This window comes from Sphingobacterium sp. 1.A.5, assembly GCF_002734235.1.
In the GTDB taxonomy this organism is placed as follows: domain Bacteria; phylum Bacteroidota; class Bacteroidia; order Sphingobacteriales; family Sphingobacteriaceae; genus Sphingobacterium; species Sphingobacterium daejeonense.
In genome coordinates this window covers 288,357-331,396 of record NZ_PEBA01000012.1, presented here as the reverse complement: position 1 = coordinate 331,396, position 43,040 = coordinate 288,357, and the positions used below count along the sequence as shown (strand labels likewise).

Here is a 43,040-nt window from a genome sequence, read left to right as displayed (position 1 = left end):
GTTTTATAGATTTGCTGTATTTAGTGAAAAGAGGGAGAGCCTAGGGCTGTCTTAGTAGCTTTTTTAGCATACTGATTTTTAGAGATGGCCTTCCTCTTTTTCGCTTCCTAAGACAGAACAGAATGTAAGGCGGAATTACAGTCCAGCTTGAATATCCATCAGGAGACAAGTCCAAGGGAAGTTTCACTATTGATTTTTCAGTTTCACATCAAAAAATTAACATGAAAACACTCAAGCAGGTCGTTGGCATTGACGTCGGTAGTAAGGAACTGGTCGTATGCTTTGGCAAGATCTTTTCCAATCTGGATAAAAAGCTGTGCCAATATGGTAATTTCCGAAACTCGGATAAAGGTTTGATAAAGCTTTACGAATGGGTACAAACCCATACCTGTGAGGATAGTCCTCTTCATTTTGTCATGGAGGCTACAGGCGTTTATCACGAAAAGCTAGCCTATTTTCTGGAAAGCAAGGGGTGCAATATCAGTATTGTCCTGCCAAACAAGATCAGCAACTATTTCCGTACCTTAGAGATCAAGACGATAACGGATAGTACCTGCTCGGAAGCTATCACCTTATTTGGCCTGGAGCGCAACCTGGAGTTGTGGCGCAAGCCAGACCCCACCTATAAGCGTTTGAAGCAGCTGACCCGGGAGAGAGACCAATTGGTACAGGAACGTACTGCTGTCAAGAACCAGCTACATGCAGAACAGGCAGAGGCAGAACCCAATGAAAACTCTATAGGACGGATAAAGGAACGCATAGCAGTACTGCAAAGACAGGAAAAGGAAATAATGACCGAGTTAAAGCTCATTGTTAAGGAGAGTTCCTTACTCAAAAAACAAACAGATAACCTGACCACAATCCCTGGAATTGGACTGCTGACAGCAGTAACAGTATTGGCAGAAACGAATGGATTTGAGATGATCCGAAATAAAAAGCAACTGGTAAGCTATGGCCATAAGGCATGATGAACATTATTCTAATACATTTACAAGGCTTGTTTCAAGAAATGGCATCAAAATGAAAGCAGCAGTAGCTGTGCAAAGGAAACTTCTAGAGCTGATGTTTATAATTTATAAAAACGAACAGCGGTATGATCCACAATACCATCTCCAAAAGTATCAGAACGAAAAAGTAGATACAAATTAGGGCGGCCAAAAACGGCTACCCTAAACAGGCTGGCAATAGACCGCCTAAAACCCGAAATTACAAAAAAAAGATAAAATTGACTTGTATATTAACACAGAATCTAAGAATTTAGGCAGGCTTTTATTTTTATAGAATATTATTTGTTAGAATCTTTCGAATTGCGAGAAGAAGAAGTTTCCTTCGATATCTGCGTTTTCGTCAGAGTCTGATCCATGGATTGCGTTAGCATCGATAGATTTTGCGTATTTGTTACGGATAGTTCCTTCTTCAGCTTTTGAAGGGTCAGTAGCACCGATCAAAGTACGGAAGTCTTCTACTGCGTTTTCTTTTTCCAAGATAGCAGCTACGATAGGACCTGAAGTCATGAATTTTACTAAATCACCATAGAAAGGGCGTTCTTTGTGTACTGCGTAGAAGTTTCCAGCATTTACTTCGCTCAATTGAATGTACTTCATAGCAACGATTTTGAAACCGCCAGCGATAATGTCGTTCAAGATAGCACCAGTGTGACCATTTGCAACCGCATCTGGCTTAATCATTGTGAATGTTCTGTTTGTAGCCATTTTACTCTTAAATTTTTGCAAAGGTAGGGAATAGATTTGAGATGTGAGATATGAGATATGAGAAAATTGTCCTTCGACTCCGCTCAGGAACCACCCTTCGGCTCCTGGTTTCGACTCCGCTCAACCAACGCAGGGACCGGTTATTTGGTGTTTAGGATTCTAAAGTATTCTTCGCGGTATTCTTTTGGGGTTTTGCCTGTAATCTGTTTGAATTGTTTGTTGAAGTTTGTGAGCGAGGGGAATCCGCTCTCATAGCTGATCGATTCTATTGAGTGGGATTCATCTTCCAGCCTTTTGCACGCAAAACTTATCCGTACTTCCTTAACAAAGTCTGAAAAAGAGGTGTTCATCCTGGTTTTGAAATACCTGCTAAAGGAGGTTTGCGTCATGTTGGCGATATCAGCTACTTCCTCGAGCCTAATTTTGGAATTGAAGTTTTTCATGACATAGTCGTAGACCTCATGGATCCTGTTTGCTTCCGACTCTTTAAAGGCGATCGCTTCCAAGTCATTCAGGAAATGCAAGTCTGAAGAATTCGCGATTTTATCCAATATTTTCAGAAACAATATCACACTGTCCACTCCATCTGTTACAAGAAGTTTTTCGAGCATGCTTCCAACCTCATCTCTGGTCTTTCCAACGATGTGCAGACCCTGGTTGCTCATGTCAAATAGGATCTTGATTTTTTGGAACTCCTGCTTCAGGTAGACACTTTCCCCCAAGATTTCCTTGTTGAAATATATAACTATGACCGTTGTTGCATTCGGTATTCTATGCTGAAAATAGGAATCGTGGCTTTTCCAGACATGGGGCAAATGGGGCCCTATCAATACCATGTCACCATCACTGAACGGATTCAAGCTGTTTCCGACAAATCTGTTTCCGGATCCTTTCATGACATAGGAGAGCTGAAATTCAGCGTGGCTGTGCAAGGTGGGGTCGAAGTAGGGTTCTATATTTTTTTTAATAACAAAACACTTGCTCGTTGGAATAAGCGGTTTGGATATAACGTGTCTTACTGTCATAACTCTTTGTCTATAATAAGGTTAACAAATAATGATATAATTCATCTAGTATTTGATAATATACAACCTTATTTATGGTATAATAAGCTTTATATTTGGTTTAACAATTATAATCAAATTCCTAAACCAAATGAAAAGTTATTTCTCACGGATACTCTTATTTGCACTTATTTTTATTTACTCATGTTCAAAAGAACAGCCACGGAGAGCTGAGGTTTTATTTTTTGGGACCGGACATGAGAGTTCCTCCAACTATGCCACTTGGTTAGCAGTAGAGCTGTTCAAAACTGGCGTAAATTTAACTTATACTACCAATTTAGAAGATATGAATACCGAATATTTAAATAAATATGACGGTGTTGTCTTATTAGTTAATGAACAAGAGCTTGATCCTGAGCAGAGTTCTGCCTTAGAGGACTATCTAGAGGATGGCCATGGCCTGGTTTCCATGAACACGTCGGCCAATTCATTTACCAAAGAACAATGGTATCAAGATTTGGTCAAAGGTGGTTATGAAAACAAAGGTGAGGGTGCTGCGAATGTAACATTTGCTGATTCTTCGGTGGTGATCGGTAACAAGTATCCTGATTTAAAGGTAGTAGACGAATTATATCAATTTAAGAATAATAAAGAGGCTAAATATGAATTGGCAGTTTCCAATAATGGCAAAGGAAATCAATCTTATATGTGGGCAGATGAAGTTGGTCGTGGCCGGTTCTTTTATTCGGCAATTGGGGGCAAAGATGCTACCTGGAAAAATTTGAGTTTCTTAAGGGTTCTTTCAGAAGGTATCTGGTGGACCTTGGGGCCGAAAGTCAAGAATTTGGTTGATGAGCTAAAGATTCCGAATGTGAGCATTTATGCAGATACTATTGCAGATTTCACAGCGCGATATGGTGTTCCTAAAATGCAAGATCCATTAGAGAGCTCAGAGTCGATGAAATTGATTCAGAAGCCTGTAGACTTTGAACTTAAATTGTTTGCTTCGGAGCCCAATATTGTTAATCCCATTGCGATGAGTTGGGACCACAGGGGAAGGCTATGGGTGATTGAATCGGTAGATTATCCGAATAGTTTTGCTGATGGTGGAAAGGGTAATGATAAAATCAAGATTTGCGAAGATACAGATGGCGATGGGGTCGCTGATAAATTTACTGTTTTTGCTGACAGCTTGAATATTGGGACAAGTTTGACTATTATGAATGATGGTGTTCTGGTCGCTATGGCTCCAGATTTCTTGTTCTTAAAGGATACCAACGGAGATGATAAGGCTGATGTTAGGGAGGTTTTCATGACGGGTTGGAGCAAGCATGACACACATGCCGGTCCATCGAACTTACAATATGGTTTTGACAACAAGATCTGGGGCGTGACGGGATATGCAGGATTTGACGGAGAGATCAAAGGAGTTCCCCATAAGTTTGGTCAGGGAGTTTATCGGTTCAATACTGATGGTTCAGGTTTTGAGTACTTGGCTACAACGAGCAATAATACCTGGGGTTTGGGAATAAGTGAAGATAACAATGTCTTTATTTCTACTGCCAACAATACACATAGTGCTTTTTACTCTTTGCCTGAGCGTTTCTTGCAGAGGAGAGTTTTTGAAAGTAAGCCTGGTTCCCTTGTGAATGCTGTGCAGAAGATTGATGGTCATTATGATGTCCACGCTCTTACACCTAATTTAAGACAGGTTGATGTTGTTGGAGGTTTTACTTCTGCTGCTGGCCATCAGATGTATACAGCACGTGAATTTCCAAAATCCTATTGGAATAGGATTGCTTTTGTAACGGAACCTACAGTTCGTTTAGTTCACAATGCGATCATTGATCCTGAGGGCGCTGGATTCAAAGAAAGTGATGGTTGGAATTTATTGGCGAGTTCGGATGAATGGTTTGGTCCATTGGCAGCTGAGGTAGGTCCGGATGGTGCCGTATGGGTTCTGGATTGGTATAACTTCATAATCCAGCATAATGTCTTTGTTCCTGCACAAGCCCCATCTGAGAAGGTACTTCCATTTGTTGAGCAACCTCATGGACAAGGGAATGCCTTTGAAAGCGATTTAAGGGACAAGAAATTCGGTAGGGTATATCGAGTTGTTTATAAAGATGCAAAACATAATGAATCTTATAAATTATCTAAAGATGATCCAAAAGAGCTGATTAAAGCATTAAAGAGCAAGAATAAATTTTGGCGTATGCATGCGCAACGCTTATTAGTTGAGCGTCAGAAAACTGATGTCAGAGGTGATCTGATCAAATTAATCAACGACGATAGTAAAGACGAGATTGGTCTGAATCCAGCAGCTATCCATGCTATTTGGACAGCAAAAGGTTTGGGATTACTAAAAGATAAGAATGTGTTGGATGCTGTGATGCAAGCATTAAATCATCCATCTGCAGGCGTAAGGAAGGCTGCCGTTCAAGCACTGGAATTGGACAACAATACCATCAAAGAAATTGCTAAGTCTAATATTTTCAAAGATGAAAATCTAAACACTCGTTTAGCTGCATTTGTAAAGATCGCGGAGAGTAAACCAATTGATGGAGTTTATGAAATATTGGTTTCCTCGTTAAAGGATACAGTAAACCAAAATGACAGATGGCTATCTCCTGCATTGTTCGCTGCGGTACAGACCAATGAGGAGCTATTTAGGAAAAATGGTTTTCATGATATGTCTACACCATATTTAACGACCCTTTCCCATCATTTAATTCAAGAGACCTATAAGATCGATCGCCGAAGAAGGATGCAATTTTCACCTGATATTAAAAATAAGGATATCATTGTCCAGGTTCAATTACAGAAGACAGAGGGAAAACCATTTAACGGTTTGATCTTGGGACAGGGTGATTCGAAGGAAGGGTTTGCTCTATATACAGAGAACAACAAGGTTTACTGGCAGATCAATGCTTCTGGCAGGAAAGAAATTGTGTCGAGTCCGGGCGTTATTCCAGACAACAGCGTAATCAGGGCAGAATTAACCAAAGAAAACGGAATGTCTCTGTATGTCAATTCAAAATTAGTTGCTTCAAATAAAGGGATATCCATTTTTGCGAATCCTTTGAACTTCTACCTTCGTTCGGGTCAAGATTTTGAGGCACCGTTTGAATTGCATACTTATGGTCAAGGTTCGGAATTCACAGGAAATATAAATGAGTTAATCGTAAATCTAAAACCTACTACCCATGTTCATAGGCATGCTGGCATGGACATGGGTACTTCTGAGGAAAATGTTAAGCCAACCTCTACCATTGTTATCAAAGCTGTGAAGGATCTGATGCAATATGATAAGCGCACCATTGCAGTTACCGCTGGCACCGATGTGACTTTGGTGTTTGAAAATACAGATGCTATGATGCACAATCTACTGATTATTAAGCCTAATAGCTTGGAGTCTGTAGGGAAAGCTGCTGACGAGATGCTGAAGCTTAACAATGCGATGGAAAAATCGTATGTACCTGATAATCCGAATGTTTTATTTCACACGAATTTGGTAAACCCAGGTGAGAGTTTCACCTTAAAATTCAAAGCGCCGAAAGAAGCTGGAGATTATCCATATGTCTGCACATTCCCAGGGCATTGGCGTGGGATGAACGGAATAATGAAAGTTGTCAATAAATAAATATCTAGAATATGAGAAATACCTATTTAGTAATTGTTGCAGGAATGATCCTGATGTTGTTTAGTTCAGAACTATTCGCACAAGCCGTAGTAAAGTCAGGTAAGCCAAAGAAAGTTTTGATGGTTGGCGGGGGTTCATCTCACGATTATCAACGTTGGTACAAAAATGAAGACGCCAAATTTTTGGATTCCTTTGATCACTTGGACGTTCAATATACTGAGAATACGGATTCTATTGCTCATTATTTAAAGAGCACAGATTTGTTGGTTTTGGTTAACAATCAAGAAATCGCCGCACCTTCAAAGGTGGCTATAGAGAAGTTCATTCAAAAGGGAAAACCTATGATCATGATGCATGCTGCGGTATGGTATAATTGGAATGATTGGCCGAAATACAATTTTGAATATGTGGGTGGTGGCAGTAAGAGTCATGAGAAGGTTCAAGAATTTAAAAACTTGGTCGTGAACAATGGGCATGCTATTACAAAAAATGTAAGTCCACAGTTCAATTTTCAGGATGAGCTGTACCGTCACGAACCTGATCCTGCTGGCAAAGGTATAGATGTTTTGGTAATCGGTGAGTCTTTGGAAACGGGCAAGGTTTATCCTGCGGTTTTTACTGTTAACCATCCAAAGTCTAGGTTAGTAGGTATCACGCAAGGTCATGACCAGCATAGTCACCTGAACAAGGACTACAAGGCCATTTTAATTAATTCTGTCAATTGGGCATTAAAACTTTAAACCTTAAAATATATTATGAAGAAGATCACAGTTGTAATTGTAGGAATGGGATTTGGTAAGGAATTTATACCGATCTATCAGCAGCACCCAAACATTGAGGCGGTGGGTATTTGTACAAGAAATCCGGAGACCTTGCTAGAATTGAAGGAAAAGTTCAATTTAAGCGATGACCTAATTTTCACGGACTTTGAGGAGGTTGTTAAGCGTGAGGATGTGGATGCTATCCACGTTGTCACTCCGGTTCCCGAACATGCAAAAATGACCTTAGCTTCATTGAATGCCAATAAACATACTGCCTGTACTATCCCTATGGCGATGACAGTTGAGGATTGTAAGGCTATCGTGGAGGCGAAACGTAAAGCTAACAAGGTGTATATGATGATGGAAACCGCATTGTATACGAGAGAATTTCTATATGGTCTTAAATTGGCAGAGAGTGGTCAATTAGGTAGGATTCAATTTGTAAGGGGGTCGCATATCCAAGACATGAGTATGGAAGGATGGGCGGAGTACTGGAAAGGTTATCCACCAATGTTGAATGGTACGCATGCAATTTCACCTTTGTTAAGGATCAATAATACATTGGCAGAATCTGTTGTTTGCCATGGATCTGGTAGGTTGAGTGAAGATTTGGCGAAAAGATATAACTCACCTTTTGCTGTGGAGACCGCGACTTTCAAATTAAAGAATTCGGATGTCGTTGCTGAAGCAACACGTTCATTGTTTGATGTTGTTCGTCAATACCGCGAGAGCTATGATGTTTATGGTACGAAGATGTCTTTTGAGTGGGAGCAATTGCAGGATGAGGAACACGTCATTTTTGACGGTGGCGAGAATGCTTCTAGGATTGATGTTCCTGATACAGATGATTTGTTGATTCCAGAGATCGCGTCTTTTACAAAGCGTGAAAAGATAGATGATCCAAACCATGTTTCATTCTTACAGGGAGCAGGTCATGGCGGTTCACATCCTCACCTGGTTCAAGAATTTGTTGCTGCTATTGTTGAGGGTCGCGATTCAGCGGTTGATGCTGAGGTTGCGGCAAACTATACACTTGCTGGTATATGCGCGCATGAGTCTGCAATGAAAGGTGGTATTCGAGTAGAGATCCCAACTTTCTAAGGTCTGGAGCTATGGATATTGGAATAAGTTCCTTTGTATGGGTATCCCCGTTTTCTACGGAAAACAGGGATATCATCCTAAAGGCTAAAGAAATAGGCTATGATCTATTTGAGGTTGCGGTAGAGGACAAGTCGCTGATTGATTTTGGGCAGATAAAAAAGTACAGTCGAGAATTGGATATTAAGCTGAGTGTGAGTGGTGCTTTTGGTGCTCAGCGAGATATTTCGAGTGACAATCCAGAATATCGTAAAATAGGATTGCAATACATCAAGGACTGCGTTGATATTGCTCATGATTTTGAGAGTCCCATTTTTGGTGGCCCATTATATTCTGCTGTTGGCAAGACCCGTTTGGTCTCTGATGATCAGAAGTATGAAGAACGGATGTGGTGTCTAGAGAATTTAGCTGAAGCCACAGCCTATGCGAAGAGTAAAGGAATTACACTTGCCTTGGAGCCCTTGAATCGATTTGAAACTGACATGATCAATACTTTGGATCAAGCTGCAGACCTGATCGGAGAAATTGACGACAAAAACCTACGGTTATTGCTGGATACTTTTCATGCTAATATAGAGGAAAAGCATATTGAGGAGGAAATTCTGAAATATGGTGATTTGATCGTACATATTCAAGGCAATGAAAATGACCGAGGGACTCCAGGAACAGGGCATTTAAGTTGGGACAAAATCAAGGTTGCTTTGGCAGAAGTGAATTACCAAGGTGCTATTGTTTTGGAGACATTTGGTTCACCTTCAAAAGAGCTGGCGCGTGCTGCAAGCATTTGGAGACCATTGGCAGAGAGTGCAGATATTTTAGCACAAGAGTGTTTCGAGTTTTATTATCAACAATTTAAATCTTAATTGCAATGGCAGAACAAAAAGATATTGAGACTATTAGCGTTGGTGCTAGGAATAAGTTGTTTTGGGGCTGTTTTATCGTATTGGTAGCTTCTGCATTTGGTTTTGTTTTCCGTTCCTTTTTGATGGCCGATTGGGCGGTAAAGTTTGACTTGAGTAAAACCCAGCAAGGGGAGATTTTTGGGGTTAGTTTTTGGCCATTTGCCTTAAGTATTGTGTTTTTCAGCTTGATCATTGATTCCATTGGATATAAGAAGTCCATGATCTTTGCTTTCATCTGTCACGTCCTTTCTGTTGGTATTACCATTTTTGCCAATGGATATTGGATGTTGTATTTGGGGACTTTTTTGTTCGCGTTGGGAAATGGTGCTGCGGAGGCTGTTGTAAATCCTGTTGTTGCAAGTCTGTACCCCAAAGACAAAACAAAATGGTTGAATATCCTGCATGCAGGTTGGCCGATGGGTATAGCAATTGCAGGTTTATTGGGGATAGGCTTAATATCTATTCAGACAGATTGGAAGATTATAGTTTGCTTTATTTTATTGCCTGTAATTGTTTACGGTTTGCTGATTGCCAATGTTCATTTTCCGGTCAATGAACGCGTTAAAGCAGGTGTGAAATATATCGATATGCTCAAGGAAGTAGGGGTATTGGGAGCATTGGTAATTATCAGTCTCTGTGTCTTTGAGATCGGTAACTTGTTTTCTATTGGCTTGACCTTAAAGATCATTTTGATTGTGTTATCGGTAGGAGTCTTTGCTTATTACGTTCGTTCTTGGGGCAAGGGTCTGTTCTTTTTATTGTTGTTGGCTATGGTTCCATTGGCTACGATGGAATTGGGAACTGACAGTTGGATCACGGACTTGATGACTCCCGAGATGAAGAAATTGGGATTCCAAGGCGGTTGGGTATTGGTCTTTTCAGCAATTATAATGACCGTACTGAGGATGTATTCAGGCGCTGTGACAAAGATCTTTTCACCATTGGTCATTCTTACGTTTAGCTGTCTGATTGCTGCAGTTGGATTACAGTTACTGTCAGTAACTACTGGAGCATATGTTCTGTTGGCTTCATTGCTATATGCCCTTGGGAAGACCTATTTATGGGGTACTATGTTAGGTGTTGTATCGGAGCAATTTCCGGGTGGAGGTGCTTTGGCACTTAATATCACAAGTGCAGTAGGTCAACTAGGTGTTGGGATAATTGGAGCAGTGTTCCTAGGATTTATACAAGATGGAAACATAGACCAAGGACTTCGGGCGTACGACCAAACCAACAATACCCACTATCAAGGAGAATTAATGACTTTAGATAAGAAGAGCATTTTTGGAGAATACCAATCTATCGACCATGTTAGGTTAGCTGGCGAGGATGACCAAGTTAAGGGGGTTGTTCAGCAAGTTGAAAATGAGGCTAAGAAATCTGCCCTTTCAACAGTTTCGTTGTTGCCGGCAGGATTGTTTGTGTTCTATTTGATATTACTTATTTATTTCAAAAGGAAAGGAGGCTATAAACCAGTAGACATTTCAACCAACTCATAAACCAAGGTTCTATTTTCAAGGAGAAATAGAACAACAAAAAATATTCAAGTTCAAGGTGCTTCTCAAAAGCACTCAGGATTTATTTAACCTAAAGTAATCAATATGAACTTATCACCAATGATAAACTTATATACTAACCAGTATAGTTTTAAAAATTGGATTTCATTTGGGAAGGTGAAATCATCAATTGCGATTCTATTAATATTAAATTTGATTTTTATTAATCAGGTTTTTTCTCAGGGTCGAACATTAACCGGAACAGTTACGTCTGATTCTGGCGATGTATTAGGAGGAGCTTCAATTTTCGTTAAAGGGACCAATATTGGAGCTTCTACGGACATCAATGGAAATTTTTCCATCAATCTCACAGGACAAACGAGTCCCATTTTAGTTGTTACCTATCAAGGATATGCCACAAAAGAAGTAGAAGTGAAGCCTAGCGACACTGATATTTCTGTTGTTCTGATTAACAACAATCCGGAGGCTATCACAGAGGTTGTAGTAACAGGTTTTGGTATGACCCAAAAGAAAGAGTCATTGACCTCTGCGATTTCTACGCTTGGGGCTGATGACATCAGTCGTTCAGTAGCTTCAACTACCTCAGGAGCCTTAGTTGGTAAGATTCCGGGAATCAACTCTCGCCAGACCGATGGACGTCCGGGAGCAAGCACTGCCCTTCAGATTCGGAACATGGGAAATCCTTTATATGTCATTGACGGTGTGCAGAAAGATGCCGGACAATTCAATAACCTGGATTTCAATGATATCGAAACCATTGCTGTTCTGAAGGATGCTTCTGCGGCTATCTATGGTGTTCGCGCAGCGAATGGTGTAATCGTTGTTACTACCAAAAAAGGTAAGCGAAATTCAGGCAACACTATCAATATTGTTGGTAACTACGGTTTTCAAAATCTTTCAACTTTTGCCAAGCCAGCAAATGCAGTAACCTACATTGAAAATTATATTCAATCAGAAACTGTTCAAGGCAAGTCATTGACGTATAGCAGAGAGGATTTGGAGAAATGGCGCCAAGGTACCGAAAAGGGGTATGTTCCATTTGACTGGTACGATTATATCTGGGAGACATCACCACAACAGTATATTTCTGCAAATACATCAGGTGGTTCCGAGAACATCAATTATTATTTCAGTGTCGGTCACTTGAACCAAGATGCGATCATCGTTAATTATGGAGGGTTCAAGCGTACCAATATTCAGATGAACGTTGAGTCCCAGATAACCCAAAAGCTTAAGGTTGGGGCCTCCATGAACGGTCGTTATGAGAACAGGACCAATCCTGGGGTGCCCGGTGGAGACGATTACTGGCTGCCAGTTTTCGGTACATACCGTAACCTGCCTACAAAAAGACCTTTTGCAAACGACAATCCACTCTACCCTACCAGAACATCAACTGACCCTGGAACGAACTTCGCGTGGTTGAACTATGATCTCTCTGGTAAATACACCGATACTTGGCGAGTAGCACAATTGAATGCCAATGCTGAGTACGATCTATTTGATGGGTTGAAAGCAAAAGCTTTGGTTGGATACTATTATGCAGCTCAAAAATTGGACAACCATGAATTTACCTATAAATTATATGGTTATGATGAACCCACAGATACTTATCCAGTAATTTTTGAGAACAATAACCCTTGGAGGGAACGCAGGATGGGTTATGTAGAAGAGTTAACCTCAAACATTCAATTGAACTATACCAAAGCTATAGATGGTCACAATATTAATATTTTGGGAGGATTCGAAACAATACAACGAAATACTCCAACGACGTGGGTTCACTCTATTCCTACTTCAAATTCATTGAAATTAATAGATTATCAGACCATGGATACCTATAATGACGAGGGAAACAATACCCAAGGTAGAATAGGTTACACAGCACGTCTTAATTATGATTTTGAAGGGAAATATTTGGTTGAATTATCAGGAAGATATGATGGTTCATGGAAATTTCCTCCGGGCCATAGATGGGGATTTTTCCCTGCAGGATCTGTTGGATGGAGAGCTTCAGCAGAGAATTTCTGGCAAAACAGTGGTCTGAGCGTTGTTAATGATTTCAAGATCAGGGCATCATATGGTTTGTTAGGTGATGATGAGGTTTCTGGATACAGTGCTTTTGGATATATGCCAGGGTTCAACTACAAAACAGGAGGTTCTGTCATTGACGGTAAATATGTTTTGGGGTCACAGCCCAGGGGATTGCCGGTAACTACTTTATCTTGGATCAAAGCCAAAATGTTGGACATAGGTATTGACTTTGCATTATTGGATTCAAAATTATCAGGTACTGTAGATTACTTCCGCCGTATCAGAACAGGTTTGCCGGCTTCAAGGTATGATATTCTGCTTCCATCAGAAGTTGGTTTTTCCTTGCCTAGCGAGAACTTAAATTCAGACGTTATCACGGGTATGGATGCGATGATTAAATGGGCAGACCGTGTAGGTGATTTGAACTATAGTATTGGAGCCAATGCCACTTATTCACGTTTCTTTGATTGGAATCAATATAAGCCACGTTTCAGCAATTCATGGAATGTTTACCGTAATTCTATCCATGAGCGTTATGGTTATATCAATTGGGGTTTAGAGTCCGACGGTCAGTTCCAGAGCTGGGAGGAGATTGCTAACTGGCAGGTTGACAACGACCGCCAAGGAAACAAGACATTGCGTCCGGGAGACATAAAATATGTGGATCAAAATGGAGATGGAGTTATCAACGGCCTAGATGAGCGTCCGATTGGTTACCGTCAAGATTCTACACCTATTTTCAACTATGGTCTGAACTTTGGTTTTTCATGGCGCAATTTTGATTTAGCATTTGACTTATCGGGCAGTGCATTGAACACCTATTTCATGGAGTGGGAGCAAAGAAATCCTTTCCATGATGGAGGTAACAATGCACAGCATTATATGGAGGATACCTGGCGATTATCAGATATTTATGATGCCAACAGCGAACTAATCCCGGGTAAATATCCGATGTTACTGATCGGTAACTCGAATCACAGTAACTATTGGAACAGTGATTTTTGGAAGACTACTGTACGTTACATCAAGTTAAGAAATCTTGAGTTTGGTTATTCACTTCCAGAAGGGTTGACCAACAAGATCAATATGAAGCGTATCAGGGTTTATTTTTCTGGTCAGAACTTGTTGACATTCTCGAATTTAAAGGGATTAGATCCTGAGATCAATGCGACGAATGGCTTGGTCTATCCAACCACCAGGATCATGAACTTTGGGATCAATTTGACTCTATAAATTGAATTTACAACCTAAAATTGATTAGTAATGAAAAGATTTTCAAACAAATATAAAGCGCTTATTCTCCTTGCTTTGTTTTCTGCGAGTTGTAATAAGATTTTAGATCAGAATCCGGATCAGATTTTAACGGAACAACAAGTTTATACCGACGAGATTATGATCAAGTCAGTGCTTGCCAATTATTATGGCAGAGTTCAGTGGGGTCAGAGTACTGATGATTCCTACACTTTTACCATACTTGATGAGGCTGGCAAATCGGATGGTGGTCCTGATAATATCCAAACTTATTCTGATACCCAATGGCGAGTTTATGACTATACATTGATACGTAATATCAACCAGTTTTTGGCTGGCTTACGGGCTAGTTCGACTATTGCTGAGGATAAACGTGCTGGATATGAGGCTGAGGCGAGATTCTTAAGGGCCTGGATATACTTCAATATGGCCAAAGGTCTTGGCGGTATGCCGATCGTTGGCGATGAGGTGTTTGATTATGTCCCAGGTATGGATATTACAGCTTTGCAATACCCACGCTCTACAGAAGCAGGGATCTACGATTATGTGATCTCTGAAGTGGATGCCATTGTGGGTAATATGACTGATGTGCCGGCTACAAAGGCAGCACGCGCGAATAAATGGGCAGCATTAATGTTAAAGGCAAGGGCCGCAATTTATGCAGGTTCTATTGCTAATTACAACAATAAGATGACTAGTCCGATTCGTACTTCAGGTGGTGAAGTTGGAATTCCGGCTTCTGAAGCACCAAAATATTATCAATTGGCTTTGGATGCTTCTGAGCAAGTTATCAACAGTGGTAAATATAACCTTATGTTGAAAAAGCCTGAGGACCTGAGCCGGAACTTCTATGAAGCAATTAATATCAAAGAGAATAATACGGAAGTAATTTGGGCTAAGGATTATATTTATCCGGGGTTAACTGTTGGCTTTACGAGAGTCAATATCCCGGCTTCTCATGCTGAAGATATAGATAGAGCTTATGCTGGTCCTATCTTAAACTTGGTGGAGGATTTTGAATATATAAATTCAAGGAATGGAGAATTAAAGACTAAAGATGCTTCTGGCAATTATATTTTCTATAATTCACCTTTGGATTTGTTCAAAGATAAGGATCCTCGTTTAGCAGGGACTGTTATTTTGCCGGGTGCGGATTTTAAAGGTGAAACTGTAGTACTTCAAGCAGGTCAAAAAGTGTTGCAGAATGGTGTTTATGTGAATAAGACTGGTGATTTAGGATCTACTGATGCAAACGGACTTATTACATCTGAAAATGGACCTATCACTTCCAACGTTCAATATGTCAATAAGACTGGTTTCTTTTTCAGGAAATTTTTAGATGAAACTCCATTGGCTTCTACGCGTGGTCGTAACAGTGACCTTTGGTACCCTAGATTTAGATTTGCAGAAGCTGTTTTGATTGCTTCAGAAGCTGCATTTGAGTTGGGCAATACGGCTAAAGGATTAACTTATATCAATCAAGTCAGAGCACGTGCCGGTTTACCACCGTTGACCTCGATGACGATCAATGATATTGTTCAGGAACGTAGGGTTGAATTTGCCTTTGAGAACCATAGATATTGGGATTTGAAACGTTTTAGACTTGCGGACAAGATTTGGAACGGTTCTAATCAGAATCCAAAAGCTATGCATTATGCTCTGTTTCCATATAAAGTTGTAGCACCTGGCACTGCCAATCACGGGAAATGGGTTTTTGACAAGCAGTTATTCAACAATTCACCTAACCCGCGATTCTTCCAGATGAAACATTATTATAATTTCATTGATCAGGCTTGGATTGATAACAATCCTAAGATTGTTAGGAATCCATTTCAATAATTTTAAAACAAAGAAGATGAAAAGATTACTATATGCGATGATCGCGACAGCTTTGTTTATTCAAGGTTGTGGAAAGGATAATTATGATGAGCCCCAATCAGTGATTACTGGGAAGGTGACCTTCAAAGGGGTTCCGTTGAATGTTAAGGGTACCGGTGAGGCGGTTCAACTCAAGCTGTTTCAGCCTGGATTTCAATTGAATGGAGAGGTTCCGGTATATGTCGGTCAAGACGGTACTTTTAAGGTCAAGATTTTTGATGGTCAATATAAACTTGTTGGACGAAATAACAACGGGCCTTGGCTCAATGCAACTGATACGTTGGACATCAATCTAAGCGGAAATACAGAAGTGAACTATGAGGTTAATCCTTATTACTTGGTAGAGAACACGAAGTTGAGCCTTTCTGGCGACAATAAATTGTCAGGAAGCTTCTCAATTGTGAAAAATGTTGCTACTGCTAACATGTCTTTTTACACTATTTTGGTTAGTAAGACTGCTTTTGTGGACGACGTTTCTAACTTTTACCGTAAAGATTATGACACCGCTGCCGGCAGTTTAATAAATGTTTCAGAGGACTTGAGTGACAATGCAACAGCCAAAACAGCTACCGCATTGTTTGCAAGGATAGGGGTGCGTGCTACTGCTGCCGATCAGGCAATTTATTCAGAGGTTATAAAAATCAGGTAAGTGATATTTAGGACCTTCTAAAATAACTTATCTGGTTTAAGTGTTTATATGGTTTAGAAAAGCTGCTGTGAAGCAGCTTTTCGACTTTAAACTAAAATTTATGATGAACTAAGGTACTACTTCCATCAAGCTGTCCGCGTTCCCGGAAGAATCTGCTGGGTTCTTCGCCCCGGGGGTATGGTATTCTTGGGGGCTGGCCCTCATTGTGTCTCCTGGGTTGCTATCTGCTTTCTCGGTCGGCCCGTTGCTGCATGACGAACAGAGTAGCGCTGCAATTGCCATAATCGTGAGTGATGCTTTCATGACTTTATTTTTTTGGTACCCATAGGGTGATGTTAGATAATCTATTTGCTCAGATGACCCCTTGACCATCTTTTTAGTTCCCTTTTGATAGAAATTGCGTACAAATACCCGAACATACTTTTGCTGGACAGGTATTGTCCGACAATGTACGTATTTTTACGGTTATTTTACGTCTTATGAACTGATTTGCATGGTCAGATGTTCTCCTGAAAAATAATATGTCAAATTCTAGAGAACAATCGGATATCCTCCTAAGAGCGATACAGATAAACAATGACCGGATAGCCGGATACACAAAGGCAATGGAACTCATAGATGATGGGCAGTCCAACTCCCTGCAGGGAGTGTTCCAGGGCTATATCGACCAGTCTGAAGAGTTCAAGTCCCAGCTATCGCCGCTACTCGAGCAAGGAGATGGGGAGATTCAAAAAGACACTCTTTTTACAGGCAAACTGTTCAGGCTATGGATGGATCTCAAGGCTGGACTGTCCCCGTCAACCACACAAGCAGTACTCGAACTATGTGAGAAAGGTGAGGAGGAGTTCAGGGATACCTATCAAGATATCCTGTCGGAAAGCCACGATGTTTTCCCTGAAATAGTGCACGTCCTGAACCTGCATTTGGTTGAGCAGAACAATGCGCACATTTACATCAAGGAACTCAGGGGACTCTCATGAATGGACAACCTTTATCGCAAATGGGATAGCCCTTTCATCCTGCTTCACGATGTTCAAGGATATCCTTCTCAACATAGAGGATTTATAATGGACATTATTTACCGGAAATACTAAAGAATATTGTGAATGAAGAACCTGCATTATTCGGCATTGTCAAGCATCGCCGACCTCAGGACGGGTAACTATATACAGGTGTCAAAGATCGATGTTTTGGGAAATCGAACCCGGCTGTTAAAGACTCCTTCAGAAATCTTGATGCCGATCTCGATGACTTTTGGAGACGTAGTTATCAGGTTGGCATGCAACATGGGCCAAATCAGCGAGTGCACCATAATCAGCTCTAGCAGCCATGGAACACTTGTGGAGGCAAAAGGAACCCTTGGCGACTATTCGATCGAACTGACTTTCCATCATGAAGAGATATTTTCTATGGAATGCAGGACCTGGTTTACCCCCACCATGGGTATCAGGCAATTGCAGCTCCTTCCCGAGCTTCTCCTGCTAGAGGGAGGATCTCTTTCTGCAATGAAACCGGGACGGGTATACCTGCAACAGGATCAGCTCAGGTCGGGAGCATGCCTCTTCGATCTGGCGGATGCTTGGGGTACAGCATTCCTTTTTCATGATCTTGGGGAGCTGTCCACGTTTGCCGAGGATACAAGGACCAGTTTGGCTGGCAGTGTGAGAGTTCGATGGCCCGAGGTCGGTCTATACATCCGCTCTAATCCTGAAGGAAACCTCAAAAGGGGCAGGAAATACATCGTGAACCATTTTTACCTGATCTTGGAGAAGGGTCCTGTCCAATGCGAAAAGGAAGCATCCAGGCGTTTCGTTTCATATCTGGCAAGAATTTACCCCAAAATAAGAAAACCTGCAGTAAGGCAGGAAAATTTCGTGTCCATTGCCCAAGGGTGCATCGAAACCCTTTCCAAGAACCATGGATGCTGGCAAAGGGTGGGCAAGTTCTCATACCTGAACGCTTACCTGAACGATTATGCGACCCCCCCCCGAATCGATGGTCCAGATGGCCATTTTACCATCGCTCCACCGTTACGCTCGGAGGTTGAATTCCAGGCGTGCTCGGGATATAGCAAGCTCCCTGTCAGCCGGTATTTCAGAGTTCTTCAACGATAAGACCGGTACCATAGAGAGGTGGATGCCCAGCAAGTCGCAACAGTTGACCCCCACCGAAGAACAGAAAAAACCCAGGATAATGGACTCATGGTACCTCCACCACCCCCTTCTTCAGATCTCCTATCTTCTGGAGGACGGCAACTTGGACGAGGGTATCGGTGAACTTTTCTTCAAATCCGTAGAATTCTGCACCCTTGTAGCCTCAAAATTCGATTATGAATGGCCCGTTTTCTATGACATGGACACCCTTCATGCTACCAAAGAAGAGACCGCTCCGGGAAAAGGCGGGCAGAAGGACGTAGGTGGGCTTTACGCTATGTTGATGATGAGGGCTTACAAGCTAACGGGCGACGAGCGGTATCTCTCGGAGGCAACCAAAGCTGCGGATGCACTGATGAAATACGGCCTAGACCTGCTCTATCAATCCAACAATACCGCGACCGCTGCGGAGGCACTCGTTGAGCTATGGTCGGTTCACCAAGATGTCAGGTACCTCGAACAAGCGCAGCTGTGCTTGGGGAACCTGATCAGGAATACCTCGATCTGGGATCGTCAGTACGGCAATTCCAAGAACATCCCCACATTCTTCTCGCTATTCCCTCTTTCCGATGCGCCATATTCCGCCGTTTTCGAAGAGCAGGAGTGCGTTTCGACAGTACACAGGACCTTGAGGGCCGTACATTTCGGGGAAAAGGGATTTAGCAATGAGCTCGAGATGCTGCTGGCAGAATACATAAGGTACAGCGCACTCCGGATTCCATACTATTTTCCACCCATGCTTCCAGAAGATATGCTCTCGCGCGAACCCAAGACAGGGTTCCTTGACAAGGACTCTTGGATACCGGTTGAAGATATCGGTGATGGTTGGCAGCCGATAGGCACCGTGGGGCAGGAGGTATATGGGATGGGAGCCGCCTTCAGCTTGCTCGATTCCCTGACGGTGGACCTGATGGGAAAGGGACAATTCCTGTTCATCAACTATCCCTTCGTGGAATTAGAGCGGAACGAATACAGCATCAGGCTTAAGGTCCTCGGACTGCCAAGCTGTGAGTTTGAGTATCAATTCCACGGACTTGGAGAAGACGAATACAGCATAGGATTCGAAAATGGCAAAACACGGACATTTTCTGGTAGGGTTAGTAGCGCAAAGGCCTGTGGTGGGCAGCTTATAACGGTCAAAAAAATGTAAGAATCAATGGTTAAAAAACACGTAAAACAATAAATTATCAAAACATGGACGAACAAGAAAACAAAAAAGCGATCCTGACCGGAGGGACCGCCGGGATAGGAAAAGAGACTGTGCTGGAGCTAGCAAGGAAAGGTTACCAGGTCACCACCCTAGGAAGGGATAGAGAAAAGATCGATGCATTGTTGGAACAGGCAGAAAATGAAGGGCTTAAGGAGATGGTAACGGTTCATCAGATGGACCTTGCAGATACAGAGAATCTCCCGGACTTTGTTGACAGGCTCTGGTCCGAAGACGGACCGTTCCAGGTCCTGATCAACAATGCGGGCATAGGATTTTCTTCTGTACTTGATTCCACGGCAAGGGATATCGAATATCTCCTGAAGACCAACGTGAACTCCTATATGCTCTTTGCGGCAAAAATCGGAGGAAAGATGGTCGATGAGAACATACAGGGCGATATAATAAACATAGGCTCGATGAGCGCCCTAACCAGGGACAAGGGGAGTTCAGGTTATGTTGCCACAAAATCTGCAATTGAGGGGTTCTCTGAGGCCCTCAGGAAAGAAGTGAATCCCCACAATATCCGAGTCATACTCATTCAACCAGGGGCTGTGGGGACCGATATGCAGGAAATGCCTGTGCACGAGCAGCATGAATTGCAGCAAAAATTGGAAATGCTCACTGTTGGTGATATTGTTTCAACCATAGTTTTTGCATTGGATATGCCTAGGCGAGCCAACATTACCTCGCTTTCGATAAAGCCCTTGAGGCAATTTATTTGAGGCACCTCTCCTGTGAGGTCCCCAACAATAGGCTAGTTTTTGATCAAGAAGATTTTCCCTTCTTGTTTTCACTAGGAGATTCCTTTGGAAAGGAATCCGGATCTGGAACAGTGTGCAGCTGGTCTACCTGGGGATCGACCCCCGCCTCTGCATCAAGATCCTGGTTCTTTTCCTTTTTCTCAATAACTGATGTAAGGGTCTTTAGTTTGACGGGCCTGCCTTCGTTGTTCAGCCCTACCTTTGCATTTTCATTTTTTGTCGCCATAACATGAATTTATATAATAAAAGAATAAATGAACTTATGAGGCAAACGGGTTTTTATTATTAAAGCACGTACCAGTCCAGGGAATTCCACGGAGCAACGCTCAACCCGATCATTGTACCCGGATAGACAGGGACACCAGACTCAACATTTCCTATTTTCTGCCGCGGCCCTTACCGATCCTGTTCAAAACAAAAATGGCAAGGGCTATAAATAAGATTCCGAACAATATAGATAGAAACATATTCGATTTGATCTTTAATTTTTCGATTTTAATGACCGATTCCCTTACAGGATGGAGCCTTAGGCTTCTGTAAGGGCCGGAAGGTCCCGCGTATCCTATTTTACACCCGGGAAATCGGACCTGTATTTAAAACACATCCAGAGCCAGTTTGTTCAAAGGAAATTGTCAAAGCCGTATTTACCACCGCTATGACAGTAGGGACTTACGTGCAGTGGCGGTTAAGTACTTGAGAGAAAAAAAAAATTGAACCAACTGTGGATTTAAGCATTCTATATGTAAACGAGATGCAACCAGGTGAAAAGCAGTATTACCGGTTCATTTCCCAATGTTGACGAATGGACACCATTCATTTAAGGAAACACTATGAAAGCAATGAAATATATGGGCCCAAGGAGGGTCAGGGTTGAGGATGCTCCCGAACCGATTATCGAACACCCGATGGATGTGATTGTTAAGGTCAAGTCTGCATGTATCTGCGGATCGGACCTGCACCTCTATCATGGAGCCGTTCCTGATACCCGGGCCGGAAGCACATTTGGGCATGAGTTCATAGGTGAGGTTGTAGAGCTTGGGCACGAAGTAAAGAAACTCAAGCTGGGGGACATGGTGCTAGTACCTTTCAATATAGCTTGCGGCTCCTGTTTCTTCTGCCAGAGGGAAATGTACTCATGTTGCCATGAATCCAATGCCATGGCTACGGCCGCGGGAGGTATTTTTGGCTATTCTCACACCGCTGGAGGGTTTGCAGGAGGCCAGGCCGAGTACGTAAGGGTCCCCTATGCTGATGTGGGGCCTACGGTGATTCCCCAATGGATGCACCCAGAGGATGCAGTCTTGCTCACCGATGTGGTACCTACAGGCTATCACGCGGCCGTATTGGCCAATATAAATTTAGGAGACACGGTGGTGGTCTTTGGTGCAGGCCCTATCGGTATAATGGCAGCCAGGTGCTGCTGGCTGTTCGGGGCTGGTAGGGTCATCGTTGTCGACCATTTGGATTATCGCCTAGAATTTGTTCGCAGGTATGCACAATGCGAGACCTATAATTTCAAGGCCATGGAAGACCCCGTGGCTTTTCTCAAAAGAATGACCGATGGCCTTGGGCCAGATTCGTGCATCGATGCGGTCGGATCCGATGCAAGTGGTAACTTCCTGCAGAGCCTCACTGGCAAAAAACTACTCCTGCAGGCTGGTGCGCCCACTGCCCTTCACTGGGCGATAAATTCCGTGAGGAAGGGCGGTTCCGTATCAGTTGTGGGGGTCTATGGGCCAACAGCAAACATGGTTCCCATAGGCAATGTGCTCAACAAGGGGATAACCATCAGAGCCTCACAAACCCCGGTCAAGAAATATCTTCCAAGATTGATAGAGCACCTTCAGAACCAGGTGCTGACCCCCCGGGATATCATCACCCACAGGTTGCCGCTCGATTGTGCGGCAGATGCCTACAGAATGTTCTCCTCAAAGCTTGACGGCTGCATCAAACCCATACTCTTACCCTAAAAAATGCACAGATATGCACAGAATCCAAAACAAAATCAGAGAGATCCCCGGATGGGGGATCGATTCCTGCTCTCCTCAAGAAAAAGAGGGGATGGAAAGAGCAGCTACAGAAAGAAAGCAACAGAACCACTGGGAAAGGCCACAACAGCAGATACAAATGGTGGAGGTGCTAAAGTCCATGGAAAGACCCGCACTGCCAACCGTTTTTGGGCAGGAAAGCCCCCCCTGGGGAATGAACGGTGCACTACGCAGGTACGCCTTTGAGTTCAGCGAATCCAGGTACAGGCACTGGTTGCTCCTTTTGGCATCTGACAGAATCGGTTCGCTTGAAAAATTGGCGAACGAGGCACTCAATGGCAAGTTCCCAAACCTGCTGAAAGAATATGGAGCAGCGGCGCTCTGGAAGCACGACAAAAAACGATTCTTGGCAGGAACTATAATCCGCATAGCTGCTCTCTCGGTGGCCGTAGCAGCGATTCGCCATTTAATAAGGAGGAAGTAACATGGAAAGAATGATAAATACGGGAGTTCATGGTGTCATCGACTATATGTCAGCTGTGGCCCTGGTTGTTGCACCATGGCTCTTTGAATTTCAGGCCCAAGCTGGGGCTACCATGCTCAGCCTTGCCTCGGGAATCGCCGTGACAGCCATGTCGATATGCACCCGGTACGAAGGGGGGATCATCAAAGTTTTGCCCATGAGGATACACCTCTGGTTAGACGTGGCCATTGGGTTGGTATGGATCGTATCGCCTTGGTTGCTGGGCGCAGAAGGTGGGGCCAGAAGTTTCTTGATAGTTATGGGAATAATCTCATTGATGGCTGGTCTTGCCACCGTACAAGAGCCAGGGCCAAAGAGCGCCGAATGACCTAATGGACATGAAGCGTAAGGGGGTCGGTCAGCTATGAATTTCCCTGAGATTCGGGTAGGCTGCTTTGGATGAGAGGGGGAACCTATGGGAGAATGCTCACGAGTTCTTTCCGTAATAGGTGTTATAGAGGTGTTCAAGTGCTTGTCGGGTCGCACCATCCCCTTGGTCAATGTTCTCCATACCCAAAAGGAGCTCCTCTCCACCATGAGTAACAATCGCAGCGACCAACTCACCTCGCGACCTGCTGAATGCCCCAATCCCGATGCCTCTATCCTGCTGAAAAACATAATAGAACTCAATATCTGTGCTCCCGGAATTGACAAAAACGTAACTCAACGGTTCTCCGAGTTTAAGCTCTTTTAACATGATCCTGAAATTTTATTGGCCAATGCTTATCCAATTCTACTTGGATAGTAATGGCGGTTGTCATTTTCGGTATACACCCAATTTTTTCTTAAGGATTTTGCGAATCGTGTGGATACGGGTCTTTACCGTACCTTCCTTCATATTATAATGTGTTGCGATCTCATGGTACTTGTACCCTTCTACATACATGCTGAATATTCCGTAGTTCTGTTCGGACAGACTGCACAGGGATGCCTTAATGTCATCCTGGACGAACTTGGATTCTGCATGGTTTGTGGCCTTTTCCCTCATTGAGGCTTGGTGCAGGATTTCCTTTTCAGCTGTCCGTGCGACATTCAGCCTCCTGTATCTGTTGAGGTAGATGTTCTTCATGATGACAAAAAGCCAAGAGATCAGCTTTGGATGGTGTTCGAATTTTTCGAGCGACTTAAGGGATTTGATGAACGTTTCCTGAACAAGGTCTTCCTTCTCTGACTGGTCAGTGGTAAATTTTCCCGCCAGTCTGTGCAGGACAGGGGTGCTGGCAATGATGGTTGATTCAATTGATGTGCTCATATGTTCTTGGTTTAATCGATTTAAGACTGATTGCATATTTAACGTTCTCATTAGCAATATGTTTTGCTCTTGAGTCCAGCTGTTTGCCATTCGGGTAAAAATACCCCCTAGTGATAAAAATACTTATATGGCTGCTTTAAGGAAGGTAGCGCGGTTTTTTTTTATGCCAATCAAACCGACTGGTTGAAGATCAAATAGGAAAACAGGTATGTGCCCCGCCCCTTGGCAGATTGTACTGCCTGAATGCCTGAAAATCTTCCGAACATATATGCCAAGGAAATCTGAATTGGTCTGGAAAATGCCGGCCATGGGTTTACCTGAAAGACATATGGCACCAGGTTCGCGGTTACCCCGGAAAGTATTTCACTTCGCGTTGATCCTAGCGAGCAGATCTTATTTATATTTACAAATTCAAATCAAAAAATTAATGGACACAAAATGGACCTCCGAGGAACTTTTCCGCAACACTATAGATAGTTCCACCGACATGATTCAGGTATTTAAAGCTGTCAGGAATGAAACCGGAGAGATCGTTGACTTCCATTGGATCTTTAACAACAAGACCTCCGAGAGCCACTATGGAAACGTGATTGGAATGAGTTTACTGGAACTCAATCCGGGCGTCGTTAAGGTTGGGATCTTTTGATGAGTTTCGAAAGGTGGTGGAGACCGGGAGGCCTAACATAAGCGTTCACCGGTACCAACACGAACAGTTCAACGGTTGGTTCCACCAATCTTCTGTCAAGCTTGGGGATGGCATCTCAACTACCACCAGGGACATTACCGAGCTTATCAAAACCCAAGAACTCCTTCAGAAAGCCGAGACGGACAAACACCGAGAAATGCTGGAGATGACGATGAGGTCCCTGGAGGAGGAAAGGTCGAGGATATCAGAGAGCCTGCACAATGGTGTCGGTCAGACGCTTTATGCCGTTAAGCTCTACTTGTCGAGACTTGCCGATACTACAGTCCCTGCAGAACGGGATGAAATACTATCCACCATCGATGACCTTGTCAGCAGCGCTATCAGGGAAATCAGATCCATATCCCATGAGCTCGTACCGATTTCTTTTGAAAAGGTGGGCCTAAAGAATAATGTTGAGGAAGTGATCAAGCGGTTGGGACAGGACATAGTATTCCGATTGAGGTACCTTGGTCCGGATAGGATTGCTGACAGGAACCTTGAACTTGGAATATTCAGGATATTCCAGGAGCTCATCAACAATGTAATCAAGCATTCTAAATGCGATCTATGCAGAATTTTTATTAAAGTAGGGAAAAAGGAAATCCACCTAGTGGTGCAGGACAATGGGATAGGCATCAAGCCGGAGAACCAACATGTGTCGGGCATAGGTATACAGTCCATAAGGGCCAAGATGAAAATGCTTCAAGGAAACCTTTCCATAGAATCAGATGGGGGGAGGGGTACAAAGATCGAAATACGCGTGCCAGTTCCATAAAGTTGAATGTGGACAAAATAAAATGAAACAGGGACACTCTCGACGTCCTCCAGCTTTGGCAAGGATGGAAAAAAGGCCGTCGAAAGCTCGGTCGATCCCACTGACTTGGTTTCTGCTGACACTCTAAGCGATTCGAGTTTTGTGGCGCAAATAGCTCAAAGTGGTCTAGCGGAAGTGGTCCTTGGAAATCTCGCTCTCAAGAATTCCTCAGATACGAGTGTGAGGAGATTTGCAGGCAAAATGATCCACGACCATTCCAATACAAACAGGGAACTCAAAGCCATCTCCGGGCAATTGAACCTAAAAGTACCAAGCACCCTTGGCCCGGAGAAGGAATCAATTGCTGAGGAGCTCCGTACAAGGGCCGGGCTAGAATTTGACATAGCATATGCCAATGCAATGGTGGACAGCCATAGCAAGGCACTCGTTATTTTGGACCAGAGAGTAGGCAAGCTTGGGAACGAGAAGCTAAAGACCTTCGCCGAAAAAACTTCCAAGCTGATTTCCGAACATCTGGAACATGCTAGAGATCTGCAAAGAACTGTCAGGTAATGGGGAGGGTCCCGGATCTGAAGGGGGGAAGTATGTGAAATAATAGAGGGACAGGATCGGTTCGGTACGAAAGCCTTCTTGCAACAGTATGGATTTGTGTATTTTAGGTGAACAATTGTATGTTTCATTCAAAAGGACGTCGTTCCCTCAATTCTCGATTCATGGAATTTCGACCCTCGACGGTTGCATGAATTGATGAATAGTAGTTTTTATGGATGAATGTCAAAGTAGGTGACGTATGTGAAGTGCTGAACTATCGCATCAGGAGAATTGGTTTATGGGCTGAGATTGGTGGTCCTTTCGGGTATTAGTTATAACCAGACAATCCCTTGAGGACTGATATATAGAGAAACACATAACCGCCTATGAACTTTCAAGATGTCGGAGGTTGCATGTTTCCAATTAGCATGGCCATCGAATGCTTCACCAATCTCAGCGGTTCCCGTTGCCCGTTGCAATCCTCTGATGTCCCACATGGTCCTGCAGGGATTAAGGCCTGGGTGGCCCCCTGGAAGAACTCTGGTTAAACTAAGTTTTTTTAATTCCTTTAGTTTTTTTTGGCAGAAATTTTTTGGGAATGTTTGATTCTTCCCCTCTTGGAATAAATGAAGGATTGTCTTCCTTTAAAGATGACGAATTATCTTTTGATAATGAGTCATCTTTAGAATTTTTAATTTCCGCTGAGGCTTTTGGTCTGTCCTGTTTCATAATATTATAATTTATCTCACCATTTTCTGTTAATAGAACAATTTACGCACAGGAAAGTTCGCTCAACGGAGCACCGGCGGCAATTTTAAATAAAATACAAATTAGTTTGAACCTTTTCCCCTGAAAGAGTTTTCTAGATTTGAGCAGGAAGCGGTTTTCTTGCTAGGATATTCAAATGAAAGATCATGGAAAACTTAATGAACGAAAAAAAATTTACTGAAGGTGGGACGACCAAAGCCATAGAGAATGTCACGGGGCAGGTCCCTTCCAAAGTCTACCTTTGTGCCGCCGTTGCCGCCATGGCATCCTCGGCCGTTCTAAAATGTATGGGGCATAAGCATACCGCCCTTTTCATAGGACAATGGGTTGCTCCATTCCTTCTCTTCGGTGTTTACAATAAAATCGTCAAGACAGAGGGACACGATTAAATCCAATTGAAAATTATCTGGATTCCCAAGAAATCATTGGTTTATTAAATTCTAGCCCCACTTCCTAATCAACGAAAAATTGTTCGTTCATCAGGGATCGGGGCTCTCTTTTTGGAATAATAATTGATAACTTTGTACCATGTCTAAGAATTTGCATGTTACCATAGATAAAGATTCTGGGTTTTGCTTTGGAGTTGTCTATGCGATTGATATGGCTGAGGAAATCCTCGGGGAAGATGGTTATCTATACTGTCTTGGGGATATTGTGCACAATGATGAGGAGGTTGCTAGACTTAAAGCAAAAGGATTGCGTATTATCTCGCACAGTGAATTGCCTAACTTGCAGAATGAGAAAGTGCTGATCCGTGCCCACGGAGAGGCTCCAGAAACCTATAAGACAGCCTTAGAAAACAATATTACATTAATAGATGCTTCCTGTCCGGTAGTTCTGAAACTTCAGAACCGTATCAAGACTTCTTTTGATAGTGATGAGAAAATCTTGATTTTTGGAAAACATGGCCATGCAGAAGTTATTGGTCTCCAGGGACAGACCAAGAACGAAGCTATCGTTTTTCAGGATATCGCTGAGTTAGATTCAGTTGATTTGCCTTCATCTTTTACACTATATAGCCAAACGACCAAGAGTGTTGATCGCTTTTATGAGATCAAGGATGAGTTGATTCGTCGTGGTTATGAGGTCAAAGCAAACGATACTATCTGTAGGCAGGTTTCAAACCGTTATGAAGATCTTGGGAATTTTGCTAAACAATATGATAAGATTGTTTTTGTTTCCGGGAAGAAGTCTTCTAACGGCAAGGTTTTATTTGATGTCTGCAAAAACGTAAATCCCAACACCTTCTTTGTTTCAGATGCCGAAGAGCTTGATCCACAGCTTTTTGGTACCAATGAGACGGTTGGTATTTGTGGTGCTACATCTACCCCTATGTGGCTGATGGAAAAAATAAAGGATACGATCGAATCCTTCTAATCGTCATTTAAAAATAAAATTCATTGATTCAGGCCGTTGAAAGACATCGATGTGCCTGTTTTGCTGTAAATATTGCTTAATTTTGTGTTTAGAATGAGTAAAAGAGCTAAAAAGGGTGTTTTGTTGGTACAATTGGGTACTCCAAATTCACCCACTACCGGTGAAGTGAAGAAGTATCTTACGGAATTTTTGATGGATCCTCGCGTGATGGACATACCTTATGTTTCCAGGACGTTATTGGTTAAAGGCCTTATTGTACCCAGGAGAGCTTCTAAGTCCGCACAAACTTATTCTACAATCTGGTCCGAAGAAAATGGATCACCCTTAATGCACTATAGCATTCGTCAACAAAAGCAACTCCAGGAAGAGTTGGGTGAAGATTATCATGTTGAGTTGGCAATGCGTTATCAAGAGCCTTCTATTCCTAATGCCCTAAAGAATCTTGAAGGCATGTTTTTGGACTCACTAGTTGTCATTCCGTTATTTCCACAATATGCTTCAGCTACTACCGGTTCGGTAATCGATCGCGTGATGGAATTAATGCGTGGGTGGCAATACTTTCCGAAAGTAAGTTTCGTTAGTAGTTATTGCGATAACCCCTTGATGGTTGATGTGATTGCGGAGCATGCTCAGAAGCACGACCTGGAGATTTATGATCACTTCTTGTTCAGTTATCATGGGTTACCAGTTCGTCAGTTGGGCAAGATCGATCCAAAGAAAGAATTGAAGTGTCCTGATTTTGGGTGCGAAAGTTGTAAGAAAGAAACTAACCCCTACTGTTATTTGTCTCAGTGCTATGCGACGACTAGGGCAGTGGTTGAGAAACTGAATATACCCGAGGATAAATATACGGTTTGTTTTCAGTCCAGATTGGGAAAGACACCATGGATTCAGCCATATACATCTGACACTTTGCACAATTTAGCAAAGGAAGGAAAGAAAAAACTTTTGGTTTTCAGTCCTGCTTTCGTTGCAGATTGCATTGAGACCTTGGATGAGATTCAGGTTGAGTATGCCAATGAGTTTAAGGATATGGGAGGAGAAGAGATTCATATGGTTGAAAGTTTAAACGATAATCCAAAATGGATTGAAGCACTGAAACGGATGGTGTTGGAAAACGGAAATTAAGATGTTGCAACTAAACGCGGTTATACTATTTTTATTAGATTTTTATATCTTTTTTGCTTTAAGGGCGACGAAAATAGAGTTTATAAGAACAAGATGGTTCACTATTTTATGGTGGGGCTATTCTATTTCATTATTAGCCGGTCTGTTTATTTCATTTAAGTTTAGTATTCCGCTTTCTGTCCGTTCGATTATTTTAGTAGCTTTTTTCCTTACTGCGGTAAGTAAATTTATATATGCTATCGTTCTTATAATAGATGATCTGCGTAGAGGAGGAATTTGGGTTGGCAGATTATTCTCTAGAGGTAAGGGCAAGGATTTGGAGGAGAGGATTGAGACTTTGGAGGAACCATTGCCGGAGGTGCCTAAGAAGGGGATTTCACGTTCGGATTTTTTGCTGAAGTCAGGAATCGTAGTGGCTGCCTTGCCGATGATTCCATTGGCCTGGGGCGTTATCTCTACGGCATATGATTATCGCATCAGACGCCAGAAATTAATTTTGCCGAACTTGCCGAAGGAATTCCATGGAATGACTATCGCACAGATTTCGGATGTTCACTCAGGGTCATTCTATAATAAAAAAGCAGTGATGGGTGGCGTTGAGATGCTGTTGGGAGAGAGGCCTGACCTTATCTTTTTCACGGGTGACTTAGTGAATAATGTAGCTTCAGAAATGCGTGATTACCAAGATATCTTTTCTCATTTAAAAGCAGATTTGGGAGTGTATTCCACTTTAGGAAACCACGATTATGGAGATTATTACTACGGCCCTGGAGACTCGCCTGCAAAGCGTAAAAACCTGCAAGACCTTATCGAAACTCACAAAGTAATGGGTTGGGATCTTCTGATGGATGAAAATAGAACGTTGAAAGTTGGCAATGAGGAGATTTCCATCGTTGGAGTCCAGAACTGGGGGACAGGTAGATTTCCTAAAAAAGGTGATCTGCAGAAAGCTATGTTGGGTACTGATGATAAAGCTGTAAAACTATTGTTGTCTCATGATCCTTCACATTGGAGGGCTCAGGTATTGGATACAGATATTGATGTGATGTTCGCAGGCCATACTCACGGTATGCAGTTTGGTGTCCGTGGTGAGAGCTTCCAATGGAGTCCAGCCAAATATATCTACAAAGAATGGGCAGGATTGTATACTCAGGGATCATCCAAGCTTTATGTGAACACAGGCTACGGCTTTTTAGGTTATCCCGGACGAGTTGGTATTGCTCCGGAGATTACTATCTTTGAATTAGTCAAAGGATAGTTATTCATAGAGCGGTACAATTCTAAAATTAAAGTTAATCACCGATTCTTCTTCGCGACAAGTCAGTACGATAGGTTCATCTGGATCCATTTCATTTATTCTCAAAGTGATATGGTCGTCCATGAAGTCATCATTTGGTCCAGAGTCATATTCTAAAATAACCGCTCTTATTCCTATTTTAGCTATCTCTCGGTCTTCAATCATCGGAAATCTAATTGCTTTGTTCAGCGTAATGAATTTATTTTGTTTCAATAGAAGAGGGTTGTCTTCATTTCCTTTTGAGAATGTCCAAAAGAAATCTTCATAAGGCAGTCCTTTTTCTATGACCCTGAGCATATTCTGATTGAATTTATCCTCATCCAAAATATCCTTGTTGTTTTTGTCGAACGCTCTGATCCTTACCATAGCCTTTACATATTCACCTTCACCACCATCATCATTTACTTCACAGATTAATGTCTCCCATATAATCTTATGTTTTGTTGGGGATGGGCGGCATTGCCGGCTAACGTAGTCAACAAACATGCTAGTTCCTACAGAATGCATGTCCAGCGTACATAAGGAATAAGAAATCGGCACTTCATCATTAGTTCCCTTTAAATAATCTTGAATTGTTTTTTTGATACTTTCTGGGGAGCTGTCTGTTAAGCTTAATGCGATTAGGGGAGAACCGCCCATTGCTACAACCTGTACGGACACATTGTTTTCTTGTACCTTTTTTTGTTCAGATTCATTGAGTTTTGCAGATGAAAGCCAATAATCTGCATACTGCTCCAAGTCCATTTCCATACCTTCATAACTTTCGTCGCTTTCAAAGATGAGATACAACAATCTACCGTAACCTACTGAATCGACGAATACCCAATTTGGGTCAATATTATTTCTAGGTACCGCATCATCCAAGGTTGGATCTCCTTCTTTTATGTAAAAGAAGTCTTCAGGTTCTTTTATAGTGTTGCTCACGCTAACTGTATAGTACAATTGTTTACATTCTAAGTAAAACTTATGGGTTCTTCTTTTTGAATCGAAAGAAATGTCATGATCGCCCCCGAATCCCAAGAAGTGACCTGTTCCACTGAAGTTTGTCAGTAGTGAGGAGTAAGATTGAAATTCCTTAATACTGCCATGCGTAAAAGCAATGTCGGGCATATCTTTGCTGCGAATAATCTTATTGATTGCTTCTCTAATTTCATGTTTATAAGGGTTTTCTACCTTTACTGATGCGTCCTGAAAATGATGGCTATCTACTAATAGGTATAATGGCTTTCTAGCGTACGGAACAGTATTGGCATTTCCAGTTACGAGTTCTTTCATTTGGTAAACCCCATCCAAGAATATTTTGGATATGGCAAAATTTGTTTAGATTACTTGTTTGGATGCCCAAGTTCCTGAATTTTACCAATAGCACATTTCCAACCTGGTGAGTTATCTGAACCAGTAATTTCTTGGTTCGCATTGGTGTATTGCTTTAAGTCTCTTTTGAAAGAAAGTGTCACCTTATCGTTAGGGGAGAAATCAATCTTTTGGGTAAGGAATTGATTTATTTTTACCTTGGAGAAATCAAAATATTGGTTTTACTCTCGTAATAGTAGCTGGGATTCGAAATAATTTTTTTGACATGACAATTGGGATCTAGGCATTTGAACGATGTTAATTTTTCAGGTAAAATTAGGTCGTGGAAAAAAATAAAGGGGTATAAATGCGACATCTTTAACTGTGAGAGCTATAATTCAGCTTTCCTTGAATGCTAATTTATGCATTATTAATCTCATGGATCAGGTTTTCCATATTCATGCCTGTAAAACTCTTTAGGTCCCTTTTAAGATGTTGTCGGTCAAATATTCATTACTATAGGCTAGTTTTGTCAAGTTCTTGGATGAATCTTGTTCTAGCATCTGAAAAGCTTTTGAGAATCTAACGATTCGATGATATAGTTTGGGATGCATTCCAATTCGTTTCTGGCTTATACGTTCCATTTGTCGTGTTGATAAACAGCTCTTATCAGCAAGGATGTTTATTTTCATATGTTCTGGATTGGACCATAACATATGCATGGCAGCATCTAAGTGATGATTATCCTTGCAGATTGTCAGTTGTTGCAATAAGAACGATTGGATTAGTTCAAGTGCACAATAAGGACTGGTTGTCTGTAATATAGCTTGGTTGAGGGTCTTTATTTTATTTCCAAAAATGAGTTCAGCATCAATTCCTTGATCCAAAAGTTGATTTTGGGGGATTCCAGTAAGTCGGAATAAGGCTCCTGGGAGTAGACCAACCCTGACCGTTCTGTATTGATCTTGACTATAAATCCACACTGGATTTAGCTGCGGTCCGACTACTATGGATTGAGGCTGCTTAAAAAACAGGTTTGTATTCGGGTCGTAAAGAGAAATGGGGGCATGGAAATGGAAACAGATTCCCGATTGTGGTGTGGGGGGATGGAAATAGAACATCCCGCCGTTTGTCGGAAAATCTTGCTGGATATAGGTTATGCAGTGCACAAGATCAGCTAAGCATGAGGGAATATGGGACTCTATAAAAACCATTTCCACTAAAATTCTTAAGCAAATTTATGCAATTTTTCATTGCTTGAAACTCGCTCGTTATCAAAAACTGTTTCCGAATTCCGAAAATTGGTAATGATCTTTAATCTAATATTCTAGCAAAGTGGTTGTTCAGATGCTTTCTTATAGCGGTTCTATAGGCCTTTGCATCTCTTAACCTCAAAATGTCCACTAATTCTTTATGAGAGATAAATTCACCCTTTACGATATCCTTTTCTAGCAATCCACTTTGGTGAACATATTCAAAAATTGGAATGAGCATTTCCTGTAACTCCAATAGAATTCTATTTTTTGATACCTTATATAATTTTCCGTGGAATTTTATTTCATCTTCGACTTGCCAAGGATAAGCAGTGTCACCCGATACGATTTCATTGGCGATGTTGTCCAATTCATCAAGATCTTCATCAGTGATGTTATTTACGATAAAATCAGCCATACCCACTTCCAGAGCCAATCTCATTTCGAACATATCCTTTAATGTTTCATTATCCAATATTGAGGGATGGAATACTTTTCTCAAAGAGCCCAATACATCAGGATTGCGCAATACAGCGCCTTTATGTTTTATTGATTCAATCAATCCAATGGTTTTCAATCTCAATAAAGCCTCCCTAACTACAGTTCTACTTACCCCTAAATTATCTGCAAGGTCTAACTCCTTGGGCAGAACATCCCCCACAGTCAATTTATTTTTTTGGATATATTGAATGATTCTTTGTTCAGCCTTATCAACTAAACTTGAAGTATCAATACTTCCTAATTTCTCCATTTCGGGGCTATTTTCCTCCATAAGTTTTTCGTATTAGGTTAGAAATAAGATACAATAATATTAAAAAAAAGTTTGGAAGTAAAACATTATGTCTTACATTTGATGTGTTATTATGTATAACATAATCCAAATTATTGTAAATCTACTATGAAAAACCTTTATTATTACTCATTGCGGAGGATTATTGCCATAATCTTTCTGAGTTGCATTACTTTCGCAGCTTATTCGCAGTCTTTACTCAGGGGGGCAGTTACTGATCAGGATGGGAAACCATTGGAAGGTATTACTGTTTCTAATCAAACACAAAGTCAAACTACACAAACCGATTTACGAGGAAATTTTAGTATTACTGCGAAAATTTCTGATGTACTATTATTTACCTCTATCGGGTATGAGTCCCAAACGATTACATTAGAGAACCTAGGTTCTTTAAGGATCTTTATGGTACCGACTGGGGAGAATTTGGATGAAGTTGTTGTTTTGGGCTATGGCAGCATTAAAAAATCAAATTTGACGGGTTCAGTTTCTAGGTTGGACAAGCGTGTTTTAGAGACAGGTGTGCGATCTAACCCCGCTTCTGCCTTAGCAGGAACAATTCCGGGTTTACGTGTTCAACAAACTTCGGGTCGCCCAGGTGCTGTTCCAAATATTGTCCTTAGAGGAGGAACCAGTTATACAGGTGGAGGTTCGCCTTTAGTCATTGTAGACGGTTTGATACGGTCGGGGTTTCAAGACATAAATCAAGATGATATTGAATCTATTGACGTGTTAAAGGATGCATCTGCTACTGCTATCTATGGAGCAAGGGCATCAAACGGTGTGGTTTTGATCACAACCAAAAGAGGAAAAGAAGGGGTTTCTAATATTACCGCCAAGGCAAAAATCGGGATGAATTCATTAAATATTCCATTTGATTTCTTGAACGCGGAAGATTATATCTATTGGTCTCGTAAATCTATTCAAACTTCTGGGATTTACAATCCAACACAACTAAATCAACTAACTTCTGCAGTTCCATTTGGTACTGGCAATAAGTATAAGGATGCAAACGGCAATATTCTGGATGGAAATGTAACCAACCAGGCTGTTTGGAGTACTATGTTTTTGGATGATACCAACCGTGAATTATTGAATAAAGGTTGGAGGACGATGATTGATCCAGTGACTGGCAAGGAGATAATTTTCACAGAATTCAATTATGGTGACCAGGCGTTAAATCAAAATGCTCTTATTCAAGATTATAATGTTGCCATGCAAGGTGGAAATGATAAAGGGAAATATTATGCAAGTCTTGGTAAATATTATGAAGAAGGTGTACCCGTAAAGACTTTTTATGATCGTCTGACATTTATTCTTAACGGAGATTATAAGATCAAACCTTGGTTGGAATCACTTTCAGGGTTGAACTTTGCGAATACGAAATGGCGAGATGCTAATAATGCTGAAGCAAACTATATGACGAGAGCTTTAGGTGCTCCTCCAACCATGCGCGGCTACAATGAAAACGGGGATCTGTTGATAGGTCGCGACAACTGGGACGGAAATGTTATGGTAAATATTGACAAATTTATCCGTAATAATGAGAACCAGAAGCTTACACTTTCACAAGGTTTTAATATCAAGTTTTCTGAAAAGCTCAATTGGAAATCAACAGGGAGTTGGTATTTGAATCAAAGTATGAATGAAGCCTTCAATAAGGATTATTTGAACTCTCCAGGCAATTGGGTAAGGTCACGAAATTCAAGTGCTGGTTACGACAAAACCTTAAACCAAACATATAATTCGGTTTTGAACTATAGGGACTCTTTTTTAGGGAAGCATAATGTTGACGCCATGCTAGGCTGGGAATTTTTTGATTCTTATAACAAAGGTTTGTCAGCTTCAGGTTCGGGTGCACCTACAGATGATTTCATGGATTTGGCGCTCACAAGCGTTGACAACCTTCGTAGTATAGATTCTTACCATAATAGGTACCGTATTAATTCTTTCTTTGGGCGTATCAACTATGATTATGATCAGAAGTATTTATTGACCTTGACAGCACGTCGTGATGGATATTCAACATTATTGAACAATAGGTGGGGTACATTTCCCGGGATTTCGATCGGTTGGAATTTGCATAATGAGGAGATGTTCTCCAACTTCATAGGACAAGATCAGGTCGTTAACACCTTGAAGCTTCGTGCAAGTTACGGAGCAAATGGTGACATAGGGCCAGTTACTGCAAATAACAGGGGCTATTACTATTTACAAGGAAGGTACGGGACCTCAAACTACAATGGTGCTGTAGGTTACACCATGAATAATCCAAGTAATTTCGGGTTAAAATGGGAAAGCTTAATCACTAAAGAGGTTGGTTTAGAAACAAGGTTAGTGAACCGATTGGATCTTTCATTGGCATATTATCACCGAACTACTTTTGATAAGATTGCAGAATTGGTTTTGCCAGTCACCGCTGGAGGATTTCCAATCTTAACGAACAATGGTGATATGCAAAATCAAGGTGTTGAGATCGATTTGAACTACAACATTCTACGGAATAGTGATTGGATGTTGAATTTCAATTTAAATACTGCTTACAATGCCAATAAGGTTTTAAAATTACCAAACAATGGAGTTGAAAACAATCGACAAGGAGGTTTTCAGGTCTATGATTCAGTAACCAAAGATCTTATTTGGGTTGGAGGCATTCAAGAAGGTCAAGATCCAAATATAGCTTATGCGTATCAAGCCGAAGGAATCATCCGTACGCAATCTGATTTAGATAATTATGCTTTGAAGCTTCAGGACTTAATAGGAGCGAAAACTTTAGTTCATCCTGATGTTTTTGAGGGCATGTCAGCCTCTGAGAAGGCTTTGCATTATCCAATAGCATTGGGTGATGTCATGTGGAAGGATGTGAATGGAGATGGCATTATTAATTCTTACGATCAAGTTTACCAAGGGAGAACGGTTCCTAGATGGACTGGCGGTTTTGGGATTTATTCATCTTGGAAGAATTTCAGTTTGTCCACACGTTTCGACTATGCCCTGGGATTTGTGCAGTATGATGGTCCACGCGCATGGTTCATGGGGATGATGCAGGGGACATTTAACACAACCCAGGATGTTTTTGATACATATACTCCAGAGAATACGGGTGCCAAATACCCGACTTATTATTTCGCTGATCAATTATTCAAAAATAATACGAGTAGGATGAGCAGTATGTTTTTCAATAGAGGTGATTATTTGGCGTGGAGAGAAGTTTCCTTGTCATATAGGTTACCTAGATCAATTGCTGAGAAAGCAAAGCTTGAAGACTTGAGTCTTTCTGTGACTGGTCAGAATTTACATTATTGGTCAAAAAGTACTTTATTTTCTCCGGAAAGTGGGAGTATTGGCCAGGGCGGTGGTGGTTATCCATTGCCAAGAACCGTGATTTTTGGATTACAATTAACATTCTAAGAGCCTTTTATTATGAAAAAAATATTTTTAGCGATCGCATTAATGGCATCTACGGGTTGGATGACATCATGTAGCAAGATGGATTTGGATTTAGTTCCTGAGGATTATTTTGCCAGTGGCAGTTTTTGGAAAAATGAGGAGCAGGTAAGTGGAGCAATGAAAGGCTTGCACGCGCAATTAAGAAATAATCAGAGTACATTTTGGACATTGGGAGAGCTTCGGGGTGGCACATTGCGTGATGGTACAGGTTTTACGGGGACATCTTCTTTAAGTTCGGCAAGTATTATCATTCAGGATTTACGCGAAAGTGCGACAGGTATATCAGGCTGGGCCGGTCTTTATGCACCAATCTTTCAGGTGAACAACTTTATTTATCAAGTTAATAATGCTAGTTATCTCTCGGATGACAAGAAGGCTTATTATTTGGGGCAGGCACATGGAATCAGGGCATTTTATTATTTCCATCTTTTTCGTACATATGGTCGCATTCCTCTTGTTACAGAGCCTTTGGTGGCGATCAATACACCAAGTTCAGCGGAGTCAGCATACACGGCAAGGACAAAAACAGAGAAGGAGTCTTTAGATTTCATCAAAGAGGAGATTAATAAGTCTGTTTCTTCATTTGGGGATGATTTCAGCATAAAGGATCAAAAAGGGCAATGGTCTTTGGCCGCATCTCAGATGTTAAAGGCAGAGGTATATTTGTGGTCTGCGAAAGTTTCTATTGATGGTTCAGCTCCAACAGCAACACAGCAAGATTTGCAAACCGCAAAAACAGCAGTTGAGGCCGTAATCCCTAAATTTTCTTTACAGAGTTCATTTGAAAATGTATTTAATTCTTCAAGTGTAGCAGCAAATAAAGGTAACAATGAGATCATATTTGCTATCCGTTACTTAACGGGAGAAGCAGCTAATACATTATTCCCTTATTTTATTTATGCACCGGCAGATGTTCTCTCGGGTTATGTGGATGATAAAGGCAATAGTATTGAGGGTGATCCATTGAAGATTGCATCCAGTGGTACGATTTTAAGATATGAATATAAATACGATCTGTATCAACTATTTGATGCAGCGGACCAACGTGCTAATTTTACCTTCCTAAACTTTAATAAAGGAGATTTACATGCAGTGATTCTAAGAAAGTATTTAGGAACATTCCAGAATGATATTAGAGTATATACGGATGATTATCCAATTTATCGTTTGGCAGATGCATATTTACTATTGGCAGAAATAAAGAACAAATTGAATCAGGACCCGACTGCTGAAATCATGATGGTTCGCAATAGAGCTTATCAGGGAAATGCTCCACAGTTTGTAAATGGTTCCTTTGAGTCGAATGAAATTGCTATATTTTATGAGCGTAGCAAAGAATTTGTGGCTGAAGGAAAGCGATGGTATGATTTGAGAAGAATGCAAGACGGTAATGGCAGACCATTAGTATTCCGAAAAGATTTAAATCTAGTGGGCGTATTGGAGAACAATGATTCTCAAAAACATAAGATATTATGGCCAATTGATTTAGGTACCTTATCCGCAGACCCTAAACTTACAGGAGATCAGAATCCTGGTTATTCAGGAACATAATTTATAATTTTAACAATACTATCCTAGTCTTCTAGGATAGTTTTTACACATTTACACTATGCTAACTAACAAAATTGAAGGATTAATAGCCGCTCCTTTCACTCCATTTGATTCCAACGGAGAATTAAATCTAGATCTTATCCCTTCTTATTATGAATCATTAAAGAAGAACCATGTTAAGGGTGCTTTTATTTGTGGATCTACTGGGGAAGGTGTTTCTCTTACTTTCGATGAAAAGGTTTCTGTTTTAAAAGCCTGGACTTCCTTAACGAAAAATGATCCTGATTTTGCATTGATTATGTTTTTGGGAGGCACAAATATCAAGGAATGTAAACAGCTCGCTGTAATATCTGAACAAGAAGGTGCAGATGCTATTTCTTTTACTTCCCCTTTTTATTTTAAGCCTGCTGGCGTTCAACAATTGGCGAAATGTTGTGCTGAGATTGCTGCTGCTGCACCTCATACTGCATTTTACTATTACCATATTCCAGTATTGACGGGTGGTAATTTCAATATGATCGATCTATTGATGGAAGTGGACAATAAGATACCGACTTTCAGAGGAATCAAATATACCCACGAAGATTTTATGGATTTCTTATCCTGTTTAAATTTTCAAGAAAGAAAATATGATATGTTGTGGGGCCGTGATGAAAATATGTTGTCTTCATTGGTTTTAGGTTCTAAAGGGGCTGTTGGAAGTACTTACAATTATGCTGCGCCATTATATCTAGAATTAATTGAAGCCTATAATAATGGTGATTTAGAAAAGGCAAATAAATCACAACAAAAATCAATTGACATGATTCGTTTGTTAGGGAAATATGGGGGCATTGCTACTGGAAAATCTTATATGAAATTGGTTGATTTGGATTGTGGTGAGTTTCGTTTACCTATAGCAAATATGTCAAGCGATCAATTTGAAGTATTTAAGAAAGAAGTAGAGGATTTGGGCTTTGCTGGATTTAAATCTATTCGATAATGCAATTCAAGGTCATAATATCGATGGCGATTTTGATGGTTGGATGTTCAGGTAATGAAGGGAAGCTTCATTTGGAATGGGGTAATGCGAGCAAGTTACCGGAAGAATTTGGTAAGCCTAATCTAGGGGTCGCGGGGCCATTGGTTGGTGTTTTTGGGAATCGTCTTTTAGTGGCTGGAGGAGCTAATTTTCCAGAAGGTATGCCTTGGGATGGAGGCAAAAAGGTTTATCAAAAATCAGCTTATTTATATTCATTTGAAGGCTCCGAATTGAAATTCTATAAGCAGTTCGCTTTAGAGGATGCTTCCGCCTATTCTGCCAATGTAAATATTTCAGATGTCCTGTATAGTGCTGGGGGAGAAAATGAAAATGGTGCAATTAGAGAAGTTTACAGATATCAGTTGAATAAAGACGAAAACCTAGAGAAAACTCAATTGCCAGATTTGCCGTATCCATTAACGAATGGCGGATTAGTTGGAGGAAGTGACCATTTATATTTTGTGGGTGGAGAAAACTCAGATCATGTTTCAGATAAGGTTTATCAATTGCATCTGAAAGAGAATGGCGGTGGCTGGCAAGAATATTTAACACTTCCATATCCTGTTAGTCACGCTGTTGTTGTCAGTGATGGTTTAAATAAGATTTATGTAATTGGGGGTAGGAAAAGAAACACGAATTCGCGCAGTGATATTTATGACGGTGTCTTGGAAATAGATATTAACTCTAAAAATATAATAACCATTGGCAAAGTTCCAACAGCTGTTGCTGCGGGAACAGGTTTGTACTATCAGGGTAAAATCTTGGTGTTTGGAGGTGATCAGGCGAACACCTTTCATAAAGTTGAGGATTTGCTGGGTCAGATTAATTTAGAATCCAATCAGGTCAAGAAAGATAGTCTTATCGGTGTTAAAAATGATATTCAATTAAATCATCCGGGTTTTAGCAAAGAGAATTGGGCTTTTGATTTGGTAACAGGGGCATGGGCGGCTTTGGAAGGAATGCCGGGATTAAGTCCGGCTACTACCTCCGCAGTCCTAAAGGATAACATTTTTGTAATACCATCAGGCGAGATACGAGCGGGAGTTCGAACAGATCAAATTTTAATTGGAAAGATTGAAGGGTCCAAATAATGATCCTGATAAGAAATTATAATCTATGAGAAATAGCAATAAATATCCTTGGGTGGTTGTTGGGTTATTATGGTTTGTGGCATTGTTAAATTATATGGATCGCCAGATTTTGTCGACAATGCGTCCGGCAATGGCGATGGATATTGTTGAGCTGGAGAGTGCTGCTGTATTTGGCAATCTAATGGCTGTATTTCTGTGGATTTATGGGTTTATGAGCCCCGTTGCAGGAATGGTTGCTGACAAATGGAACCGTAAATGGTTGATTGTTGGGAGTTTGTTTGTGTGGTCTGCCATTACGTTGGCCATGGGTTATGCCAATACTTATGACCAATTATATGCGCTAAGGGCTATAATGGGTGTAAGTGAGGCTTTATATATTCCTGCAGGACTGTCATTGATTGCTGATTACCATTCGGATAAAAGCAGGTCATTGGCAATTGGGATCCACATGACAGGGTTTTATTTTGGGCAGGCATTGGGAGGGTTTGGCGGAACAGTTGCAGCATCTTTTTCCTGGCATTATACCTTTATATTATTCGGATTGATTGGAATAGTTTATTCTTTTGTATTGATATTTTTCCTACATGAAACAGACCATAGATCTGTTGCTAAAAAAATTATTGGAGATAAGACCTCATTATTCAAAGGTATATCCTTATTGTTTTCAAACGTAGCGTTTTGGGTGATTTTGCTATACTTTGCTGTTCCAAGTTTGCCGGGCTGGGCAACAAAGAATTGGTTGCCAACTTTATTCTCTGAGAATTTGCACATACCGATGGAACAGGCCGGTCCATTGGCTACCATAACAATTGCTCTGTCTTCGTTCTTTGGGGTTATATCTGGCGGAATTATTTCAGACAGATGGATTCAAAGAAACTTGCGGGGGAGGATTTATACAAGTGCGATAGGTCTTGGATTAACTATTCCTGCGGTTATTCTCATAGGCTATGGGCATAGTGTATTTGCGATTGTTTTAGCTGGGCTGATGTTTGGGTTTGGGTTTGGCATGTTCGATGCCAATAATATGCCTATTCTCTGTCAATTTGTTTCTTCCAAATACAGAGCTACAGCTTATGGTATTATGAATATGGTTGGTGTTTTTGCTGGTGCATATATTACTAAATTATTGGGTGCTTCTGCAGATGCAGGGCAATTAGGAAGTGATTTCGCCCTATTGGCAGGAATAGTGTTGATAGTTTTGATTATTCAATTGGCTGTTTTAAAACCAAAGTATAATGAAGCAATCGATTAAATTTTTGTTTTTCATTTTCATCTCCATTAGTTCTCTCTTTGCGCAAACAAAAAAGAGGGTTGCATGTATTGGGGATTCGGTTACCAAAGGATATAATTTGGCTAATGGAAAATCCTATCCTGCGCAATTGCAAGAATTGCTAGGTGAGGGTTTCCTTGTTGGTAATTTTGGAAAAAATGGCGCTACCTTATTGGAGAAAGGACATAATCCCTATTTAAAATCAGAAGAGTTAAAGGATGCTTTAGAATTCAGTCCAGATATCGTGGTGATATCCTTAGGATTAAATGATACAGATCCGAGAAACTGGCCAAATTATAAATTAGATTTTACGAAGGATTATAATAAGCTAGTCTCTTTATTTAAACAAGATAACCCTAATATTGAGATTTATGTATGTCAGATGACTCCCATTTTCAGTGGACACGCACGATTTTTATCCGGAACAAGG

The 43,040-nt window shown here is 41.3% G+C and carries 39 protein-coding genes (1 of these 39 only partly in view); 30 read left to right on the top strand and 9 right to left on the bottom strand.

Annotated elements, in window-relative coordinates:
* The first annotated feature begins 221 nt into the window (after positions 1–221).
* Positions 222–968 carry a transposase gene (locus CRT24_RS08420; protein WP_257214002.1) on the top strand — a complete coding sequence of 249 codons (747 nt, stop codon included), beginning with the start codon at positions 222–224 and terminating at the stop codon, positions 966–968.
* The gene (locus CRT24_RS21230) at positions 952–1,149 is read left to right on the top strand and encodes a hypothetical protein (RefSeq protein WP_257214001.1); all 198 of its coding nucleotides are present in this window, start codon (positions 952–954) and stop codon (positions 1,147–1,149) included. Before CRT24_RS08420 ends, CRT24_RS21230 begins: the two co-directional genes overlap by 17 nt.
* A gap of 143 nt (positions 1,150–1,292) precedes the next feature.
* Here the strand turns inward: CRT24_RS21230 and CRT24_RS08415 are convergent, their stop codons facing one another.
* On the bottom strand, positions 1,293–1,712 hold the full coding sequence (locus tag CRT24_RS08415; RefSeq protein ID WP_099370797.1) for a nucleoside-diphosphate kinase: 420 nt from the start codon (positions 1,710–1,712) through the stop codon (positions 1,293–1,295).
* A gap of 140 nt (positions 1,713–1,852) precedes the next feature.
* Entirely contained in the window at positions 1,853–2,737 is an 885-nt protein-coding gene (locus CRT24_RS08410) for an AraC family transcriptional regulator (protein WP_099370796.1), read from the bottom strand.
* Positions 2,738–2,867: 130 nt separating this feature from the next.
* Between CRT24_RS08410 and CRT24_RS08405 the strand changes: the two genes are divergently transcribed.
* The 12 genes from CRT24_RS08405 (at position 2,868) to CRT24_RS08345 (ending at position 20,531) form a co-directional block, all read left to right on the top strand.
* On the top strand, positions 2,868–6,359 hold the full coding sequence (locus tag CRT24_RS08405; protein WP_099370795.1) for a PVC-type heme-binding CxxCH protein: 3,492 nt from the start codon (positions 2,868–2,870) through the stop codon (positions 6,357–6,359).
* Positions 6,360–6,370: 11 nt separating this feature from the next.
* Positions 6,371–7,099, top strand: coding sequence for a ThuA domain-containing protein (locus CRT24_RS08400; protein WP_099370794.1), 729 nt, complete (start codon positions 6,371–6,373; stop codon positions 7,097–7,099).
* A 15-nt stretch (positions 7,100–7,114) separates the two neighbouring features.
* A complete protein-coding gene (locus CRT24_RS08395) occupies positions 7,115–8,221 on the top strand; it encodes a Gfo/Idh/MocA family protein (protein ID WP_099370793.1) in 1,107 nt (368 codons plus the stop codon).
* Between the two features lie 11 nt (positions 8,222–8,232).
* On the top strand, positions 8,233–9,081 hold the full coding sequence (locus CRT24_RS08390; RefSeq protein ID WP_099370792.1) for a sugar phosphate isomerase/epimerase: 849 nt from the start codon (positions 8,233–8,235) through the stop codon (positions 9,079–9,081).
* Between the two features lie 5 nt (positions 9,082–9,086).
* The gene (locus CRT24_RS08385; protein ID WP_099370791.1) at positions 9,087–10,619 is read left to right on the top strand and encodes a sugar MFS transporter; all 1,533 of its coding nucleotides are present in this window, start codon (positions 9,087–9,089) and stop codon (positions 10,617–10,619) included.
* 102 nt (positions 10,620–10,721) lie between these two features.
* Positions 10,722–13,901 (top strand): TonB-dependent receptor, encoded by a 3,180-nt coding sequence (locus CRT24_RS08380; protein WP_099370790.1) that lies wholly within the window; start codon positions 10,722–10,724, stop codon positions 13,899–13,901.
* Between the two features lie 30 nt (positions 13,902–13,931).
* A complete protein-coding gene (locus CRT24_RS08375) occupies positions 13,932–15,758 on the top strand; it encodes a RagB/SusD family nutrient uptake outer membrane protein (RefSeq protein ID WP_099370789.1) in 1,827 nt (608 codons plus the stop codon).
* A 16-nt stretch (positions 15,759–15,774) separates the two neighbouring features.
* The gene (locus tag CRT24_RS08370) at positions 15,775–16,446 is read left to right on the top strand and encodes a DUF3823 domain-containing protein (RefSeq protein ID WP_144034539.1); all 672 of its coding nucleotides are present in this window, start codon (positions 15,775–15,777) and stop codon (positions 16,444–16,446) included.
* Positions 16,447–16,967: 521 nt separating this feature from the next.
* A complete protein-coding gene (locus CRT24_RS08360) occupies positions 16,968–17,426 on the top strand; it encodes a PA2169 family four-helix-bundle protein (protein WP_099370786.1) in 459 nt (152 codons plus the stop codon).
* Positions 17,427–17,552: 126 nt separating this feature from the next.
* Entirely contained in the window at positions 17,553–18,560 is a 1,008-nt protein-coding gene (locus tag CRT24_RS08355) for a hypothetical protein (RefSeq protein ID WP_099370785.1), read from the top strand.
* Positions 18,490–19,749 carry a hypothetical protein gene (locus CRT24_RS08350; RefSeq protein ID WP_180269091.1) on the top strand — a complete coding sequence of 420 codons (1,260 nt, stop codon included), beginning with the start codon at positions 18,490–18,492 and terminating at the stop codon, positions 19,747–19,749. The genes CRT24_RS08355 and CRT24_RS08350 overlap by 71 nt, the downstream gene beginning before the upstream one ends.
* Positions 19,750–19,793: 44 nt before the next feature.
* A complete protein-coding gene (locus CRT24_RS08345; protein WP_099370783.1) occupies positions 19,794–20,531 on the top strand; it encodes an SDR family oxidoreductase in 738 nt (245 codons plus the stop codon).
* Between the two features lie 43 nt (positions 20,532–20,574).
* Here CRT24_RS08345 and CRT24_RS08340 read toward each other — a convergent pair whose 3' ends face one another.
* On the bottom strand, positions 20,575–20,796 hold the full coding sequence (locus CRT24_RS08340; RefSeq protein WP_099370782.1) for a hypothetical protein: 222 nt from the start codon (positions 20,794–20,796) through the stop codon (positions 20,575–20,577).
* Between the two features lie 604 nt (positions 20,797–21,400).
* Between CRT24_RS08340 and CRT24_RS08335 the strand changes: the two genes are divergently transcribed.
* From CRT24_RS08335 to CRT24_RS08325, 3 genes are read left to right on the top strand one after another with little or no spacing between them, the layout of a single operon-like run.
* Complete coding sequence (locus tag CRT24_RS08335) at positions 21,401–22,540, top strand: zinc-dependent alcohol dehydrogenase (protein WP_099370781.1); 1,140 nt, start codon at positions 21,401–21,403, stop codon at positions 22,538–22,540.
* Between the two features lie 13 nt (positions 22,541–22,553).
* Entirely contained in the window at positions 22,554–23,042 is a 489-nt protein-coding gene (locus CRT24_RS08330; protein ID WP_099370780.1) for a hypothetical protein, read from the top strand.
* A gap of 1 nt (position 23,043) precedes the next feature.
* Positions 23,044–23,409, top strand: a complete 366-nt coding sequence (locus tag CRT24_RS08325; protein ID WP_099370779.1) for an SPW repeat protein — start codon at positions 23,044–23,046, stop codon at positions 23,407–23,409.
* Positions 23,410–23,508: 99 nt separating this feature from the next.
* Here the strand turns inward: CRT24_RS08325 and CRT24_RS08320 are convergent, their stop codons facing one another.
* Positions 23,509–23,748: a hypothetical protein gene (locus CRT24_RS08320; RefSeq protein ID WP_144034537.1), complete on the bottom strand. Its 240-nt coding sequence runs from the start codon at positions 23,746–23,748 to the stop codon at positions 23,509–23,511.
* Between the two features lie 90 nt (positions 23,749–23,838).
* Complete coding sequence (locus CRT24_RS08315; RefSeq protein ID WP_180269090.1) at positions 23,839–24,384, bottom strand: RNA polymerase sigma factor; 546 nt, start codon at positions 24,382–24,384, stop codon at positions 23,839–23,841.
* A 217-nt stretch (positions 24,385–24,601) separates the two neighbouring features.
* Between CRT24_RS08315 and CRT24_RS08310 the strand changes: the two genes are divergently transcribed.
* The 3 genes from CRT24_RS08310 (at position 24,602) to CRT24_RS08300 (ending at position 26,345) form a co-directional block, all read left to right on the top strand.
* Entirely contained in the window at positions 24,602–24,979 is a 378-nt protein-coding gene (locus CRT24_RS08310) for a hypothetical protein (RefSeq protein ID WP_099370776.1), read from the top strand.
* The gene (locus tag CRT24_RS08305; protein WP_099370775.1) at positions 24,966–25,793 is read left to right on the top strand and encodes a sensor histidine kinase; all 828 of its coding nucleotides are present in this window, start codon (positions 24,966–24,968) and stop codon (positions 25,791–25,793) included. Before CRT24_RS08310 ends, CRT24_RS08305 begins: the two co-directional genes overlap by 14 nt.
* A gap of 105 nt (positions 25,794–25,898) precedes the next feature.
* A complete protein-coding gene (locus CRT24_RS08300; protein WP_099370774.1) occupies positions 25,899–26,345 on the top strand; it encodes a DUF4142 domain-containing protein in 447 nt (148 codons plus the stop codon).
* A 528-nt stretch (positions 26,346–26,873) separates the two neighbouring features.
* On the opposite strand, the gene CRT24_RS08295 is transcribed toward CRT24_RS08300, so the two are convergent.
* Complete coding sequence (locus CRT24_RS08295) at positions 26,874–27,053, bottom strand: hypothetical protein (protein WP_099370773.1); 180 nt, start codon at positions 27,051–27,053, stop codon at positions 26,874–26,876.
* Between the two features lie 185 nt (positions 27,054–27,238).
* Between CRT24_RS08295 and CRT24_RS08290 the strand changes: the two genes are divergently transcribed.
* From CRT24_RS08290 to CRT24_RS08275, 4 genes are all read left to right on the top strand, one after another.
* Positions 27,239–27,481, top strand: coding sequence for a hypothetical protein (locus tag CRT24_RS08290; RefSeq protein WP_099370772.1), 243 nt, complete (start codon positions 27,239–27,241; stop codon positions 27,479–27,481).
* Positions 27,482–27,620: 139 nt separating this feature from the next.
* A complete protein-coding gene (locus tag CRT24_RS08285; protein WP_099370771.1) occupies positions 27,621–28,469 on the top strand; it encodes a 4-hydroxy-3-methylbut-2-enyl diphosphate reductase in 849 nt (282 codons plus the stop codon).
* Positions 28,470–28,562: 93 nt separating this feature from the next.
* Complete coding sequence (hemH, locus tag CRT24_RS08280) at positions 28,563–29,597, top strand: ferrochelatase (protein WP_099370770.1); 1,035 nt, start codon at positions 28,563–28,565, stop codon at positions 29,595–29,597.
* A gap of 1 nt (position 29,598) precedes the next feature.
* Positions 29,599–30,855 carry a metallophosphoesterase gene (locus CRT24_RS08275; RefSeq protein ID WP_099370769.1) on the top strand — a complete coding sequence of 419 codons (1,257 nt, stop codon included), beginning with the start codon at positions 29,599–29,601 and terminating at the stop codon, positions 30,853–30,855.
* Here CRT24_RS08275 and CRT24_RS08270 read toward each other — a convergent pair whose 3' ends face one another.
* From CRT24_RS08270 to CRT24_RS08260, 3 genes are all read right to left on the bottom strand, one after another.
* Positions 30,856–32,169 (bottom strand): thiol-activated cytolysin family protein, encoded by a 1,314-nt coding sequence (locus CRT24_RS08270; protein ID WP_099370768.1) that lies wholly within the window; start codon positions 32,167–32,169, stop codon positions 30,856–30,858.
* A gap of 494 nt (positions 32,170–32,663) precedes the next feature.
* Entirely contained in the window at positions 32,664–33,401 is a 738-nt protein-coding gene (locus tag CRT24_RS08265) for a DUF6597 domain-containing transcriptional factor (protein WP_099370767.1), read from the bottom strand.
* A 100-nt stretch (positions 33,402–33,501) separates the two neighbouring features.
* Complete coding sequence (locus CRT24_RS08260; protein ID WP_099370766.1) at positions 33,502–34,212, bottom strand: FadR/GntR family transcriptional regulator; 711 nt, start codon at positions 34,210–34,212, stop codon at positions 33,502–33,504.
* Positions 34,213–34,338: 126 nt separating this feature from the next.
* Here CRT24_RS08260 and CRT24_RS08255 point away from each other — a divergent pair, with 126 nt between their 5' ends.
* The 6 genes in view from CRT24_RS08255 to CRT24_RS08230 are tightly spaced (at most 58 nt apart) and all read left to right on the top strand, a layout consistent with a single transcriptional unit that may run on beyond the window.
* Positions 34,339–37,638, top strand: a complete 3,300-nt coding sequence (locus CRT24_RS08255) for a SusC/RagA family TonB-linked outer membrane protein (protein WP_099370765.1) — start codon at positions 34,339–34,341, stop codon at positions 37,636–37,638.
* A 12-nt stretch (positions 37,639–37,650) separates the two neighbouring features.
* Positions 37,651–39,228, top strand: coding sequence for a RagB/SusD family nutrient uptake outer membrane protein (locus tag CRT24_RS08250; RefSeq protein ID WP_099370764.1), 1,578 nt, complete (start codon positions 37,651–37,653; stop codon positions 39,226–39,228).
* Positions 39,229–39,286: 58 nt separating this feature from the next.
* The gene (locus CRT24_RS08245) at positions 39,287–40,210 is read left to right on the top strand and encodes a dihydrodipicolinate synthase family protein (RefSeq protein WP_099370763.1); all 924 of its coding nucleotides are present in this window, start codon (positions 39,287–39,289) and stop codon (positions 40,208–40,210) included.
* Positions 40,210–41,340 (top strand): hypothetical protein, encoded by a 1,131-nt coding sequence (locus tag CRT24_RS08240; protein WP_099370762.1) that lies wholly within the window; start codon positions 40,210–40,212, stop codon positions 41,338–41,340. The genes CRT24_RS08245 and CRT24_RS08240 overlap by 1 nt, the downstream gene beginning before the upstream one ends.
* A 25-nt stretch (positions 41,341–41,365) precedes the next feature.
* The gene (locus CRT24_RS08235) at positions 41,366–42,592 is read left to right on the top strand and encodes an MFS transporter (protein ID WP_099370761.1); all 1,227 of its coding nucleotides are present in this window, start codon (positions 41,366–41,368) and stop codon (positions 42,590–42,592) included.
* Positions 42,576–43,040: the start of a GDSL-type esterase/lipase family protein gene (locus tag CRT24_RS08230; RefSeq protein WP_099370760.1), read on the top strand. Its footprint extends 1,617 nt past the window's final position; the window shows 465 of its 2,082 coding nt (coding positions 1–465); it begins with the start codon at positions 42,576–42,578; its stop codon lies off the right edge, out of view. Before CRT24_RS08235 ends, CRT24_RS08230 begins: the two co-directional genes overlap by 17 nt.

What these genes read in the sequence shown, in the direction of transcription:
- CRT24_RS08420 (WP_257214002.1), top strand. Translation starts at nt 222, where the DNA reads ATGAAAACACTCAAGCAGGTCGTTGGCATTGACGTCGGTAGTAAGGAA.
- CRT24_RS21230 (WP_257214001.1), top strand. Translation starts at nt 952, where the DNA reads ATGGCCATAAGGCATGATGAACATTATTCTAATACATTTACAAGGCTT.
- CRT24_RS08415 (WP_099370797.1), bottom strand. Translation starts at nt 1,712, where the DNA reads ATGGCTACAAACAGAACATTCACAATGATTAAGCCAGATGCGGTTGCA.
- CRT24_RS08410 (WP_099370796.1), bottom strand. Translation starts at nt 2,737, where the DNA reads ATGACAGTAAGACACGTTATATCCAAACCGCTTATTCCAACGAGCAAG.
- CRT24_RS08405 (WP_099370795.1), top strand. Translation starts at nt 2,868, where the DNA reads ATGAAAAGTTATTTCTCACGGATACTCTTATTTGCACTTATTTTTATT.
- CRT24_RS08400 (WP_099370794.1), top strand. Translation starts at nt 6,371, where the DNA reads ATGAGAAATACCTATTTAGTAATTGTTGCAGGAATGATCCTGATGTTG.
- CRT24_RS08395 (WP_099370793.1), top strand. Translation starts at nt 7,115, where the DNA reads ATGAAGAAGATCACAGTTGTAATTGTAGGAATGGGATTTGGTAAGGAA.
- CRT24_RS08390 (WP_099370792.1), top strand. Translation starts at nt 8,233, where the DNA reads ATGGATATTGGAATAAGTTCCTTTGTATGGGTATCCCCGTTTTCTACG.
- CRT24_RS08385 (WP_099370791.1), top strand. Translation starts at nt 9,087, where the DNA reads ATGGCAGAACAAAAAGATATTGAGACTATTAGCGTTGGTGCTAGGAAT.
- CRT24_RS08380 (WP_099370790.1), top strand. Translation starts at nt 10,722, where the DNA reads ATGAACTTATCACCAATGATAAACTTATATACTAACCAGTATAGTTTT.
- CRT24_RS08375 (WP_099370789.1), top strand. Translation starts at nt 13,932, where the DNA reads ATGAAAAGATTTTCAAACAAATATAAAGCGCTTATTCTCCTTGCTTTG.
- CRT24_RS08370 (WP_144034539.1), top strand. Translation starts at nt 15,775, where the DNA reads ATGAAAAGATTACTATATGCGATGATCGCGACAGCTTTGTTTATTCAA.
- CRT24_RS08360 (WP_099370786.1), top strand. Translation starts at nt 16,968, where the DNA reads ATGTCAAATTCTAGAGAACAATCGGATATCCTCCTAAGAGCGATACAG.
- CRT24_RS08355 (WP_099370785.1), top strand. Translation starts at nt 17,553, where the DNA reads ATGAAGAACCTGCATTATTCGGCATTGTCAAGCATCGCCGACCTCAGG.
- CRT24_RS08345 (WP_099370783.1), top strand. Translation starts at nt 19,794, where the DNA reads ATGGACGAACAAGAAAACAAAAAAGCGATCCTGACCGGAGGGACCGCC.
- CRT24_RS08340 (WP_099370782.1), bottom strand. Translation starts at nt 20,796, where the DNA reads ATGGCGACAAAAAATGAAAATGCAAAGGTAGGGCTGAACAACGAAGGC.
- CRT24_RS08335 (WP_099370781.1), top strand. Translation starts at nt 21,401, where the DNA reads ATGAAAGCAATGAAATATATGGGCCCAAGGAGGGTCAGGGTTGAGGAT.
- CRT24_RS08330 (WP_099370780.1), top strand. Translation starts at nt 22,554, where the DNA reads ATGCACAGAATCCAAAACAAAATCAGAGAGATCCCCGGATGGGGGATC.
- CRT24_RS08325 (WP_099370779.1), top strand. Translation starts at nt 23,044, where the DNA reads ATGGAAAGAATGATAAATACGGGAGTTCATGGTGTCATCGACTATATG.
- CRT24_RS08315 (WP_180269090.1), bottom strand. Translation starts at nt 24,384, where the DNA reads ATGAGAACGTTAAATATGCAATCAGTCTTAAATCGATTAAACCAAGAA.
- CRT24_RS08310 (WP_099370776.1), top strand. Translation starts at nt 24,602, where the DNA reads ATGCCAAGGAAATCTGAATTGGTCTGGAAAATGCCGGCCATGGGTTTA.
- CRT24_RS08295 (WP_099370773.1), bottom strand. Translation starts at nt 27,053, where the DNA reads ATGAAACAGGACAGACCAAAAGCCTCAGCGGAAATTAAAAATTCTAAA.
- CRT24_RS08290 (WP_099370772.1), top strand. Translation starts at nt 27,239, where the DNA reads ATGGAAAACTTAATGAACGAAAAAAAATTTACTGAAGGTGGGACGACC.
- CRT24_RS08285 (WP_099370771.1), top strand. Translation starts at nt 27,621, where the DNA reads ATGTCTAAGAATTTGCATGTTACCATAGATAAAGATTCTGGGTTTTGC.
- hemH (WP_099370770.1), top strand. Translation starts at nt 28,563, where the DNA reads ATGAGTAAAAGAGCTAAAAAGGGTGTTTTGTTGGTACAATTGGGTACT.
- CRT24_RS08275 (WP_099370769.1), top strand. Translation starts at nt 29,599, where the DNA reads ATGTTGCAACTAAACGCGGTTATACTATTTTTATTAGATTTTTATATC.
- CRT24_RS08270 (WP_099370768.1), bottom strand. Translation starts at nt 32,169, where the DNA reads ATGAAAGAACTCGTAACTGGAAATGCCAATACTGTTCCGTACGCTAGA.
- CRT24_RS08265 (WP_099370767.1), bottom strand. Translation starts at nt 33,401, where the DNA reads ATGGTTTTTATAGAGTCCCATATTCCCTCATGCTTAGCTGATCTTGTG.
- CRT24_RS08260 (WP_099370766.1), bottom strand. Translation starts at nt 34,212, where the DNA reads ATGGAGGAAAATAGCCCCGAAATGGAGAAATTAGGAAGTATTGATACT.
- CRT24_RS08255 (WP_099370765.1), top strand. Translation starts at nt 34,339, where the DNA reads ATGAAAAACCTTTATTATTACTCATTGCGGAGGATTATTGCCATAATC.
- CRT24_RS08250 (WP_099370764.1), top strand. Translation starts at nt 37,651, where the DNA reads ATGAAAAAAATATTTTTAGCGATCGCATTAATGGCATCTACGGGTTGG.
- CRT24_RS08245 (WP_099370763.1), top strand. Translation starts at nt 39,287, where the DNA reads ATGCTAACTAACAAAATTGAAGGATTAATAGCCGCTCCTTTCACTCCA.
- CRT24_RS08240 (WP_099370762.1), top strand. Translation starts at nt 40,210, where the DNA reads ATGCAATTCAAGGTCATAATATCGATGGCGATTTTGATGGTTGGATGT.
- CRT24_RS08235 (WP_099370761.1), top strand. Translation starts at nt 41,366, where the DNA reads ATGAGAAATAGCAATAAATATCCTTGGGTGGTTGTTGGGTTATTATGG.